We start from the raw sequence: 52,316 nt of genomic DNA, 5'->3' as shown, positions 1-52,316 counted from the left end.
AGGAGCGATGGCGGAACGGACGATCCGAAAAAATGCCGATGGCCTTCGCGTCCCGCCGAACCTGACGTCCTATGCGGCGGCCGTCCGCGAGTTTTCCTGGGAGGAGGCCCGCAGGCGGCTGGACGGGTTGCCGGGAGGACGCGGACTGAACATCGCCCACGAGGCGGTCGTCCGGCACGCCCGCGGGCCCAAGGCGGACAAGACCGCCATTCGATTCCTCAGAAAGGACGGCCGCACCGAGGACTGGACCTACCGGGCCCTCGACCGGGCCTCCAACCGCTTCGCCAACGTCCTGAGAAAACTCGGCGTCGGAAGGGGCGACCGGGTCTTTACGCTCCTCGGCCGGACGCCCGAGCTCTTCGTCGCGGCGTTGGGAACGCTCAAGAACGGCTCCGTCCTTTGTCCCCTCTTCTCGGCCTTCGGACCGGAGCCCCTGAAGACCCGGCTGACCCTCGGCGAGGGAAAGGTCCTGGTCACGACGGAGGCCTTCCAAGCCCGCAAGGTCGCCCCGATCCGCGCCGAGCTCCCGATGCTTCGCGAGGTGATCCTGACCGGCGCTTCGTGGGACGGGCTCCTGGAGGCCGCTTCCCCGGACTTCGAGATCCCGCCGACGAATCCGGAGGACGTGGCCCTGCTCCACTTCACCAGCGGGACCACGGGGCGGCCGAAGGGGGCCGTTCACGTGCACGAGGCGGTCGTGGCGCACCACGTGACGGGCCTCTTGGCCCTCGATTTTCACGACGACGACGTCTTTTGGTGCACCGCCGACCCCGGCTGGGTCACCGGGACCTCGTACGGGATCGTCTCGCCGCTCACCAACGGCGTGACGATGGTCGTGGACGAGGGCGAGTTCGACGCCGGGCGCTGGTACCGCGTCCTCGAGGAACAGGCCGTGACCGTCTGGTACACGGCCCCCACCGCCGTCCGCATGATGATGCGCGGCGGGACGGACCTGCCGAGGCAAAGGAATCTTTCACGCCTGAGATTCATCGCGAGCGTGGGCGAACCCTTGAACCCCGAGGCCGTCCTCTGGGGCGTCGCGGCCTTCGGCCTCCCGATCCACGACAACTGGTGGCAGACGGAGACCGGCGGGATCATGATCGCCAACTACGCCTCGATGGACATACGGCCAGGCTCGATGGGTCGTCCCCTGCCCGGCATCACCGCCGCCGTCGCGCGCCGGACGGCGGACGGGCGCGCCGAGGTCCTCGAGGAACCGGGTGTTCAGGGCGAGCTCGTCCTCAAGGCGGGATGGCCCTCGATGTTCCGCGGCTACCTGAACGAAACGGAACGTTTTCAAAAATGCTTCGCCGACGGCTGGTATTTCACCGGCGACCTGGCGCGCCGGGACGCGGACGGGTACTATTGGTTCGTCGGCCGCTCGGACGACGTCATCAAATCGGCGGGGCACCTGATCGGCCCCTTCGAGGTGGAGAGCGCCCTCATGGAACACCCGTCCGTCGCGGAGGCCGCAGTCATCGGCAAGCCCGACCCCCTGATCGGCGAAACGGTGAAGGCCTTCGTCGGTCTCAAGGCGGACGCCGGGCCCAGCGAGGGGCTCCGGAAGGATATTTTGGGATTCGCCCGGCAAAGGCTGGGGCCGGCGGTCGCCCCCAAGGAGATCGAATTCGTGACAGGCCTCCCGAAGACCAAGAGCGGGAAGATCCTCCGGCGCCTCCTCAAGGCCCGGGAGCTCGGCCTCCCCGAGGGGGATCTCTCCACGCTGGAGGAGGCGCCATGAGGACGCGCGAGGACTGCCTGGACATCCTCCGGCAGATGATCCGCATCCGGCGCTTCGAGGAGCGCTGCGCCGAGCTCTACACGGAGGCCAAGATCCGCGGCTTTCTCCACCTTTATATAGGCGAAGAGGCCGTCGCCTCCGGCGTCATCCCCCTCCTCGGGCCCGAGGACGCGATCGTCGCCACGTACCGCGAGCACGGCCACATCCTCGTGCGCGGGACGCCCATGGACGCCGTCATGGCCGAGATGTTCGGCAAGATCGAGGGCTGCAGCAAGGGACGGGGCGGGTCGATGCACCTCTACGACGCCCAGCGGCGATTCTACGGAGGGAACGCCATCGTGGGCGGCGGGCTTCCGCTCTCGGTGGGACTGGCCCTCGCCGACCGGATGCAGGGGCGGAAGAACGTGACCGCCTGTTTTTTCGGCGAAGGCGCCGTCGCGGAGGGCGAGTTCCACGAGTCGATGAACCTCGCCGCGCTCTGGAAACTACCGGTCCTCTTCGTCTGCGAGAACAACCTCTACGCGATGGGGACGCACATCGCCCGCTCCGAGTCGGAGCTCGACTTGGAGCTCAAGGCGCGGAGTTACCGCGTCGAGGCGGAGACGGTCGACGGCATGGACCCCCTCGCCGTGGCCGACGCCGCGGAGAAGGCGATCCGCATCGTCCGCGGGGAGGTCCGCCCGTATTTTCTGGAATGCCGCACCTACCGGTTCCGCTCCCATTCGATGTTCGACCCCGACCTGTACCGGGACAGGAAGGAGGTCGAGGAGTGGAAGAAGAAGGACCCCCTGCCGGCCTTCGAGGCCTTTCTCAAGGGCCAGGGCTGGCTCGATGAGGGTTTGTCCGCCTCGATGAAACGCGCGATCGACGCGGAGGTCGAGGCCTCGGTCCGCTACGCCGAGGAAGGGACCCTCGAACCCCTGGAGGATTTGACCCGTGACGTCGTCACGCCCCACATCACCGGCTAGGAAGGCGGCCACCACCTACCGCGAGGCCCTGCGCGCCGCCCATCGGGAGGCGCTCGCAAACGACCCGCGCGTCTTCCTCATGGGCGAGGACGTGGGCCGCTACGGCGGGAGCTACGCGGTCAGCCTGGGATTGTTAAAGGAGTTCGGGCCGGAGCGGATCCGCGACACGCCGCTGTCGGAATCGGCCTTCGTGGGGGCCGGGATCGGCGCGGCCCTGGGCGGGATGCGGCCGATCGTCGAGGTCATGACGGTCAACTTCAGCCTGCTGTGCCTCGACCAGATCATGAACGTGGCCGCGACGATCCGCCACATGTCGGGAGGCCAGTTGAGCGTGCCCCTCGTCATCCGCATGGCGACCGGCGCGGGACGCCAGCTCGCCGCCCAGCATTCCCACAGCCTGGAGGGCTGGTACGCCCACATCCCCGGCCTCAAGATCCTCGCCCCCGCCGTCCTGGAGGACGCCCGCGGGATGCTCGGGGCCGCCCTCTTGGACCCCGATCCGACGCTCATCTTCGAGCATGCGAGCCTTTACAACATGACCGGAGCGATCGCCGAGGACGCGGGGCGGGTGCCCTTGACCGGCGCCGCCGTCCGGCGCGAGGGAAAGGACGTGAGCCTCATCGCCTACGGCGCCCTGCTCTTCAAGGCCCTCGCGGCGGCCGACGCGCTTCAAAAGGACGGGATTGCCGCGGAGGTTCTGGACCTGCGCGTCTTGAGACCCCTGGACACGGAGTCGATCCTCAAGACCGTCCGCAAGACCGGGCGCGCGGTCGTCGTCGACGAGGGCTGGCGGAGCGGGTCCCTCTCGGCCGAAATCTCCGCCCGCCTGATGGAAGGCGCCTTCGCAACGCTCAAGGCCCCGGTGGAACGTGTCTGCACCGTCGAGGTCCCCATCCCCTACGCCAAACACCTGGAAGACGCGGCCCTCCCCCAGGCGGAAACGATTACCGCGGCCGCGAGAAAGGTCTTGCGCCATGTATGAGTTCAAGCTGCCGTCCCTGGGGGCCGACATGCAGGACGCCAAGCTCGTGGAGTGGAAGGTCAAGGCGGGCGACCGGGTCACGAAGGGCGACATCATCGCGACGATCGAGACGCGGAAGTCCGCGGTGGACATCGAGATCTTCCGCAGCGGCGTCGTCGACAAGATCCTGGTCCAACCGGGCGAGGAGTGGCTCCCCGTGGGGAAGACGCTCGCCCTGATCCTGGAGGATGCGTGAAGGACGAAAAGGCCCTCTTCATGCGTCAGGCCATCGCCGCCGCCATGGAGAAGTCGCATCGGGAGATCCCCCACTACTATCTCGAGACGGAGATCCCCCTGGACGCGGCCCTGAGTTGGCTCGCCCGGGAGAACGCGCGTCGCGCCCCTCCGGACCGCCTCCTGCCGGTCGTTTTATTCCTCAAGGCCGTCGCCCTCGCGGCGGTGAAGTTCCCCGAGATGAACGGCCTCTACGTCGATGGCGGCTTCCGTCCGGCGGAGGCCGTGCACACCGGCGTCGTGATCGCCCTGCGAGGCGGCGGCCTCCTCGCCCCCGCCCTGCACGACGTGCAGGCGAAGCCCCTCTCCGATCTCGCGCGGGGACTCACGGACCTGGTCACGCGCGTCCGATCGGGCCGCCTGCGCGGCTCGGAGCTGACGGACCCGACGATCACCGTGACGAGCCTGGGCGACGAGGGATGCGACCGCGTCTTCGGCATCATCTATCCGCCGCAGGTGGCCCTGGTGGGTTTTGGAACAATCCGCGAGGCGGCGGTCTCGGAGAAGGGCCAAGTCGTTTCACGCCGGATCGTTTCGGCATCGCTCGCCGCCGATCACCGGGTCTCGGACGGCCTCAAGGGCGCGGCCTTCCTGAACGCCATCGCCAAGGCCCTGCAGTTCCCTCAAGACCTGGAGGCCGGCCGATGAGCCCGAACCTTTCCGCCGATGAGATCCGCGCCAAGGTCCTCTCTTACTTGAGCGACATCGCCCCCGAGATCGATCCCAAGGCATTGAATCCCGCCCTCCCCCTCCGCGAGCAGACGGAGATCGACTCCGTGGATTTCTTGCGCTTCGTCACCCTCCTCTACGAGGGCCTGAAGATCAACGTCCCTGAGGCGGATTACGCCAAGCTCGATACCCTCGATCACATCGTCGCGTATCTGGCCGCCCAAACGCCAAAGTCATGAGCCTTCCCAAAAAAATAAGCCGCTGGTCGGGCCGGGTCACGCGCGAGAGCCACGCGCTGGCCTTGGAGGACGGTGTTTTTACGTGGAGCGACCCACGCCGGATCGCCGCCTCACTCAAGCGCTCCGCGGAGGAAAGCACGGGGCGCAAGGGCACCCCGCTCCAGTCGGCGATGTCGATGCTCAATTTCTACATCAACCGGGCGGGAGAGAATCTGCCGAAGGAGAGACTTAAGGTGCTGGAGAGGGCGAAGGAGGAGTTGAGGGGGCTGTTTCGCAGATGATTTCTTATACTCCGACCGCCGCAGAGTCATACGCCTTTACGCTTCGCCTTATCTTCGCCTCGGAGAGGTCCTCTGCAACGGCAAGGTCATAATCCGCCTGGAGCCCGAGCCAGAACTTCGGTGACATCGAGAAATAGAGTGCAAGGCGGATCGCAGTATCGGCCGTGATGCTCCTCATACCGTGGATGATCTCGTTGATCCGGCGCGGGGGGACTCCGAGATCATTGCCCAATCGGTTCTGACTGAGACCCATGGGCTCCATGAATTCTTCTAAGAGAATCTCTCCAGGATGAACTGGCGCTATTTTCTTGGCCATAAAATCTCCTTTTCTTAATGAAAGTCCACGATTTCAACGTCGTAGGCCTCATTATCCTTCCAGACGAAACAGATCCTCCATTGGTCATTTATCCGGATGCTGTGTTGCCCCTTTCGGTCATCCTTAAGCGCCTCGAGCTTATTGTTTGGGGGCACCTTGAGATCATGCAAAGTTTGGGCATTATTAAGCATTAAAAGCTTCTTATACGCCCCCTTTTGAATGTCTTGAGGCAGCCTCCGCGAGAACCTCCGGTTGAAAACGCCTTCGGTCTCAACGCACCGGAACGACTTGATCACAGGACAACCCTATAACGTTATTCGTTATATCGTCAAGTAGAAAGCATGGGTTGCGATGTTTGTCATAAGAACTCTAACCTATTGATATTTCTTAGTAATATTAGGTAGCCCCGATGGGTCCGCCAAGCCCTTTATCGCCTCCACACCTGGCAGCACTGGTCGCCACTCCAATGGGCCATGTCGCTGCTGAACTTCTGCATCAACCGGGCGGGGAAGAATCTGCCGAGAACGCCTCACCGCCCTCGAACGGGCGATGAAGGAGTTGAGGGCCTTGTTTCCTCCTCTTAACCTTTTGAGCACTCGAGTCCCGGCGTCGAACGGTTAGCGCCGAACCGCCTCCATGAATTCAGCCAGTTAGAACCCAGCCCGCCCCACAGAATTTGGCCCGGGATTTGCTCTACAATGGGACAACCAGGAGGCCTCCATGAAAAAGGTTTTTCTCTTCTCCCTCTCCCTCTTTCTCTTTCTGCTCGCCGCGCTCGTCGCGGAGGCCAAGAACTGCAATGGCGTCGGGCGTTGCGGGGACGACGGATCGAACTGCACGGTGACGTATCCCGACTCCTGCAACACCGCACAGGACCCGGGCCACTGCCGCGATGCCTTCGCCTATTGCACCGCCAATGATACAGGCTCATCCCAGGGCGCCGCTCAGGACTCCGTCCTCGATCCGGACGACCACGTACAAAAAGACTACGATCTCCAGACGGCACCGGTCTTCCTGGACGACCAGGAGCCCGAGGATTCCCCCGCTCTCTTCGCCCGCGCCCTAGCGGCCTACGCGTTGAGGGGCCGCCGCCCCGGAAGATGGCACACCCACTGATCCTTCAAGACGCGCCGCTTATTTTTCGTTGCGTCCGTCGCGTACCGGGTCCACTTGTACTTGGTTATGAAACTGTCGGACCAGGCCCTCGCCCTGCACCGGTCCTCCCTGGTGATCGATCTTCACGCGGATACCACCATCCCCATGAAGTGGATGGGCTACCGCATCGAAAAAAAACACGAGCCCGGCCTCCCGGGGAGGCTCGGGTTTTTCCACTGCGACATCCCCCGCTGGAAGGAAGGGGGTTATGGCGGCCAGTTCATCGGCCTGGGGACGTTCCCCTACCCCGAGTCCGGCAGCGCCCGCTCGTGCCTCCGGCAGGCGGAGATGATCTTGAAGGCCTGCGCCCGGAATCCCGGCGATCTGGAGTTCGTCACGACGGCCGCCGGGATCACCGAGGCCCGCGCAAGGGGAAGGATCGCTGTCCTCTTGGGCGTCGAGGGCGGGCATAATCTCGAAAACGACCCGGCCAACGTGAAACGGTTCTACGGCGCCGGCGTCCGTTATCTGGGCCTGGCGCATTTCACCCGGAACCGGCTCTGCGCCCCGTCCGGGGGGATCGGCGCCGACGCGAACGCCCCCCTCACGGCGCTCGGGCGCGAGGTCATCGGGGAGATGAACCGGCTCGGGATGATGGTCGATCTGGCCCACGTGGGGCGGAGGGCCTTTCTTGAGGCGGCCCGGCTCTCCGAACGGCCGGTCCTCGTGAGCCACACCGGCATCTCGGCGGCCCGCCCGCACTGGCGAAATCTCGACGACGAGCAGATCCGGGCGGTGGCGGACAAGGACGGCGTCATCGGCATCATCTTTGCCTGGCGCTACATCTGCAATAACGGCCGGGGGGATCTCCGGTCCCTCCTCCCCCACTTCGAGCACGTGCGGAGTCTCGTCGGCTCAAGGCACCTGGCCTTGGGCAGCGATTTCGACGGCGCCGTCGTGCCGGTTCGCGGCTTGGAAGATGCGTCGCACCTCCCCGCGATCACCCAGATGCTCCTGGAAGCCGCCTGGCGGGAGGACGAGATCCGGGGCGTCCTGGGAGAAAACGCCCTGCGGGTCTTGGCGGCGAATGAATGAACAAGCAGAGGCGGTGAAGAACGCCGCAGGATGGTACAATCGGTCAACCTGACCTCGCTCATGGACGCGGTCGGCCCCGATTGTTAAGATCCAGGCCTATTGGGGAGGCCGCCATGGGCTACTACTTCAGCAAGACCTTAAAGACGACCTTTGAGGACGCGGTGAACCGGACGGTGGAGGCCCTCAAACGGGAGGGCTTCGGCGTGCTCACGGACATCGACGTCAGGGCGACGATGAAGAAGAAGCTCGACGTCGAGTTCCGGAACTACCGGATCTTGGGCGCCTGCAACCCGCCCTTCGCCCACCAGGCCCTGCTCGCCGAGGACAAGATCGGGACGATGCTGCCCTGCAACGTGATCGTCCAGGAACTGGCGCCCGGCAAGATCGAGGTCGCCGCCGTCGATCCCGCCGCGTCCATGCAGGCGATCAACAATCCCGTCCTGGAAAAGATCGCCAACCGGGTCCGGGAAAGGCTCGCGCAGGCGATGGAACTGCTGGCATGAAATATCTAGGGGACGCCTATCACCCGAAATTTGAATTTAGGCGACTTGCTCGTCATCATCCTTAGAGACAGAAAACGGGAGGATGGTGTCTGAGAAACGGGCCCTCATCTCCAGCTCGCCACCTAAAGCATGAATATAGTTTTCTAGGACTCCAACGGAAATCGAAGTGCCCCGATTTTCGATCTTCGAAACACTGGACTGATTGACCTGAAGAATTTCCGCCACATCTTCCTGAGTGATCTTGCGAGTCTCTCTCAGTTCTTTCAACAAGATCTCCTTTAAAAGAGTGTCCGCCTTCTCTCGAATCCTCTTTTGGGATTCCGGACTCATTTTCTTGAGCAGCGTTTTAAAGGGCTTAGCCATCCTGACCTTCCTTTCTAATTTCTTCTAAATGCCTCTCGTAAATTTTATCCGCCTTGGGAACATACTTTTCGTAAAATCGATCGTCCCCCGTTTTATCTCCGCCGATGAGTAGAACCGCTGCCCTACGTGGATCAAAGGCATAAAAGACTCTGTAAGGTCTGCCCTTATGTTGCGGTCTCAGTTCCCTCATCTTTTCAAATCGGGAACCATTTACTTTCGACGAGTGTGGGTAGTCCAAATTCGGCCCTCTCGCTTCCAACAGTTCAACATACGCTGCGACGTCCTCCTGCTCACTTTCGTCCAAGGTCTCCCACCATTCATTGAACTCATTTGTATATTCGACGTTCCAAGACATAGGAATTATGCCCTATCGAGACTATTCTCTCAAGGGAATTATCGGTAGACCCTCTCTATGAGGTGCTACCAATATGCCTTCAAAGAATAAATTATCTATATAATTGAAAGTCTTAATGAATTTGGACTCTAAGGGAGGTTTTTGGCCGTACGCGGTGCCGGCGCTGCTGCTTGGGTCGTTTGGGGCGGTGGTGTAATTTCTTTTTGGGGGGAGGCCAGATGAGCCATGTCAAGACTTGACCACTATTCTGGTTACGCATCAGAGTTAGTTGATCTAGTGAAGAACGTCCCCTATGCCTTTGGGTAACAAGACCTTCGCGTCTAGTTAAGACTTAACGAGCTTTTCTAATACGGGCTTGTTGCTCTTACGTATAGATTCAAGCTCCTCTTCCGATGATACCTGTTCTAGCGTTCCATCAGCATGATCGTTCGAATCCGTGAGTTGATAAATATATTGTTCCGTCAAGGAAGAGGTTAAGAAATCATATGCGAGTTTCTCTTTCGCGAACTCGTTGTGGATGATCTTCAAGAATCCCCTTGACCCATCCCAATCGAGCCATCCCGCGAAGCTCATTGTTGTGTTCTTGTTTGGTAGCCAGGCTCGATTTCGGCCGTGAATAAGCCTTGTTTCATCTTCCTTAACCTTGCGTCCTTCCCCCACGGGTAGAACAATACTCTTTTGACCCATGACGGCGTCTCCCAAGTCTTCGAATTCCGCCCTCATCAAACCAAAGTGACACGTGATTAGGCCGAGGGGGCACTTGAGACCTTCGTGAGGCTTTAGTTGCTTTATCGCCTTTCCTATGTTGTCCCGAATCCGCTTTGGCTCATCTGTCCATCCGCCGATTGATGGTCCGAGAATATGGCCTCCTTCTAAGTCTATAGACCGTAGCGATAATAACGGCGAAGCTGACGACAGCAAATCCGCCTCTCGTAGACTGCTGTACTTCCCATTTTGAATTAGCTTACAGGGCAAGCTCGGCCGTCGCGAGTTTTCAAAACTTCCAAAGGTCAGAGGATATTTGCCTGACACAGTCGGCGGCGATATGATCCTTCGCAGCACGTCGCCATCCAGAGACAGCCGTTGAATTTCTACGAACTCCCCTTTTGATAAGTCGCTGTCCCTCGGGAAATAGATTTCTATCGGGTCTTTCACGGATGAAGAGACGTTCCTTAAAAATCTCTTGATTTTCGCCATCAATTCGTCGTTCGGCGGCTCGTCGGAGGGCATGAAGCATGAAAATGATATTGATGGGATGAGTCCTCTTAGTTCCCGTTCGATCTTATATGCAATTTTCCTTTGCGTCTGGAATTCCTCCGTATCGAGCATTTCTTTAAACTCGATTACGGCTTCACCTACACGCGCATGAGTTAATAAATAATCGGCTTTTTTAGCCACATCGGATTTTTGATTTTGGCGAGATTCTTGAGAGGGGTCGTCAAGTGACTTCCACTTAATCTCGGAGAGAGTCCTGAAATACCCCTCAAGGATTTCAGTCGCGGTCATTGTTTTGAGTAATAGCGATATCCATCTCAAAAATAAATGATTTTGGAAACTCACCGAAGGCACGTTCAGGATCAATCAAACAAATAAGGGCTCTGTTTCTGATTAGCAATTCTTGGTGTGCCTGGATGTAGTTGCTGTGAGTCTTATTAGATTGGACTTTTGACACAAACATTTCAGTCAACTGTCACCTTTACGACGGTTATTTTCCCACTGTAACGGCTGCAAATTGCTGAGTTGATCAGCTCCCCATTTTGCTACAGGCACAATATGATCTATTTCCCATCCAGTTCCATTCTGCACAGTGGCGCCGTATTGACTGTAATCAATCAAAGATCCGTACTGATCCCTGCGCCGTACATTAGGATCCACGCCAGGCACTATCAACCCTTTCTCCCACACTGCATCAACGACCGCCTTGGAAAAGTTTTTCCCTGAACGGTCCGTTCCTAGACGCCGCAAACCTCGGAAGCCATCTATTCCGTAGCTAGTTCCCCCCATGTATCTTCCCCCTGGGTTTGTAAGTTAATTACATCCGATTACAGAGAAAATATAGAGAGCCTGATGCTCTTCGAAACTAGGTCTTCTCCCTCGTATAAGCAAAACGAATCTGCAAATATTTGTACGGCGAATTCTTATCCACCGGACGGAGGCCAAAGTCCCAGGTTCTAAATTTCAAGTTCCCTGGCTGAGGCCCAACCGGCACAGGTTTAAGAGTAGCCCCACGGAAGGGCGGCGGGAGGGGCGTTGCAAGGTGGAACATGGGGGTTATTTTTCGGAAGGATTAAAGCCGATCTTGCGTTGTTTCGAGGTCGGCGGGGCCATCAGTTCCCGGATCGCGTCGAAGACGCTTTTGAATTGATCATCGTGCTCGCCGCATTTCTTCTCTAACTCCTCGATCTTACGCGCCAACGCCCTATTGCTCGCCAGAACCTGACGAAGACGGACAAAGGCTCGAATGATCTCGATATTGACCCGAATGGCCCTCTCGCTGTTCAAGACGCTGGACAACATGGCAACGCCTTGTTCCGTGAACGCATAAGGCAGATACTTTCGATGCCTGCCTCGTCCCGCGTTTGCGCTGTCTAAGGTCACAATCCGTGACCTTAAAGACTTGTACTCTCCAACCGTCAGTTGAAACATGAAGTCCCCCGGAAACCGGCCAAGATTCCTCCTAACCGCCTGATTCAAGACCTTTGTGGGAACTTCATAGAGACCTGCCAGGTCTTCATCGAGCATCACCTTCTGCCCGCGCAAGAAAAGGATTTTTCGCTCGATGGACCCGATAGGGGTAGTCACTTGGATATCCGACATGGTGCTCTCCTCTCGTCCAAGGCCTATGCAAGCCCAATGCCGGTGAAATCATGCTGGGAGGAGACGGAAAAAGGACGGAGAGCCGGACGGGAGGGTTTGATTTGTGGACGACAGAGCGACTTGGACTCAGGCCATTCTGGACGCAGGCATTGAGATACGCACCGGCATGAAAACAATTTCCCCTGGCCACATCCCCAGGGCTTTTCTATAGTCGCGTCATGGACGTCGTGGCCCAGCTCAGCCTGCTGATGGGGCCCAGCTTTCTCAGCGGCATCAACGCCTACGCGACCATCGGTTTCCTCGGCCTCTTCGGCCGGGTCGGTTGGGTCCTGCTCCCGGGGGGCCTGGACGTCCTCACCCACCCCGCCGTCTTCGTGACCACCCTCGTTCTCTTTGCGGTGGAATTCATCGCCGACAAGATCCCGGCCTTCGACACGTTCTGGGACGGCATCCAAAGCTTCATCCGCATCCCGTGCGGGGCCGTCCTGGCGTATGCGGTCGTCGGCCCCGTGGATCCGGAGCTGAAACTGGCGGCCGGCCTGTTGGGCGGAACGCTCGCGGCCTCTTCTCACGCGGTCAAGGCGGGGGTCCGCGCCATGGTCAACATGAGCCCGGAGCCCTTTTCCAACTGGCTGCTCTCCTTCGCCGAGGACGGCTTCGTCCTCGCCGGCCTTTGGTTCATCTTCTATCTGCCCTTCGTCATGGCGGGGATCCTGGTCCTCTTCCTCTGTCTCGCCATTTGGATCCTCCCCAAGATGTTCCGCGTCTTCCTGGCCGCCGTTCGCAAGGGGGCGCGCGTCTTCCGCTCACCTTGACCCTCGCGCCCGTTGATCACGGTCACGTATTCCGAGGAAGGGAGCGATGTGGCGGTGGCGAGGGAGGATGGATAGGGTCGGGCGGATTCTCGGACGATGCGAGAAAAGCTAAGAGAGCGACTTCTTCTCGAGGCGGGTCATGCGCCGCTTGAGGTGATGGAGATCCTCCGCGAAGATTTGGATGTCTTGAGAAAGGGACTCATAAACCTTGTCGATCTTGGCGTCCAATCGCGTGAAATTCGCATCCACCTGGGCGAAGCGGTCATCGATATGGGTGAAACGGCGTTCGTGGCACTCACCCTGTTCTTGGATGAGGACGAGTAGCTGGTGCTCCCGGGCCTCGCTCTTCGCGGCCTGCTCTATGATGAGCTTCTGTAGATCGTCAATTTTCTCATCCGTCGTCATTCGCCTGCCCTCCTTATGAGTTCTTCATGCCGGCGTCAATCCCTCTGCGCCCCGACAGCGACAATTTCAGAGAGCAAATAAAGTGCCATCGGCATGACGAAACTCATGGCCGGCGCCCCGCGGTGAACCTACAATAGGCGCGGATCAGGAGGGCAACCATGGGCTACTCCTTCAGCAACTACCGGATCCTGGGCGCCTGCAACCCGGCATGAAGTGCTCGATCCGCGAGATGAAGAAGGTCGAGCTGAAGCGCGTGCTGCGCCTGATCCGGATGCATCACGGCCAGGACGCGCGCTACGCGCGGCGCTACTACCGCGACTACTTCAAACGCTGGGGCAAGGGATGGGACAAGGTCATTCTGGCGGAATACCGGGGGAAGCTCGCGGGCGTCTCGGGCTATTTTTACGACAACGAGGAGGCCCGGGGCATCTACTGGCTCGGCTATACCTTCATTCATCCCAAATTTCAGGGCCGCGGCGTCGGAAGCCAGCTGCTGCAGTACATCATCCAGGACCTGAAACGGCGGGAGGCGCGCAAGCTCTTTCTTTCGACCTCCAGCGACGCCATCTACCGCGGCGCCGTCTCCTTCTACACCGACCACGGCTTCCGCTGGGAAGGCACGCTCAAGGACCTGTACGGGCCCGGCGAGGACCAGATCCTGATGGGCAAGGATCTCACGAAAAAGAGGCGCAAGGCCCGCAGGACGCGGAAACGCCGAAGGAGGCACTCATGAAAGTCCAGGACATCATGACCCGGACCGTTCGCACCTGCGGCCGGTCCACCAATCTGGCCGAGGCGGCGATGATCATGTGGCACAACGACTGCGGCGTCGTGCCGGTCGTCGAGCCGGACGGCAGGGCGGTCGGCGTGATCACCGACCGCGACATTTGCATGGCGACGGCCACCCGGCCCCTCAAGGCGGCGGAAATCACGGCGGGGGACGTCATGACCGGGGCGCTTTTCACCTGCCGGCCGGAGGAAGCCGTCAAAAAGGCCCTCCAGACCATGGCGCATCATCGGGTGCGGAGACTGGTGGTCGTCGACGCCAACGGCCGTCTGGCCGGCATCGTCTCGATGGACGACTTCGCCATTCACGCGGGAAAGGATCTTCCGGCGAAGGCGATCGTCGACACGTTAAGGTCCATCTGCTCGCGAAAGAAACCCGGGACGCACGGGACCGAACCGTCCCCCGATCCGTTCTCCGACGCCTGGTTCTAGGCGGGCCTTCGAAATCACTCCATGACTTCCTTGAGCCTCTGACCCCGGAAGCCCCGGCTGAGTTTCTTCAGGGCCTTCTCCTCGATCTGCCGCACGCGTTCCCGCGTCACGCGGAACGTGCGTCCGACCTCCTCCAGCGTGTGCTCCGAGGGTTCCCCGATGCCGAACCGCATCCGCAGGATCTTTTCCTCGCGCGGGGTCAGGGTCGCCAGGGCCTTGAGGATTTGCTCGGAGACGTGCTGCTGCATCACCGCATCGCCCGGCGTGGGGGTCCTTTGATCCGCGACGAAGTCGCCCAAGAGCGCGTCCCCGTCCTCGCCGACGGGCTTCTCGAGTGACACGGGCTGGCTCACCATCTGGGAGAGGGTCTCCACCCGTTCCGCGCTCGTCCTCATTTCCTCCGCGCACTCCTCGGGCGTCGGATCCCGGCCCAGCGTGTGAAACAGGGTCCGGGACGTCCGGGCGAGCTTGGACTGCTCCGCGATGATGTGGACGGGGATCCGGATGGTCCGCGACCGGTCCGAGAGGGACCGCGTGATCGACTGCCGGATCCACCAAACGGCGTACGTCGCGAACCGGTTCCCGAGCCGGTAATCGAATTTTTCCACCGCCCGCATGAGGCCGATGTTCCCCTCCTGAATCAGGTCGGGCAGCGGCATCCCGCACCGGGAGTATCTTTTCGCGACGCTGACCACGAGGCGGAGATTGGCCTGGATCATCCGCTGCTTGGCCTCTTCGACGTCGGCCTCGATCCTCCGGATCTCGCAGCCGAGCTTCCGCGCGAGGCTCCGCTTCGGCGAGCGCCGTCGCTGCGCCCTGAGACGCTGAAGCCGCGCGAGCCCCTCCTCCATCCGCTTGGAGAGGGTGACCTCCTCCTCGCGCGTGAGCAGGGCCGTCGCCCCCATCTCCTTCAAATAAGGGTTGAGGATATCCTCCTCCCATATGGGAGAATCATGAGTAGTTTTCACTTGTTACAACGCTTTTACTTCCGGTGGGACCCAGACGGAACTACGAGGGAGAAAGGGTACTGCAACGCCCGGACTTAAAAAACGTCCTCCTATGTAAGCGGCTTTATATCACAGATGGATGCGGAGCCCAAAGCGAGAAGTTACGAAAGGCCTCCACATGATATTCGTCACAGCCGACCCGGGGGAAACGCGGTAGGTTTCAAAAATGATCCTCAAACCGAGGAGGGACCATGTTCCGGTCGCTGCTGGCCCTCCATGACCTGTCGGAGTCCTCGAGAAGGGCCCTGCAATGGGCCCTGCGATTCGGGGAGCAATTCCGCTCCCGGCTGACCGTCCTTTCGGTGATCCCCCCCGTCGGACCTCCGCCGGGCGTCTCCGGGACGGGCCCCGCGGAGAACCAACTGACGGAACTGACCCGCCTCATCCGGACGGAGATCGACAAGGACCTGCGGGCCTGCTCGGTCGGCGCGCCGGAAGGAAGACTCGGCGGCCTGGAGGTCGTCATCGCGACGGGACGTCCCCTCGCGATCATCCTCAAGAGGATCCTCGACGGCTCGCCGGATCTCGTCTTCGTCGGAACGCACGGGCGCAAGGGCCTCTCCCGGGCCTTCTTGGGGAGCGTCGCCGAAAAGGTCGTGCGCCATTCCCCGTCGCCGGTCTTTGTCGCGCGAAAGGCCCCCCAATGGCCCCCGCAGGCGGTGCTGATACCGGCGGATGTCGCGGAGCCGCCCGACGAGGCCCTCGCATTGGCCACCCGGCTCCGCGAGACCCTCCCCTTCCGGGTCGACCTCTTGAGCGTCCTCTCCTCCCCCGATCTGATGGAGGCGTTTCCCGAGGCCTTCGCCGGCTATTCCCCCGTCGACGAGCGCGTCCTGAAACGGAAGGCCCTCGACGCGCTGAAGGCCCTCGCCGCACGGTATCCGGCGCTCGGCCTGACCCCGCATCTCGCGTCCGGCCCCGTGGCGGCGGAGATCGGTCACGCCGCCGAGGAGTTCCAGTCGGATTTCATCCTCATGCCGACGCACGGCCGCGCCGGTGTCGGGCGATTTTTCTTGGGGAGCGTCGCCGAACAGGTCGTGCGCTACGCCCCCTGTTCCGTATTAAGCGTCTGCCCGTCGAAGGCGGCCCCGTACCGGAAAAAGGTCGCGACGGAATGGATGGAGGCTGAACCATGAAATTCGGAAAAATCCTCTCCCTCTACGACTATTCGGCCCCGAGCCGGGCGGCCCTGCATTTTGCGGAGGCGCTGGCCTCCCGATTCCGGTCAAGGCTCGGGATCGTACACGTCTGGGAGATCGGCCCGACCTACCTGTTCCGGGACTGGGGGCACCAGGCCGAGCCCCTGCAGAACATCCTCAACCGGAAGCTCCTTCGGGAGGTCCAGAGACTTTCGAAGAGGAAGGGAAAGTCCCGTCCCCGGTCGGTCGGGGGCATCCTGGCCGCGGGGGAGCCCAAGGCCGCGATCGCGCGCGTCATCAACGACGAACGGCCGGACCTCGTGGTCGTGGGGAGCCATGGACGCACGGGTCTCGGCCATATCCTCATGGGGAGCGTCGCCGAGGGGGTCGTCCGCCGCTCTCCCGCGCCGGTCTGGGTTTTCCGCAAGCCGCGCCGGTTGCCTCCCAAGCGCATTTTGGTTCCGGTCGACTTCGATGACGCCTCGCGCCCGGCCGTACGCGCCGCCTCCGAGCTTGCCCGGATGTTTTCCGCCCGATTGGAGATCGTGCACGTGAGCCCCGCCGTCGAGAACATGGCGCCCTTCCCCGAAATGCGCGCCTACTTTCCGCCCAATCTCACGGGGGACCTGCGAAAACGGGCTCAAAAGCGGCTCGAACGACTCGCGGCCGGACTCGTGCCATCACGGATTTCCACCGGTCTTCACGCCCTGACCGGATCGCCCGCGGAAGCGATCTGCCGCTCCGCCCGCTCGCTGGGCGCGGATCTCATCGTCATTCCGACGCACGCGCGCCGCGGGATGGCCCGCCTGGTCCTGGGAAGCGTCGCGACCGGCGTCGTCCGCCATGCGCCCTGCTCCATTCTCACGCTTCCCCCGAAGAAGCCCTCTTGAAGAAGTTCTTCTCAGGAATTCTTGTCTTGACCGAAATTCTCCTGGGCGCGCCGCTGCCCGCCGCGTCCGAGACCCGTTACGGAGAAATCCTCTGCACCCAAAAAGGGTACGAGTGCCGGGAAATCGCCGAGGCAGAGACCTGGCAGACGCTCTGGAGCGACGACGGCGAACGGGATCTGGTCCAACGGGTCAATCGGATGAACGTGCGGCTCCGCCCCGGCATGATCCTGGCCGTTCCCAAGAAGCTCAAGCGCATTTCGTTGATGGACCTCTCTCCTTTCCCGAAAAAGCGCGACTCGGGCGGGGAAAAACTCATCGTCGTGGATCTCTCCCTGCTCGCCTGGGGGGCCTACAACGAGGACGGCAAGCTGGTCCTTTGGGGCCCCGCGTCCGGGGGAAAGAAATGGTGCCCGGACGTGAGGAGCCGATGCCGGAGCCCCGGCGGGGATTTTTACGTCCTCTCCAAGGGGAGCCCCAAATGCCGGTCCCGCAAGTTCCCCATCGGCCGCGGCGGGGCGCCGATGCCGTACTGCCTGTTCTTCCGCCGCGGATACGCCCTTCACGGCTCGCCCGAGGTCCCGGGCTACAACGCCAGCCACGGCTGCGTCCGTCTCTTTACGCCGGACGCGCGCTGGTTGAACGAGGTCTTTGCCGAGGCCCCGGCCGAGGAAAACGGCTTCCAAGGAACGGCGGTCACCGTCCTTCCGTATGAAGATCCGATCCCCCTCCTCCCCCCCTGATCAAGTCTCATGATAAATCTCATACGCAGGCCCCTCCCGGATGGTTTAAAGTTCTAAGGTGATCGAAGAAAAACCGCCGCTGACGCGTCAATGGGGCTGGATCGCCCTCATCCTCCTCCTCGTGGGCGGCTACCTCTACCTTGTCAAGAACCCGGCGTGGATGGGCGCGACCGAGACGCTCTCCTACAGCGACTTCCTCAACCGGCTGGACAAGGGAGAGCTCGACGAAGTGACCGTCTCGGCCGATCAGATCTCCGGGACCCTCAAGGCCGCGGCGGGGGAAAAGCCCCGGCGATTCACGACCGTCCCGGTCCCGGACGAGCGGTTGGTCGAGCGCCTGAACGCCAAGGGCGTGTCGTTCGCGGGGACGGCCCGAAACACCGCGCTGTGGACCCTTCTCGGTTGGGTCCTTCCCTTTCTCGTCCTCTTTTGGCTCTGGAGGTCCATGGTGGGCCGCATGGCCGAAGGCCCCCAGGGCGGACTCATGCGGGCCGGCAAGTCGAAGGCCAAGGTCTACATGGAGAAGGACGTCAAGGTCACGTTCGACGACGTCGCCGGCGTGGAGGAGGCCAAGGAAGAGGTGCGCGAGCTGATCGATTTCCTCAAGGACCCGACGCGCTACGCCCAGTTGGGGGCGCGGGCCCCCAAGGGCATCCTCCTGGTGGGACCTCCGGGTTCGGGCAAGACCCTCATGGCGCGCGCGATCGCCGGCGAGGCGAGCGTCCCGTTCTTCTCGATCAACGGCTCCGAATTCGTGGAGATGTTCGTGGGCCTGGGGGCCGCGCGCGTCCGCGACCTTTTCGAGCAGGCGCGGGCGAACGCCCCCTGCCTCCTCTTCATCGACGAACTCGACGCCGTGGGAAAATCCCGCGCCCTGGGCTACTTAAGCGGCGGCGCCCATGAGGAGATGCAGCAGACCTTGAACCAGCTCCTGGCCGAGATCGACGGCTTCGATCCGTCCAAGGGGATCATCCTCCTGGCCGCCACCAACCGTCCGGAGATCCTGGACCCCGCCCTCCTCCGGGCCGGGCGGTTCGATCGCCAGATCCTCCTGGACAACCCGGACCTGAACGGGCGCGCGGCGATCCTCAAGGTGCACATGAAGAAGGTGAAGCTCGCCTCCGAGGTTTCGGCCGAAAAGGTCGCGGGGCTGACGCCCGGATTCTCGGGCGCCGATCTCGCGAACCTGGTCAACGAGGCGGCGCTTCTCGGCACGCGCCGGAAGGCCGCGGCGGTCGAGGAAAACGACTTCGTCGCCGCCATCGAGCGGATCGTGGCCGGTCTCGAGCGGCGCAAGCGCCTCATGAACCCCGAGGAGCGCCGGCGGGTCGCCTACCACGAGATGGGCCATGCGACCGTCGCCCTGGCCGAAGGGGAGCTCGTCCAGGTCCAGAAGGTGAGCATCATCCCGCGCGGGATCGGCGCCCTGGGCTACACGATGCAGCGCCCCACCGAGGACCGCTATCTCATGAGCCGCGGGGAACTCGTCCGGAAGATCGCGGTGCTGATGGGCGGTCGGGCCTCCGAGACCCTCTTCTTCGACGACGTCTCCACCGGCGCGGGCGACGACCTCACGAAGGCGACCAACATCGCGCGGGCGATGGTGACCGAGTACGGGATGAGCGGCAAGCTGGGGCTGGCCACCTTCGAGGTGGAGCGCTCGCCCTTTCTCCAGGGCGCGACGACCGCTTCCCGGAGGATGGAGATCAGCGAGGAGACCTCCCGGATCATCGACGGCGAGGTGAAGTCGATCCTGGACGAGGCCTACCAGCGGGCCGCGCAGGCGATCGAGCGGAACCGTAAATTTTTGGAGGCCGGCGCCAAGCGCCTCTTGGAGGTCGAAACCATCGACCAAAAGGAACTCCAGCCCCTGTGGCAGGAGCTGGGGACCGGGGACGACAAGAAAAAACCCCCCGTCGCCGTCGTCAGGACGTGACTCGGCAAGCCTAAGTCGAAGTCCAGAAAAGTCTGAAATTCAACCTCACCTGTCCAAGTTTTTAGACCCTTGCGCGTCGAGCCCCGATTGGAACCCTTGGCATGCCACTTGCTATCCCTGCATTGCCCCACTGAACCCTTGCGGGGCGTTAATTACGGTATATACTATATATGAAGTTCGAATGGGATCCAAAGAAGGCAGCGATAAACCTTCACAAGCACGCTGTATCGTTTGAAGAGGCGATGACTGCTTTTGAGGATCTGGACGCTTTCATAACGGTGGATGAACTGCATTCTAATGATATGGAGAAGCGCCATTGGCTCATTGGCTGTGTTGATTCGGGATTACTGATCACGGTCGTCTTTACGGAGCGCTGTGGCACGACGAGACTCATCAGTGCTCGACCGGCCAGTCGGAGAGAAAGGAAACTTTATGAAGCGTATCAGAGAATTTCCCTTTCATAGGGCCAGGAGAATAACGCCACGAGAAACGGAAATGTATCGACGAGCCATCGAAGAAAAGCTTGGCGTGAAGCGACCTCCGAGGGGGAGACCTCAGAAGGAGGTAGACATGAAGTACCGGCCAATCTCCATCCGCCTGGACCCCCGTATCCTCAAATGGGCCCAGACCCAGGGAAAGCGCCGGGGCATCGGTTATCAGACGGTGATCAATCTGGCCTTGCTGAAACTGGTGGCTTGATCAAGGATCAGCGGTTCTTCCGGAGGAAGTCCTTGAGACGCTGTTCCACCTCGGGCGGAATTTGCACGGCGGTGGCCTCACGGACAATGCGGGGGGTCTCCCGGTAAGAACGCACGAAGTCGAGGCAGGGGGGACATTCATCGAAATGTTCCTTCAGCGCGGCATGCTCTTCCGGCGAAAGCCTTTTCTCGAGGTAGTCCATGAGAAGCTCAATAGTTTCCTGACAGGTCTTTTTTCCCATCACCCCTCACCTCCCAAGAGACGGCCCAGATACCCCCGCAGCATCAGGCGCGCCCGGTGAAGGCGCGTTCGAACGACGCCGGGTTCGAGATCGAGCATCTTCGCCGTTTCCATCGTGGAGAGTTCGTCCAAATCCCGCAGCACCAGCGGCGCCCGGTAGGCTTCCGGAAGACGCTGGATCGCTTCCAAGGCCTTCTGCGCCAGTTCTTTGCGTTCAAGCAGCTCATCGGCGCGCGCCACGCGGCCGTAATCGAGGTCCAACCGTTCGAGGCGCCCCTCTTCATTGAACCTCGGCAGGTACTCCTCGAGGGACCGGGACGGTTCCCGCTTCTTCGACCGCAGGCGCATGAGGGCGACGTTGGATCCGATCCGGTAGAGCCATGTCCAAAACCTCGCGTCGCCACGATACGTTTCCAGCTTCCGGAACACTTGCAGAAAGGTTTCCTGCAAGACCTCCTCCGCTTCCCGGGGATCGCCGACAAGACGCAGGGCCAACCCGTACACCTTCTGCTGGTAACGCCGGACCAACAGGTCGAACGAGGCATCGTCTCCCGATCGCGCCCGTTCGACCAACGCCTCGTCCGTCATCGTGGAAAGATCGCGATCTTCGGCCGTCATGAGGGACCTGTCCCCTTCCCGCACACCGCCATCGGATTCTACCCCTTCACGCCGTGCGCCGCGATAAGCGATTGGCGACGCGGGGAAAGAGGGAGAGCCCGAACCCGAACACCAAGTGCGCGGCCCAACTCCAAAAAGTCGGCACCTGCTCGGCCCAGATGTCATGGCCGTGGAGGGCCTTCATCGCCGCCGGCATGATGAGATTCACGTCGACGATTTGACTCAAGAGGCCGATGGCCGCTCCCAGAATCAACAGCCCGGTCCCGCCGCGAACGTTGAGCGAATGGACGGCGCTCCCAAAGAGGATGCTCCAAAAAAGCGGCGGTCCGAACTGATGAAGACCGAGCCCGGCCAGAAAGGCCGGGAGGTGGAAGCCCTGGAGGGCCGGCTCCCCGAAGACAAACGACCCGATGACTTGAACCGGATAAAGGGGCCCCTTGCCGAGGAAGATCGTGAAGACGGCCATCATGACCACGGCCATGATCAGACCCGAAAGCTGTCCGGTGATAACGGCCGCCGCAAGATCCTTCCGGAATGAAATCCCCGGTTGGGCCACGCCGCCGATCGGATGGGCATACTTTATGACATTTGCCTGTTCCATGAAGAGAACCTCCTTTTGTGGGGATGAACTTTGCCCCTGTTAAGTTGGATGCTCCCCGGGGCCGGGCGTGTCAGAGAATTCCGGACCAGCCGTAACCCTTAACGATTCTCAGGCATTGGCATGAGCAAGATCATGGTTCTTCCCGTCGAAAGCCGCGATTATTTCGTCATGGCATTGCGGATGGCCAGACTTTCGCTGATTTCGCTTGTTCTGCTCGCGATCCTCTTTTTCCCCAACAAGCAAACTTTGGCGCACTGCGATGGCTTGGACGGCCCGGTCGTCCAGGCGGCTCGAAAGGCCCTGGAGAGCGGAAACGTGAACTTCGTTCTCCCTTGGGTCCGGAAAAACGACGAGACTGAGATCAAGGACGCCTTTCGGAAAACGCTCGCCGTCCGGACAGTCAGCCCGGAAGCGCGGGATCTCGCGGACACGTATTTCTTCGAGACCGTGGTCCGCATCCATCGATCCGGGGAAGGAGAGGCCTTCACCGGTCTCAAGCCCGCGGGTCGCGATCTTGGCCCCGCCATACCGGCGGCGGACAAGGCGATCGAGAACGGCTCCGATAGGGACTTGATAAACCTCCTGACGGACGAGATCCGGGAAGGGATCGAGGCGCATTTTATGCGGGTTCTGGCAAAAAAGAATTTTAATGCCGATCACGTGAAGGCGGGTCGCGAGTACGTGAAGGACTACGTGGAGTTCATTCACTACGTGGAGCGGATGCACGAGGCGGCCCAAGGCCGGGTTCATGGCCATTATCCGGAAGCCGGCGCGGGAGGTGAAAATCATGCCAACGACTCGAACTGAAAGCGCCGCTTCGCCGACGGATCGGATCAACCCGTCGATTCCCAGCTTTGACCCGAACGAAGGCCCCCCTAAGCGCCGCCCGGAGCCTTGCCGCCGCCCTTTTTACCGCCTTTTGGGGGAGGCGGGTTTCCCCAGGACATTCCCCGGCCGCCACCGCCGCCGCCACCACCGCGTCCTCCCCCGCCGCCACTTCCGCCACGTCCGTGACGGCCCTTGCCGTGGCCGCCCCGGCCCTCGCGGCCGGGTTGCTGGGGTTGGGCCAGCACCCGGAATTCCGGCACGTAATAATGCTCTTCGATCTGAACGGCCTTCGGCGGGGCCTTTTCGCCCTCGGCCAGGCTCATCACCATCATCCGGGCCAGGCCCGCGTTCTTGGCCGCGATGTCCAGGGAGTTGACGAAGTGCTTGAGCCGGTCGCCTTCCAGCTTGAATGTTTCTCCCAGGCCCGCCTGGATCTCCTCGGGGTTCTTGCCCTCGGCGGTGAGCGCGGCCTTGGCTTCGAGGCCCCGCGCTAAGAGATGACTCGGAAATTCCGTGACGGCTTTCATGGGATCTGTCCTTTGTGTGGCTGCGTTGAAGGGTCGTGGCCAGTATGCGGGATAAGCCTCGCGGGGGTCAACACATTCGGCTCAGGCGCCCCATCCATGTTATGATTCCGTCGTGGGGAAGACGATCCGGTTCGCGATGCTCGTGGGGTGCCTGGCCGCGGCCGCCGTCGGGAAGGCCGCCGGCGCGGCGGACGGCTGGCGCCTCTTTCATTCGGAGGCGGGCGGTTTTCAGGTGGAGACGCCTGGCGAACCGGCGTTCTCCGAATCCGTCGACAAGACTTTTGTCGGCAGCGTGACGAACCATCTCTTCACGGTCGCTCTCCCCTTCGAGGAATTCACCGTCGAATATTCGGACCTCCCGGGCCTCGCGCTGGCCCTGGCCGGCCCGGCGACGATCCTCAAGGAGGCCAAGGAAGCCCTCCTCAAGGACGTCCGGGGCGACGAACTCACGTTCCGTCTCCTTCGCAAAAAGGGGGACGACCGGGCCGAGCTCAGCTACGTGGGCCATGTCGACGAAAATCCCGGCGTCATGGGCTTTGCGCGGTTCTACCTCCGGGGCGGGCGCATCTACGTCCTGCACGCCATGCTGTCCGGAGGACGCCCCATCGATCCCGAACGGGTGTCGCGCTTTCTCAGATCGTTCTTGATTGAGGGCTCCAAAGGAGACTAATGCTTCAAACCATGCTTCATCGGCTCGAAGACGGCCTGTTCGCCGTTCACGACGGCATCGTGTCTCTGAGCGGAGACCGGCTGGGATATCTCTGCATCGCGAACGGGATCATCGGAGACATGCTGGAAGAACGAAAGAGCCGCCTCGCGATTCCGATGGCATTCTACACCGGCGGGAAACGCCTCTCCCTGACGAAGGGTTCCCTCGAAGGTCTTGGGCTTCCGGACGGCGGAACGGTCTGCGTGTTGGCCCACGGGAGCTGCAATTCCGAGAAGGATTGGGGGTTTCGCGGCGATCCCTCCAAGGATTTCGGTTCCCTTCTCCAGGCGGATCTTGGGTTTTTCCCCATCTACCTTCGCTACAATACGGGCCTGCACATATCGACGAACGGCAAGCGGCTCTCCGGCCTGTTGGAAAGGCTGGTCCGCAACAATCCCGTCAAGGTGAAGGAGATCGTCCTGCTCGGTCACAGCATGGGGGGGCTCGTCTTCCGAAGCGCGTGCTTCTACGGGCAAAAGGAAAACAAGGAATGGGTGCGGCGGGTCAAAAAGATATTTTACGTGGGATCCCCCCACTGGGGGACCCATTTCGAGAAATTCGGGAAGTTGACGACGACCGTCCTTCGGCTCATCCCCACCCTGCCCACGAAGGCCATCGCCGCGTTCATCGACCTTCGCAGCGCGGGCATCAAGGATCTGCGTCACGGCTTCCTGACCCACAGGGATTGGCAGCGCCCGCACGCCGATGATCTCTTCTATGTCCACCAGAACAAGACTCCGCTCCTGGAGACGGCCGATCATTACCTCCTCTGCGGGACCATCGCGAAGTCCCTGGATTCGACGGTCGGGCGCCTGTTCGGGGACGGGATGGTCCATCCGGGGAGCGGAACGGGCAAGGGCCTGCTTCCATCGAGCAAGATCCCCTTCCGGGCGGACCACAGCAGGATCTTCCCCGGCATTTCTCACTACAACTTGATGAAAAACATGAAGGTGTACCGCCAGATCCGGGAGTGGTGCGGCCGCTAGGACAGACGCCGTTCCAGCTCGCCCAAGATCTCCAGACGGTTCCTTCAGGCGCCCTTGATCGGAATCTTGACCGTCGCCTTCTGCGCCTGGGGCGTCTTCGGGAGCGAGATCTTCAGAACGCCCTTCGCGAACGTCGCATTCACCTTGTCCGTCACCACCTCGCAGGGAAGAGGGATTTCGCGGTACACGGAGCCGAAGCGCCGCTCCTTGCGGTAGTAGTCCTTCCGCTTCTCCTCCTGCTCCTCCTTCTTCTCCCCCTTGATGACGAGGCGGTCGTGGTTCAGGCTGACCTCGATGTCCTTCTCGTCCATGCCCGGGAGTTCCGCCGTGATGAGGACCTCCTTCTCCGTCTCGGCCACGTCGGTGCTCGGGATCTGCAGCGCCGCCGCCGCGCGGGGCAGAAGGGGCTCCAGCCCCACGTCGCCGAACCAGTCGTTGAACATGCGGTCGATCGCCTCGTGCACGGGCCACAGACCGCGCGTGGCGGGCCTTCTCTCCGCTGGCACCGCCGGATTTTTTTCGTTCGCCATAGAACCTCCCCGTTATTCTTGCAGGTTACGGACGGACCCATCCTCCCTAATGAACCGCCCTTTGCGCGGTCGGGATGTGGCCCAGGCGGCGCGCGAGCTCCCGGTCCTTGTGAACCACCTGATCCAGGGCGTCCTGGAGGTCCGACAAGAACGTCATGAAGGAACCTCGAAAGCCGGTCTTCAGGGCGACCTGGTAGGAGGCCTCGGTCACCTTGGTGAGGAACTCCTTCAAGAGGGCCTCCATGCGGTCATTCAGGGCCACGCGGCGGGCCGCCCGGGGCGATTTTGTTTTTCGTCTCATAGGCCACTCCTTGTTTACCGGCGCCCGAAGGAGCCCTGCTTGGGGCCACCGAGCTTCGTCTGCCTCCGTCCCCGGTCCTCTCGGACGTCCTTCGATTGTTTAAAATTCCCAACCGTCTTTCGGTGCTTCATCGCCATCTCGTTTCTCTTGTCCCCGCGTTTGTGCGACGCGGCCTTCTGCCTCGACGACTTCGCCATAAATCTCCTTTTGTTTTCTTATACGCCGGACGGTCTTTGACCGACCATGACAGACGTCATAACCTCGCATGATTTTCTCCATGGTGCCATGGGGGGTCCGGGGGTATTCTCTCCGAAAAGTGAAAACCATTCCCGACCCCATCGCGTCCTTCTACGGACTCGAGGAGAACGACGAGAAGGGACGGCCCTGCCGCGGGGCCGCCTGCTTTGTCGCCCGCCATGTGAATCCGGAACGCTGGCGCGAGGCCTGCCTGGGGCGCGCCCTCTACTGTCTGGGCCAGTGTTTCGCCGCGCCCGCGGCGCCGGAGCCGGGGCTTCGGCCGCTCATCCGATCGGACGCGCGGACAACCGTCGTCTTGGAGGGTCTCCTTCAAGGTCCCTGCCGGACGGTCCGCGATTACAAACGCCGCGGGGGGTTCCGGGCCCTCGAGAGGGCCTTGGGCCTGGGACCGGAGGCGATCCTCGCCGAGGTCGAGGCCTCCGGGCTCCGCGGCCGCGGCGGCGCCGGCTTTTCCACCGGACGCAAGTGGCGCATGGTCGCGCAGGCCGCCTCCGCCGACGGCGACAAGTTCGTCGTCGCCAACGCCGATGAGGGCGATCCCGGGGCCTACATCGACCGCTTCCTGATGGAGGACGACCCGTTCCGGTTGATCGAGGCCATGGCCATCGCCGCCTGCGCCGTGGGCGCGACGAAGGGGCTGATCTATCTCCGGCAGGAATACCCGGCGGCGCGATCGATCCTCGAGGGCGCGTTGGAGGAGGCTCGCCGCGAGACGGGCCACCCGATCGACCTCGAGCTCGTCGTCGGGCGCGGGAGCTACGTGTGCGGCGAAGAGACGGCCCTCATCCGTTCCATCGAGGACGAGCGGCCCGAGGTCCTGGCGCGGCCTCCGTACCCGACCGAACGCGGCCTCTTGGACCGGCCGACCCTGGTCAACAACGTGGAGACCCTCGCCTCGATCCCGTGGATCGTCCAAAACGGCGGAGCGGCCTATCACGCGATGGGCATCGGAAAGAGCCGGGGGACCAAGGCGGTCTCCCTCAACTCCCTCTTCCGGCGCCCGGGTCTCTACGAGGTCGAATTCGGCCTCCCGGTCCGGAGGATCGTCGAGGACCTGGGCGGCGGGCTCGCGGAGGGGGCGATCCAAGGCCTCTTGATCGGCGGCCCCCTGGCCGGCGTCCTCCCGCCTTCGCTGTTCGAGACGCCCTTCGCGTTCGAGGAGTTGGCCGCCGCCGGGGCGGCGGTGGGCCATGGCGGGGTCGTCGCCTTCGACGAGCGGACCTCCCTCAAGGATCTGATCCTGCACGTCTTCGCCTTCGCCGCGGACGAGTCCTGCGGCAAGTGCACGCCCTGCCGCCTCGGAAGCCGCCGGATCGAAAGGGCCCTGGAACGCGGCGAACTGACCCGCGCGGATTGGGAGGACATCGTCTCCGCCCTGGGGAGGACCAGTCTCTGCGGCCTGGGCGGCGGGCTCGCGGAATTCGCCAAGAGCCTCTCGCGCCATTACCCGAAGGAGCTCGCGCGATGCCTCGCCTGACCATCAACGGGCAGTCCTGCGAGGTCCCGGAGGGCACCACCCTGCTGGCCGCCGCCTCCCGGCTGGGCATCACGATCCCCACGCTCTGCGACGATCCGCGGCTCGAGCCCAGCGGGGCCTGCCGCCTCTGCGTGGTGGAGATCGCCTCCGCCGCCCGTCCCGTCACGGCCTGCAACACGGTCGCCGCCGACGGCATGACGGTGACCACCCACAGCCCCGATCTGGAGCGGGATCGCCGGACCCTCCTCAAGCTCCTCGCGGAGCATTATCCCGCGGGACCCCTCGAGGCCTTTCCGCAAAAACCCTTTCACCGTCTCTTGGCCCAGTACGGCGTTCAGGCCTCGGGCCCTCCCCACGCCCCGCGGGGCGACGACTCCCACCCCTACCTTCATGCCGACATGTCCCAATGCATCACCTGCTTTCGGTGCGTGAGGATCTGCGAGGAGGTCCAGGGACAATTCGTCTGGAAGGCCTGGGAGCGCGGGGACGCCACGACGATCGTCCCCGACTCCGGCACAAACCTCCTCGAGAGCTCGTGCGTCGCCTGCGGGGCGTGCGTCGACACCTGCCCCACAGGGGCCTTGGAGGACCAAGGCATCCTCAAGAAGGGAGTCCCGGAGCGGTGGACGCGAACGACCTGCCCTTACTGCGGCGTGGGCTGCGAGATGGAACTGGGGACCATCGGTCCGGAGGTCGTCACCGCACGTCCGGTCCTCGACGCGCCCGTCAACAAGGGGCACCTGTGCGTCAAAGGACGCTATGCCCACGAATTCGTCCATGCCGAGGACCGGATCACCTCCCCGATGATCCGGGACAACGGGGATTGGAGGCCGGCGACCTGGGACGAGGCCCTCTCTTTTGCCGCCGCTCGCCTCCAACGCATCCGGAAGGCGCACGGGCCCGACGCCATCGGCGTCCTGGGATCCGCCCGCGCCACCAACGAGGAGAACTACGTCGCGCAGAAATTCGCCCGCGCGGTGTTGGGCACGAACAACGTCGATTGTTGCGCCCGCGTCTGCCACACCCCGTCCGCCGCCGCCCTCAAGTGGATGCTGGGGACCGGGGCTTCCACGAATTCCTTCGATGACATCGAGCTCTCCAAGACCCTCCTCCTGGTCGGCACGAACGCGACGGAGAACCATCCCGTCGTGGGGGCCCGGATCAAGGAGCACGTCCTCAAGACCGGGGCGAACCTCATCGTCATCGATCCGCGGGAGACCGAGCTCGCCCGCTACGCCCGTATCCACCTCGCGCCCCGGCCCGGGACGAACATCCCGCTGCTCCACGCGATGGCGCACGTCCTCCTGGCGGAGGGGCTTGCGGACACCGGGTTTCTCAAGGCCCGCGTGACGGAGTTGGAGGAGTTCCGGAACTTCATCGCGGAATGGACGCCCGAGCGCTCCGCGGGGATCTGCGGCGTCGATGCGTCCAAGATCCGCGAGGCCGCACGCCACTATGCGACGGATCGGCCCTCGATGAGCTTCCACGGCCTGGGGCTCACCGAACACGTGCAAGGCACGGAGGGCGTCATGGCCCTCATCAACCTGGCCCTGCTGACCGGAAACCTGGGCCGGCCCGGCGCGGGGATCAATCCGTTGCGGGGCCAGAACAACGTCCAGGGCGCGGCCCACATGGGCTGCGACCCCGGAATCCTGACCGGCGCCGTGTCCCTCAAGGACAACCGCGAACGTTTCGAAAACGTTTGGGGCGCGAAGATCCCCGAGACACGCGGGCTGAACCTCCTGGACATGATGGATGCCGCCGACGCCGGCCGTTTCAAGGCCCTGTGGGTGATCGGCTACGACGTCCTCCTGAGCAACGCGAATTTGACCCAGACCCGGAAATCCTTCGCCGCCATGGACCTGGTCGTCATCCAGGACCTCTTCCTGAACGAGACGGCCCGCGAGTTCGGGACCGTCTTCCTGCCCGTCGTGTCTTCCTACGAGAAGGACGGCACGTTCATGAACGCCGAAAGGAGGATTCAGAAGGTCCGCAAGGCGATCGAGCCCGTCGGCGATTCCAAGACCGACCTCGAGGTCTTGTATTTGGCTGCCAAGGCCCTGGGCGCGGAGGAGATCCTGCCCCAGAGGTCTTCCGAAGAGGTCTGGAACGAGATCCGCCGCGTGTGGCCCGCCGGGGCGGGGATCAGCTACGGGCGGATCGAGGACCACGGCATCCAGTGGCCCTGCCCCACGGAGGACGACGCGGGCACGGCCATCCTCCACGAAGGCGTCTTCGCCTCGGGGACGACCGCCGCCCTCCGCCGGATCGACTACCGGCCCACCGAGGAAACGACGACGGACGATTTCCCGTTCCTCCTCTCGACGGGCCGGACGCTTTACCAGTTCAACGCGGGCACGATGACGCTGCGGACCCCGAACGCCCTCCTCCGCCCCCGGGACCTGCTGGAGATCGCCCCGGCCGACGCCGAGAGGCTTCGAATTCGAGAGGGGGAAACGGTCTCCGTCGTGAGCCGGCACGGCCGGATCAAGCTGCCGGCGCGCATCACGCCGTCCGTCAAACCCGGCGAGCTGTTTGCGACCTTCCACACCCCCGAGGCGGAGGTCAACCTCGTCACCAGCCCCCACCGGGACCGCTTCGTCAAGGCCTGCGAATACAAGGTGACCGCCGTGCGCCTCGAGACGGCGGCGGGAAAGACCCGATGAGGCTGGCGGAGGACGCGCCTCCATGTCATAAGGCCGGCATGGCGGGGGATCGACAGGCCGTCTTCGTCGCGAAGGACCTCACGAAGGTTTACAAGATGGGCGAGGTCGAGGTGCCGGCGCTCCGCGGCGTCGATCTCGACCTCCAGGAAGGCGAGTTCGTCGTCCTCCTCGGACCTTCGGGCAGCGGGAAGTCAACGCTGCTGAACATCCTCGGAGGGCTCGACGCCCCGACCGGCGGCGTCGTTCATTACCGGGACCACAACCTCCTCGAGGCGGGCGAGGAGGCCCTCACCCGCTACCGGCGCGAGCACATCGGCTTCGTCTTCCAGTTCTACAATTTGATCCCCAGCCTGACCGCCCTCGAGAACGTCACGCTCGTCACGGAGATCGCGGAGAGGCCGATGCCTCCCGACGAGGCCCTGAAGCTCGTGGGTCTCGACGAGAGGAAGAACCACTTCCCCTCGCAGCTCTCGGGCGGCGAGCAACAGCGGGTCGCCATCGCCCGCGCCATCGCCAAGCGGCCGGACGTGCTCCTCTGCGACGAGCCGACGGGGGCCCTGGACTACGCGACCGGCAAGTTCGTCTTGGAGGCGATCCGGAAGGTGAACGAGGAACTCGGGACGACGACCGTCGTCATCACCCACAACGCCGCCATCGCCGGGATGGCCGACCGGGTGATCCGCCTGGGCGACGGGAAGATCGTTTCGGTGAACGTGAACACGAAGAAACTCACGCCCGGGGAGCTGTCCTGGTGAAAAAACTCGACCTCAAGGTCCTGCGCGACCTGCGCGGCATGAAGGCCCAGGTGATCACCATCGCCCTCGTGGTGGCGAGCGGCATCTCGGCCCTCGTCGCCTCCCTCATCACCCACGACTCCCTCAAGCTCGCCCAGGCGGCCTTTTACAGCCAGGGCCGTTTCGCGGACGTCTTCGCCGAGTTGAAGCGCGCCCCCCTGCCGGTCCGGGAGGAGCTGCGGAAGATCGACGGCGTGGCGAGCCTCGAGACACGCGTCGTCCAGGAGGCCCTGCTGGAGATCCCCAACCGGGTCGATCCGGCCGTGGGGCGTTTTCTCTCCGTCCCCGAGGACGGGCGGCTCGAACTCAACCGTATCTACGTCCGCGAGGGGCGAATGATCGATCCGAAGAAGGGCGACGAGGTGCTTCTGAGCGAGGGCTTCGCCACGGCGAACGGCTTCAAGCCCGGGGACGAGATCGTCGCGATCTTGGAGGGAAAGTACAAGAAGCTTCACATCACGGGGACGGCCCTTTCTCCCGAATACATCTACGCCATCCGAGCGGGAACCGCCCTCCCCAACGACCGCGAGTTCGGCATCTTCTGGGTCTCCGAGGAAACGCTCGCCTCGGCCCTGGACATGCAAGGGGCCTTCAACAGCGTGACCTTGACCCTCGCCCCGGGGGCGAACAAGCCCCGGGTCCTCGAGGCGATCGACCGGATCCTCGCGCCTTACGGGGGCTTCGGGGCCTACGACCGCGAGGACCAGCTCTCCCACCGTTTCACTTCGGACGAGATCGAACAGCAGAGGGTCTCGGCCATCCTCATCCCGTCCGTCTTCCTGGCGGTCTCCGCCTACCTCCTGAACGTCGTCATCAGCCGCCTGATCGGGCTTCAGAGGGGGCAGATCGCGACCCTCAAGGCCGTCGGCTACGGCAATTGGACCATCTCCCTCCACTACCTGAAGATGATCAGCGTCATCGTCCTCATCGGCGCCGCGATCGGTTATGCGGCCGGCATCTGGATCGGACGGCAACTGACGGTCGTCTACACCGGCTTTTTTCACTTCCCCCTGCTCATCTCGCGGCTGAATCCCCTCCAAGCCGCGCTGGGCCTGGGCGTGAGTTTTCTCTCGGCGGCCGCGGGAGGTTACGGGGCGCTCCGGCGCGTGTTCAGGCTCGCCCCCGCCGAGGCCATGCGCCCGCCCGTGCCGCTGATGTTCCACCGGACGCTCGCGGAAAAATTGGGGGTCTCGCGGTATCTCTCGACCACCGGACGCATCATCTTCCGGAACCTCACCATCCGGCCGCTGCGCTCGGGCCTCGGGATCGTCGGCATCTCCTTCGCCCTCATGATCCTCATGCTCGGGCTCTTCTGGAAGGACTCCGTCGCCTACATCGTCTACCATCAGTTCTCCATCCTGCAGCGGGACGACATCTCCCTCTCCTTCACCGAAAAAACCGCCGGAGACGCCCTCCAGGAAATCGCCCATCTCCCCGGCGTCATGGCGGTCGAGGGCTACCGGACCCTTCCCATCCGCATCCGGCACGGCCAGGCGAGCGAACAGACCGGTCTCTTCGCGATCCCCGCGGGGGCGCGGCTCCGGGAGATCCGCGATGAGGACATGAAACGCGTCCCCCTCCCGCCGGAAGGGGCCATCCTCAGCCGGAATCTCGCCGAGCGCCTGGGCATCCGGCCCGGCGAATCCTTCGACGCGGAGGTCTTGGAAGGCAAGCGCCCGACGCACCGGATCCTCTGCGCCGGGATCGTGGACAGCTGGGTGGGGAGCTTCGTCACGATGGACCTCGCGGCGATCAACCGGCTGATGGGCGAGGATGTCGTCTCGTCCGCCTCGCTTCAGATCGACTCCGCGCACCGCGATGAGCTCCTGCTCAAACTTCGCGAACTCCCCCGCGTGGGGGCGGTCAACGTCAAGGCGACGGCGATCCGCATGTTCGAAAAGACGATGGCGAGCTTCATTTTGGTCTACGCGGCGGTGTTGACCGGATTCGCGGCCATCATCGCCGTGGGCGTGGTCTACAACACCGCGCGCGTCTCCCTCTCCGAAAGGACCTGGGAGCTCCTGAGCCTGCGCGTCCTGGGATTCACGCGGAACGAGGTCTTCCGCATCTTGGCGGGCGAGGCGGCGATCCTGACGATCTTCGCCATTCCCCTGGGCTGGTTCCTGGGTTATTGGTTCGCCCGTCTCATGGTCGCGCTGATTCATACCGAGGAGATGCAGATCCCGATGTATTTGGAGCCGGTCACCCTCTTCTATGCCACCGCCGTCGTCGTGATCGCGAGCGTCCTGAGCACGGTCATCATTAGACGCATCATCAACCGGATGGATCTCGTGGCGGCCCTCAAGGTACCCGAATAAATGGACACCGACCGCTATAAGGCCTTCAAACGGACTTTGTTGATCGCGGCGGGCGTGGGCGTCGCCGCGGCGGCCCTCTGGGCCCTCCGCCCGCGTCCCCTCCCCGTGGAGCTCGGGCGCGTCGCCCGCGGGCCCTATGAGCTGACGGTCGTCGAGGACGGGGTCACGCGCGCCAAGGAGATCTTCACGGTCGCCGCGGACGTCTCGGGCAATCTGAAACGCGTCACGCGCCACGCCGGGGACCGCGTGAAGGCGGGCGAGGCCGTGGCGGAGATCGAATGGGACGAGCCGAGGTTTCTCCGATCCCCCGTGGACGGCTTCATCCTCCGCGTCGTCCGGGAGAGCGCGGGCCCCATCGAACGGGGCCAGACGGTCATCGAGATCGCCGACGCCATGTCCCTGGAAATCGTCGCCGACGTCCTGACGACGGACGCCGTCCGGATCCGTCCCGGCGCCTCCGTGAAGATCGAGGGCTGGGGAGGCCCCCGGCCCCTCGAGGGCAAGGTCCGGATCGTGGAACCGTCGGCCTTCGAGAAGACCTCCGCCCTAGGCGTGGAGGAACAGCGCGTGAACGTGGTGATCGACTTCGTCTCCCCTCCGGAGGAATGGAAGGGGCTCGGCGACAAGTACCGCGTGGTTTGCCACATCGTCGTGGCCTCGCTTGCGGACGCCCTCACCGTTCCCACCGGCGCCCTCTTCCGCGAGGACGATTCCTGGGCGGTCTTCGCGGTCGAGGGAGGCCGCGCGCGCAAACGCCTGGTCGGGATCGAATCGCGCAACCCCGTCCAGGCCGTCGTCGCCTCGGGGCTCACGGCCGGCGAGACCGTCATCCTCTACCCCGGCGACAGGATCCGGGACGGGACGCGGGTCAGGCCGTTGAAATAAAATGAACGGCAGGACATAAACGATGACGACGCGCAAATGCCTGTTGGTCCTTCTTTTGGTCTTTATCGGTTCCGCCGCTGCGGATGAAGAAACCCTTCACCGCCTGCGTCAAGGCGAGGTCCTCACGGACGGAGGGGCCCTCAAGAAGGGCGTGTGGGCAACGATGGAGGGGATCGTCGACGCGCCGCCGGAGGTCGTTTGGCGTCTCTTCATCCGCGCCAACGAATGGAAGGGTTACGATTTCCCCCACCTGATCGACTGCCGGGCCGTCGACGGGAATGTCCTGAACGAGGCGCGCGACAAGAAAAAGGTGGAAGACGTTTATAAGATTTTGGGTGACCGCGTGATCGACCCCCTGGAGCCTCGGGCCGTCCGCTCGGAGTGGACGAACTACACCTTTCAATACTTCAACATGCCCTGGCCGGTCGCCAACCGGTGGTACATCATCCAGAATTTCGCGGACGAGGCGCGGAGCCGGGAGGGCATTTATAAGACCCGCTGGGAGAGCCGGGCCGGCAACGTCCGCTCCGTCACGGGGGAACTCCTCCTCGAACCATTCGAAGGCCCGTCCAAGACCCGCCTGACCTATCGCACCAAGGTGGACCTCGGCTCGCCCATCCCGCGATTTCTCCTCAAGTACGGAGTCAAAAAGAGCCTCCCGGCGGCCATGAAAGTGATCCGGCGGGAATCGGCGACGTTAAGCCAATCCCCTGAGTAGCGGGAATAAGATCCTATTTCCCAAGCATTCGCAGGAATGTGTCCAAATGGCGTGCGATCCGTTCCCCATCAGAGACTCAGCCGGTTAACGGCCCGTCTGCGGAAGTCGGCCTCGGGCGCCCTGCTCGCCTGGACGATGCTCTCCGAAATCCTGGGCCCCGGCATCGGACCGGGCGTCTCGAAGGATTTCAAACCCCTCCGCCAGGAAGAAGGCTCCTACCGCTTCGAGCAAAGGACCCGGCAGGAGTACGAGAACGCGGAGAGGGAGCGAAACCAACAACCCAGACGAAACGATTGGCTCTTCGAGCAGTTCTACCGGAGGGAAATGAACCGGACAAATTAAGATCCCCGAGGCACGAAGGTATGACCTTTGTCATGGCCCCCTCGTCCGCTTTCCGGTAGTCTGCGACGCACAATCAAAAGGAGTGACCCATGAAAACCATCCGAGGAAACGGCCGGACCCCGTCGCTGGACGCGCAGATGAAGCGGCTGCGGGCCAAGATGAAAAACGCCAACCGTCTGGCGGCCAAGGGGATCGAGGCCAACGTCCGCAAATTCGACGCCATCGCCAACGCGGCAGAACGGGACCTCAGGAAACTGAGAGGCGTGGGGAAAAATGCCCTCCGCACCTTCCGCTCCGAGCTGAAGAGGTCCTGGCAGGACCTCAAGCGCGTGGCACACCAGCAATTTTAGACGGCGGAAGGGCGTCGTTATTGCTCAGTAATTCCCGCGCCTTGCTCCGGCGGCCAAGAAAATGACGGATGTCATGACGGAGCCGGAAATCGTGATTATAATAAGACGGTGAAAAGGAAGCTCATGGAATCACGGTTTCCGGCGGGGCCTGTCGTCCCCGGCCGGTATTGGCATCCGCTCGACGACGGCCGGATTCAGTGCGACGTCTGTCCCCGCTTTTGCCGCCTTCACGAGGGCCAGAGGGGGATGTGCTTCGTGCGCATGCGCGAGGGCGGCCAGATCGTCCTCACGACCTACGGCCGTTCCAGCGGCTTCTGCATCGACCCCGTGGAAAAGAAGCCCCTCTTCCACTTCCTGCCGGGGACGCCCATCCTTTCCTTTGGAACGGCGGGATGCAACCTGGCCTGCAAGTTCTGCCAAAACTGGGACATCTCCAAGTCCCGCGAGACCGACACCCTCGCCGATCAGGCCTCTCCCGAGGCGATCGCCCGGGCCGCCAAGGACATGGGTTGCCGGAGCGTCGCCTTCACCTACAACGACCCGACCGTCTTCCTGGAATACGCCGTGGACGTCGCGCAGGCCTGTCACGAGGAGGGGTTGAAGGCCGTCGCCGTCACCGCCGGCTACATCGAGCCCGGGGCCCGCGAGGAACTCTACCGCCACATGGACGCCGCGAACGTCGATCTCAAGGGATTTACGGAGACATTCTATCACGACGTGACGATCGGCCATCTCCAACCGGTCCTCGACACCCTCGTCTATCTCAAAAGGGAGACGAAGTGCTGGTTTGAGATCACCAACCTCATGATCCCGGGCCTGAACGACTCGGAAAAAGAGACCGACGAGATGACGGGTTGGATCATGAAGAACCTGGGGCCGGACGTGCCCGTGCATTTCACCGCCTTTCACCCCGATTGGAAGATGACCGACACGCCGCCGACACCGCCCGCGACGTTGATCCGTGCGCGGGAGATCGCGGTCAAGAACGGCCTCCATCACGTCTACGTGGGCAACATCCCGCACGTGGACGGCGAGGACACCTTTTGCTCCTCCTGCAAGAAGAGCCTGATCGGACGCCGCCGCTACGCCGTCGTCGATTGGCGCCTGAAGGACGACGGAAGCTGCCCGTCCTGCGGGACCGTCCTGCCGGGCGTCTTCGAGGCGCGACCCGGCCATTGGGGCAACCGGAGACAGTCGGTCTACATGAAGGAGTACGCCGCGGCTTGAGGGAGGACACATGTTCCGCAAAATCGCCGTCCTGTTCGATTTTTCTTGGACTTCGCGTCAGGCCCTGGAATGGGCCGTCCATCTGGCGAGCCGCTTCGGGTCCTCCCTCGGCGTGATCCACGCCCTTTCCCGCCGGGAGGACGGCCCGGAGACCGAGAGCCGGATCCAGGCGGAAATCGACCTCAAGATCCGGCGTCTCGGCGAGGGACGTCCGCCGGCCTCCGTCTCCGTGCACATCCATTCGGGCCGCACCGTCGACACCTTGATCGCCTCCATCGAGGCCGATGCCCCGGACCTCGTGGTCTTGGGGACCCACGGACAGACGGGCCTCCTGCACGTGCTCCTGGGCAGCGTCGCCGAAAAGATCGTGCGTCATTCGCCGTCCCCGACCCTGGTCGTCAAGCGGGGGGGCGCATGGCCGCCGCGCAGCCTCTTGATCCCCGTCTCCTTCGAGGACGCGGCCTACGAGGAATCCCTCCTGGCGGCTTCCGAACTCCGCGGCACCCTGGGTGTCTCCGTCGAGCTACTCCACGTGACCGAGCCCCCTCAGGCCATCTCGTACGTGCCCGAGGCGGTGATCGCCCTGCCCCCCTTCGACCCGGATGCGGCCGTCATGACGGCCCTCGCGAAGCTCCGGGAGATCACCTCCCGCCACGCGTCCCTGTCCCTCGTCCCGCACGCGGTCGTCGGTCAGGCGGCGCATGAAATCTGTCTCGCGGCCGCAAGGACCGGTTCGGACATGATCCTCATGCCCACCCACGGCCTCACCGGGGCGGCGCGCTGGCTCCTGGGCAGCGTGACCGAACAGGTCATCCGCCACGCGCCGTGCAGCGTCCTCTCCTTCCGGCCGGGCCGTCTGGCAAAGGGCTGATTCCCTTGAAGAGCGATCTCACGAGAATCCGGATTGCGCTTCGCCTGGCCCGGGACAACGTCCACCGGGGCCGGGGAGGCCCCTTTGGCGCGGCCGTCTTCGACCTCGACACGGGACGCCTCCTCGGGGCAGGCGTCAACCGCGTCGAAAGGGATCACGACCCCACCGCCCATGCCGAGATCCTCGCGGTCCGCATGGCGGCCAGGCGTCTTAAGGGTTTCAGCTTCAAGGAGAAGGGCATCCGGGCGGGGATTTACGTGAGCGCGGAGCCCTGCGGCATGTGCCTGACGGCCCTGGTGTGGGCGGGCATCTCGCGGGTGGTTTGCGCCGCGACGACGGAGGACGTGGAGGCGATCGGCTTCGACGAGGGTCTCAAGCCCCGCGATTGGAAAAAGGCCCTCCAGGTCCGCGGCATCCCGGTCGTCACCGGGGTCGAGCGTACGGCGGCCATCCGCATCCTCACGTCCTACAAGAGGGCCGGGGGACGCATCTACAACGGCTAAAAACACGAAGGCCCGGGCGTCTTCTTGCGAAGACGACCCGGGCCTTGTGAATCAATCGACCGTCCGGAGGCGGCTTACCGTCCCTCTGGAGTATCAAAATCCTCATGGATGGCGGATTCTCCTTGTCGGAGGTCCCATTCCCCCTTGCCGTTGGTTGCTCCGGATGGCTTGAGCGGAAACCCAAGGTCTAACCCGGCCGCCTCGGTTTCGAGGATTTTACCGCCCATGAGAGTCGACAACTTTTGGCTCCTTGGAGTGCGAAGCCTTTGGTTATCTGTCCTCCTGTGGGATTTCCAAGTTTCTGGGGTTTTCTCCCGCCCCCCTGGAACCCGCTTCCAGGTCCCTCCTCTTTCGATCTTTCCTTACGGCCTCCCTTTCGGGGTGCCCTTCGGATGATCCTGAGAGTTTTGCGTTGGGCCGGGATGTGACGCTTTCTTTCGTCCACGCCTCCCCCTCTAACCTTTGTGCCCGCGTTTTCCTCCGCGTTCAGCCGAACCGTCCACCCTGGTTCCGGACCCTCCACGGTGACCTCGCCTTACGGTGAGACCTCCCGCAGATTCGGATGGATTCGAGCCGGCTTGCTAGCGCCGCGAAGAAGCCGTTCGGACCGCGCCTGCCTGACGATCGATTGAATTTTCAAAGAACCTTTAGCGATTCCCTCGCTGAAAACGCTTAAACAACAGAGTCTCGGAAAGCTCAACGTCAGAATATCAGAAATTTTCAAGAAAGCGAAACCCTTGAGGATTCCCTTTGAGGCTTTTTTCATCCACAGCCTGTGGATAACTGATATCACACAAAGACGGTCGGCAAATCGCGCAGGGATGGGGTCTGGATGGCCGCGGAATCCCCCTGTGGCCCGTTGGCAGCCTGGTTGTGGATAAAATCGCCTAAAATTACGTTTTCACTTGGAAAGACCAATATGCGATATTCACGGGGTGCTTCCAATCGGCGACGCCCTACGATTCGGCTGGGAAGGGACGAAAAAGAACTTCTGGTTCCTGCTGTGGGTCCACCTCCTCTTCTATCTCATCCAGTTCGGGGCGGCCATCGCACTGACCTTCCTCTCCGAGGCGAACGAACAGCTCGCGGCGGGGCTGGGGATGTTGGTCAACCTGGTCGCCAACGTCATCCTCCCCACCGGGACGGCCGCAATTGCGCTCAAGATCTGCGACGGACTCAAGCCCCGGCTGGAAGATTTCCTCTGCGACGGGCGGACCCTCCTCTTTTTTCTCCTGGAGCTCTTCCTCGTGGGAACCATTCTGGTCGCGGGGTTTCTCCTCCTGATCTTTCCGGGAATCTATCTCGCGATCCGCCTGAGCCAGTGCACGTACTTCATCGTCGAGCAGAAAAACGACCCGATTGAGGCGCTCCGGAACAGCTGGGAGGCGACCCGGGGGATGACCGGCCCCCTCTTCGTGTATTTTCTGGCCGCGGTCGGGCTTGTCTTCGGCGGCTTTCTCCTCCTGGTCATCGGCGTCATCCCCGCATGGTTCGTGACGACGATCGCCTCGGCCTATCTCTACCGGGTCCTCAATCAACGTCTGACCGCCCGTCCGTCGACTGAAAAAGACCCTTCAACACCACCCCCGATTTTGCTAGAATCCGATTAGATGTTCGAGCCGCCCGTCAATCCCCGCGTCATCCATGTATAAGGAGACCCCATGAACAAAAAACTCTACGTGGGCAACCTGCCCTACAGCGTCACGGAGACGGACCTGCGCGACGCCTTCGGCGCCCATGGCGCGATCGAGTCCGTTCGCATCATCACCGACAAGTTCTCGGGGCGCTCGAAGGGATTCGCCTTCGTCGAAATGGCGACGGAGGAAGAGGCGCAAAAGGCCATCGACGGGTTGAACGGCAAGGATTTGAGCGGTCGGGCCCTGACGGTCAGCGAGGCCCGTCCCGAACAGCCGAGGGCCCCGCGGGGCGGAGGGGGCGGAGGGTATGACGACCGGCGCGACAGCGGAAACAGCGGACGCAGAAACTTCAGGGATGCAGCCGGCGGGGGCGGAGGAGCGGGCGGCTACGGACGCGGCCGAGGCCGGGGCGGAGGAGGAGGCGGCAGCGGAGGCGGGTTCGACGACGATAATTTCGGGAATAGATGAAATTAAACTGATTTCGATATCTCTTCGAGCGCATCCGGATTTTCCACCGACGACACGTCGCCCAACGGCAATCCGAGAAATTTCTTCTTGATCGCGCCGCGCACGATCTTGGCCGAGCGCGTCTTGGGCAGCATTTTGACGAACCGGATGTCCTTGGGAGTCAGCGTCTTGCCCATCCCCTTCACCACCTGATCCTTCAGCTCCTGTCTCAACCTTTCCCCGGGCGCGTGGGACGGCTTGAGGACGACGAAACCGACGACCTCCTCGCCCTTCACTTCATGCGGGACGCCGATCACCGCGGCCTCCGAGACCGCCGGGTGCTCCAGAAGAACCGCCTCGATCTCCGCGGGACCCGTCCGGCGGCCGGCCACCTTGATGGTGTCGTCCGCTCGCCCGCGAAGGAACCAAAAACCGTCCTTGTCCACGTATGCCCAGTCGCCGTGGTTCCAGACGCCCGGCCATTTGGAAAAATAGGTCTCGAGGTAACGCTCTGGGTCGTTCAGAAAACCCTTCGTCATGGAGGGCGCCGGCTTTTTGCAGACCAGGTAACCCACCTCCCCCCGGACGGACCGGCCCTCCTCGTTCCAGACGTCCACGTCCATCCCGAGGCCGGGGCCGCGGAGCGTGCAGGGCTTCAGGGCCGTGATGGGAAGCGGCGCCAGGTGGCAACCGACGATCTCCGTGCCGCCCGAGATGTTGATGATCGGACAGCGCCTGCCGCCGATGTGCTCGAAGAACCAGGCGTAGGACTCCGGATCCCAGGTCTCGCCGGTCGAACCCAGGTAACGGAGCGACGACAGATCGTGACGCTTGGTCCACTCGACGCCGGACTTGATCAGAAGCCGCACGGCCGTCGGAGAGATGCCCAGGTGGGTGACGCGGTGGTTCTCGACGATCTCCCAGAGCCGGTCCGATTGAGGCCAATCCGGGGCCCCCTCGAAGATGACGACGGTCGCGCCGAAGGTCATGACGCCCAGGATCTCCCAGGGGCCCATCATCCAGCCGATGTCGGTGACCCAGAAAAAGACGTCGTTCGGTTTGACGTCGAAGGAATACCCCAGCTCCTTGGCCATCTGGGCCTGGCAACCCGCGTGGGTGTGGACGGTGCCCTTGGGCCTCCCCGTGGTGCCGGAAGTATAGATGACCAGGGACATGTCCTCCGCCTCGGTCCGCTCCGTCTCGACGGGTGCGGGCCCCCGTGCCATGAAGTCGTCCCAGGAAAGATCGCGATCGAGCCTCATGGGAACGTCGTCCCCCGTCCGGCGGGCGACGACCACGTGACGGATGCTCGGGACCTCCCGGACGGCCTCGTCCGCGGATTTCTTGATCTCCACGGTCTTGCCCCGTCGAAGCGACCCGTCGGCGGTGAAGAGGACCTTGGCCTCCGCGTCGCGGAGGCGGGCCGCCAGGGCTTGGGCCCCGAAACCGGAAAAGACCGGGACGATGACGGCGCCGATCTTGAGGGTGGCCAGGAACGCCACGACCATCTCGGGGACCATGGGCATATAGAGCCCGATCCGGTCGCCCTTCGCCACGCCCAGGGACTTGAGCGCCGAGGCCGCCCGCGTGACGGCCGCGTTCATCTCGCCGTAGGTGAGCGTGCGGGACTTGCCGTCGTCGGACTCCCAGATGAGGGCGGCCTTGGACGCGCGTGACGGCACGTGGCGGTCCAGGACATTGTGGATGAGGTTCAGCTTGCCGCCCGTGAACCACTTGGCCCAAGGCATGCCGCCTTCGACGACCTTCGTGTAGGGTTGATACCACTCGACGCCCAGGTCCTTCAGCGCCGCGTCCCAGAACCACTCGATCTCGGAGGTCGAGCGCCGGATCAGGTCGTCGTAATCCTTGATCCCGTGCTTCCGCATGAAGCGGGTGATGTTGCTTTTCTCGATGTAATCGCCGTAGGGTCTCCAAACGATTTCGTTCATAGAGTCACCGTATGACAAAGAATCTTCGCCCTCAAGATGTAACCTTCATCCTCGTGAAACCCCGCTATGGCGGGAACATCGGTGCCGCCTGCCGCGTCCTCAAGAACATGGGATTTTCAAAGCTGCACCTCGTCCGCCCTTCCGTATTGCCGACCCATCCCGAGTCGCTGCGCCTCGCCGTGGGGGCCGCCGATCTTGCGAGGAAGGCGAAGGTGTTCGACTCGCTGAACGAGGCCGCCAAGGGGCTCCGTTTCCTGATCGGCACCAGCCGCCGGACGGGAAAGTACCGCCGGGACTTCGCGAACCTCCCCGGGATCGGCGATAAGCTCCTCCGGGGCCAAAAGATTGGAATCCTGTTCGGCGCCGAGGAGCGCGGACTCACCAACGAGGAATTGGGGCACTGCAACCTGGTCGTTCAGATCCCCTCGAATCCCGATTTTCCGTCTCTGAACCTCGCGCAGTCGGTGGCCGTCACGGCCTACCAGCTCCGCCTCCTTCAGGACATGGGCGAACCCGACGACTCCTTGAAAAAGTTTCCGCTGGCGCCGGTGCAGGAGGTGGAGGGCATGTTCCAGCATTTGGAGAAGACGCTGACGACGATCGGCTTTCTCCACGAGAGGAACGGCTTTCACATGATGCGGACGATCCGCCAGCTCTTCGGCCGGACCCAGATGAACGAGCGGGAGGTGCGGATCATCCGCGGCATCTGCCGGCAGATCCAGTGGGCGGTTAAGAACGGAATGGGTTCTTGAGGAAGATCTGTTCCTCTCGCGAGGGGCCCACGGAGACGACGATGATGGGAACGCCCAGGACCCTTTCGATTTTTTTAAGGTAGCTTCGGGCCGTCAGGGGGAGATTCGCGATCTTCCGGATGCCCGACAGCGGCTCCCTCCAGCCCCTCATCTTCTCGTAGACCGGCTCGCACTCGTCGAGGATGTCCACCGAGCCCGGGAATTCCTTCACCACCCGGCCCCGGCGCTTGTAGGCGACGCAAATCTTGAGCTCCGGAAGCCCCGAAAGGATGTCCAGCTTGGTCAACACGAGCCCCGTGAGCCCGTTCACCCGGACGGCGTGGCGGAGGACCACCAGATCCAGCCAACCGCAGCGGCGTGGACGGCCCGTCGTCGCGCCGAATTCGGCGCCTTCCTTCCTCAGGTGCTCGCCGACGGGATCGTCCAGCTCGGTGGGGAACGGACCGCTCCCGACGCGGGTCGTATAGGCCTTTGAGACCCCGATGACGGATTGGATCTGCGTCGGCCCGATCCCCGAACCGCAGGTCGCGTTGCCCGCCACCGTGTTCGAGGACGTGACGAAGGGATACGTACCGTGGTCGACGTCCAGCGACGTGCCCTGGGCCCCTTCGAACAGGATCTTTTTCTTCTTCTGGGCCGCCTCCTGGAGGAGGATGGCCGTGTTCCGGACGTAGCCCCGGAGTGCCTTCCCGAAGGCGACGTAGGACCCGTAAATCTCGTCGAATGAAAACGTCGGACCCTGCAGAATCCGCTCCAGGTAGAGATTTTTTTCGGGCAGGACGGCCTCGAGGCGCTTTTTCAAGAGCTCGGGATCGATGAGGTCGCAGATGCGGATCCCCATCCGGGCCATCTTGTCTTCATAGCAGGGCCCGATTCCGCGCCCCGTCGTCCCGATCTTGCCGGCGCCTTTTTTCTCCTCCCGGAGGACGTCGATCCGCTTGTGATAAGGCAGGATGACGTGGGCGGTTTCGCTGATGGCGAGGTCCCGGTCGCTCTTGAGCAGGCCCTTCGATTTGAGCGTCCGGATTTCCTCGAGGCAGACCTCCGGATCGATGACGACCCCGTTGCCGATCACGCATTGGACCCCGGGATTCAGGATGCCGGACGGGATGAGATGGAGGACCGTCTTCGCGCCCTTCACCACCAGGGTATGGCCGGCGTTGTTGCCGCCCTGGAAGCGGACCACGACGTCGGCGAATTCGGTGAAGACGTCGACGATCTTGCCTTTGCCCTCGTCCCCCCACTGGGCGCCGACAACGACGACATTGGCCATTAGAGGATGACCTTCTTGACGGAAATGATGTTCGGCAGCTTTTCCAAATCGGCCACGACCTGCGGGGTCACGTCCCCCTCCACGTTGTAGAGGGCGATCGCCTCGTCCTTGCCCTTCTCCAGGCCCAGCTGCATCCGGGAGATGTTGATCTTCTTCTGTCCGAGCATCGTCCCGATCGCGCCGATGACGCCCGGCCGGTCATGGTTGTGGATGACCAGGATCGTCCCCTCGGGTAGGGCCTCCAGATAGAAGTCGTTGATCTGAACGATGCGGGGATTGGTCCTGCCGAAGATCGTCCCGGACACGCGCCTTTCCTCGGTTCCGTTCTTGAGCGTAACCGTGACGAGGCTGGTGAAGTCCTGGTGGCCGCTCACCTTCGATTCAACGACCCGCAGCCCTTTCTCCCGGGCGATGAGCGCGGCGTTGACGTAGTTGACGCTGACGTCGGAGGCCATCGGCGTGAGCAACCCCTTGAGCAGCGACTGAGTGACCGGGGCGAGGTTGTAGCCGTTGATGTCCCCCCGGTATTCGATGGAGACCTCGGTAGGCAGCTTGCTCGCCATCTGGCCTTGGAGGAGGCCCAGCTTCTCCGCCAGGAGGATGTACGGTTGCAGAATCTTCAACGTCTCCCCGCTCATCGAGGGGAAGTTGACGGCGTTCCGGATCGTGCCCGTCGTGAAGAAATCGGCGACCTGCTCGGCCACCTCGACGGCCACGTTCTCCTGGGCCTCGGCGGTCGCCGCGCCCAGGTGCGGCGTGAAGATGACCTGATCCATCTTGAGCAAGGGGTGATCGGCCGGGGGCGGCTCCTGCTCGAAGACGTCCAGGGCGGCCCCGCCGACGATCCCTTCCTTGATCGCCCATTCGAGGTCCTTCTCGTTCACGATCCCGCCGCGCGCGCAATTGATGATAAAGACGCCCTTCTTCATCTTTTGGAAGGCCGCCTTGTCGATCAAGCCCTTGGTCTTTTCCATCAAGGGCACGTGGATCGTGATGTAATCCGCCCGCTTGAAGAGATCCGGCAGGTCCACCAGCTCCACGCCGAGCTTCTCGGCCGCCTCCTTGGAGAGGAAGGGATCGTAGCCCAGCACGCGCATCTTGAGGCCGATGGCGCGGTCCACCACGATGCGCCCGATGTTGCCCACGCCCACGACGCCCAGATACTTGTTCGTGAGTTCCCGCCCCATGAACTTCGTCTTTTCCCACTTTCCCCCCCGGATCGACCCGGTGGCTTGGGGGATCTGCCGGGAGACCGCGAACATCATGGCGATGGCGTGCTCGGCGGTCGTCGTGGCGTTGCCGGAAGGCGTGTTCATGACCACGACGCCCTTCTTGGTCGCGGCCTCAAGGTCGACGTTGTCCACGCCGATGCCCGCCCGGCCGATGACCTTGAGCCGGTCGGCCGCCTCCAAGACGTCCTTGGTCACCTTCGTGGCGCTGCGGATGATCAGGCCGTCATACTCCCCGATGATCTTCCGTAGCTCTTCGGGCGTGAGGCCCGTCTTGACGTCCACCTTGAGGCCGGGGGCCTTTTGCAGGATCGCGAGGCCCTGGTCGGACAACTTATCGCTGACGAGAATTTTTGGCATCTTAGAGTCCCCGTAAAGCCTTCATGGCGGCGCCGACGCCGGCACCCATGGTGAATTTGTGGCCCAGCTCGGCCAGGGCCCATTCGACGGCGGCGACCACCGTCACCACGTCCAGGTCGTCGTAATAGCCCAGATGGGCGAGCCGGAAGATCTTGCCCTTGGCCGCGTCCTGGCCTCCGGCGATGGTCATGTTGTACTTGGTCTGGAGGATCTTGAAGACCTTTTGGGCGTCGATGCCTTCGGGCGTCTTGACCGCCGTGAGCGAATTGACCGGTGAGCTCGAATAGAGCTGCAGGCCCAGGGCCTTCATCGCCTGGCGCGTCGCCTCGGCCAGGCGCGCGTGGCGGGCGAAGAGATTCTCCAAACCCTCTTTTTTGAACTCGCGCAGCACCTGCGCGAGGCCGACGATCAGGCTGATCGCCGGGGTGAAGGCCGTCGTGTTCTGCTGGACGTTCTTCAGCTCCCTTTTGAAATCGAAATAGAACTTCGGCAACGTCGAGGTCTCGGCGGCCTTCCAGGCCTTGTCCGAGAGCGCGACCATGGCGAGCCCCGGGGGGAGTCCCAGCGCCTTCTGGGAACCCGTGATGAGAACGTCGATCCCCCAGGCGTCCATCGGGAGATTCATGGCCCCCAGGGCCGAGATGGCGTCGACGACGCAGAGGCAGTCGGCCTTGGTCTTCACGAGTTCCGCGATCTCGCGGATGGGATGATACGTGCCCGTCGAGCTCTCGGAGGCCTGGACGAAGACGGACTTTACCCCGCCCTGGTCGAGGCGGGACTTGATCTCCTTCACGTCCACGGCCTGACCCCAGGTCACTTGGATGACATCCGCTTCGACGCCATAAGACCTGCAGATCTTCCACCACCGTTCCCCGAACTTGCCGCCGTCGACGACGACGACCTTGTCGCCCCGGCTCAGGGTGTTCACGACGGCCCCTTCCATGGCGCCGGTCCCGGATGAGGCCAGGATCAAGACCTCGTTCTTGGTCTGGAAGAGCCATTTCAGGCCATCTCTCACCTCCGCGACGATCTTCTCGAACGGTTCGGTCCGGTGGTGGATGATGGGGCTGGCCATCGACAGAGAGGTCTCTTCGGAGACGGGGGTGGGGCCGGGTGCGAATAAGCGGTACTTGTTCATAGTCGTCCTTCGATCATCTTTAATCATCCTTGGGTCAGACGGCGGAGTTTGAGGCGAAGCGCGTTCAGCTTGATGAATCCTTCGGCGTCCTTCTGGTTGTAGACCGTATCCTGCTCGAAAGTCGCGTAGTCCTTGTGGAAGAGCGATTTCGGGGACTTGCGTCCGACCACGATGCAATTCCCCTTGTAAAGCTTGAGCCGGACCGTGCCGGTGACGTGCGTCTGCGCCTCGTCCATGAGCTTCTGCAACATCTCTCGCTCCGGCGCGAACCAATAACCGTAGTAGATCATCTCGGCGTAACGCGGGATGAGCGAGTCGCGGAGGTGCATGACCTCGCGGTCCATGGTGAGCCCCTCGAGCGCCCGATGGGCCACGTGAAGGACGGTTCCGCCCGGCGTTTCGTAAACGCCCCGGCTCTTCATCCCGACGTAGCGGTTCTCCACCACGTCCACGCGCCCGATGCCGTTCTCCCCGGCGATCCGGTTGAGCTTCCCGAGCAGGTTCGCGGGCGAGAGGCGCGTGCCGTTCAAGGCGACGGGGTTTCCCTTTTCATAGGAGACTTCGACGTAGGCGGGCGTCGACGGCGCTTCCAGGGGGTCTTTGGACATGACGAACATGTCCTTGGGCGGCTCCCGCCACGGGTCTTCCAGTACGCCGCCCTCGAAGCTGATGTGAAAGAGGTTGCGGTCCATGCTGTAGGGCTTGGCCTTCGAGACCGGGACGGGTATGCCGAACTTCTGCGCGTAAGCGATGCAGTCGGTCCGGGACTTGAGCTCCCACGTCTTCCAGGGCGCGATGACCTTGATGTCGGGCTTCAGGGCGTAATACGTCAGCTCGAAGCGGACTTGGTCGTTCCCCTTCCCCGTCGCCCCGTGCGCGACCGCGTCCGCGCCTTCCTTGAGGGCGACCTCCACCTGCTTCTTGGCGATCAGGGGCCGGGCGATGGACGTGCCCAGGAGATAGGTCCCTTCGTAGACGGCATTGGCCCGCAGCATGGGAAAGATGTAGTCGCGGACAAACTCCTCCTTGAGGTCCGCCACGTAGGCCCGCGAGGCGCCCGTCTTGACGGCCTTGATCCGGACCGCCTCCAAATCCTCTTCCTGGCCCAGGTCGGCGACGAAGCCGATGACCTCGCAGCGGTAGTTTTCAATGAGCCAGCGAACCATCACGGAGGTATCGAGGCCGCCGGAGTACGCGAGCACCACCTTCATTTTGTGGGCCGGCACCTTGGGTGGGAGCTTGACGACACTCGCAGACACCGGTGCCGGTTTCTTGGCTAAATTCGATTTGGCAGGGGTCATCTTAATAGCATCTCCAAAATTGCCTTCTGAACGTGAAGCCTGTTCTCGGCCTGATCGAATACGCGCGATTGGGGACCGTCCATGACCTCATCCGTCACCTCCTCGCCCCGGTGGGCCGGGAGGCAGTGGAGGACGACGGCGTCTTTCCTGGCGTGCTTCAAGAGGCGGGCATTCACCTGGAAGGGCTCGAAAGCCCTGCGCTTTTCTTCAGAAACCTCTTGCCCCATCGAGAACCAAGTGTCCGTGTTGACCACATCGGCCCCCGAGATCGCTTCGATCGGATCGCGGGTGAGGACAATAGTGCGGGCCTTGTTTCTGTCAATCCTTTTGAGGACGTCCCCCGAGGGTTCGAAACCGGCAGGTGTCCCGATTCTTAAAGGAAATCCAAGGACTAGAGCCGCCTCCATCCAGGAGTTGGCCATGTTGTTGCCGTCCCCGACGTAGGCGATGACGGTCTTCCGCAAATCCTTCCTAAGTTCTTGAATTGTAAAGAGATCCGTCAGGATCTGGCAGGGGTGATGTTCGTCCGTCAATCCATTGATGACGGGGACGGAAGCCGCCCGCGCCAATTCCTCGCAGTGGGCCTGGGCGAAGGTCCGGATCATGATCCCATGCACGTAGCGTGAGAGGACACGGCCCGTGTCCGCATAGGTCTCCCCCCGGCCCAATTGGCTCGAAGAGGCGTTGAGCGACACCGAATGCCCGCCCAGCTCCCACATGGCGACGTCGAAGGAGACCTGGGTGCGGGTGGAGGGCTTTTCGAAGATCATCCCGAGGGTCTTGCCCCTGAGGGTCGCCGGGACCCTCCCCCGCTTGCGCGTTTTTTTGAGCCAGGCCGCGCGTTCGAAGATTTTTTTCATCTCGACGGCGCTCAGATCCAGGGGGCTTAAGAGGTCTCTCTTCACGGCGTCACCGCCATTTGCGGGGCGCCGGCGATCACGCCCTGCCCGTGCGCCGTCTCCTCCAAGACCTGGGCGAGGATGGCCACCGCCTCCTTCAGCTCCGCCCTCTTCACCGTCAGCGGCGGCAAGAGGCGCAGCGTCCTCTCCTGCACGGCATTGATGAGGAGGCCCTTTTCCAGACACTTGAGGACGATGGGCTTGGCGGGCTGGTCCAGGTCGAGGGCGAGCATCGACCCCAATCCCCGCACCTCCACAATCATCGGGAATCTCTTCTTGAGCTTTTTCAACTGGGCCTGAAACGAGGCGGCCTTCTTCGCGGCTTCGTCCAAGAATCCCTCTTCCAGCATCGTTTCGACGGTCGCCCGTCCGACGGCGGCGACGAGGGGATTGCCGCCGAAGGTGGAGGCGTGGTCGCCGGGCTCAAAGGCATTGGCGACGGACTCCTTGGCGACGACGGCTCCGATCGGCAATCCCGAGGCGAGGGCCTTGGCCAGCGTCATGACGTCGGGTTCCATCCCATAGTGCTGGTAGGCGAACAGTTTTCCCGTGCGGCCCATGCCGACCTGGACCTCGTCGAAGATCAGCAACAAGCCCTTTTCGTCGCAAAGGGCCCGCAGCGCCCGGAAGTACTCGGGGGACGCCATCCGCACCCCGCCTTCGGCCTGGATCGGTTCGATCAGGACGGCGCAGGAGGCGTCGGTCACCTGGGCCTTGAGCGATTCGATGTCGCCGAACTCGGCGTACTTGAAACCGGCCGGCATCGGTTCGAAGCCCTTTTGATATTTCTCCTGCCCGGTCGCCGCGATCATCGCGAGCGTCCGTCCGTGGAAGGAATTCCGCATCGTGATGACTTCAAATTTCTGGGGGCCGTGCTTTTTCTTGGCCCATTTCCGGGCGAGCTTCACGGCGCCCTCGTTCGCCTCGGCCCCGCTGTTGCAGAAGAAGACCCGGTCCCCGAAGGAATTCTTGACCAGCAACTCCGCGAGCCTCGCCTGCGGCTCCGTGTAAAAGACGTTGCTCACGTGCATGAGCTCGCGCGCCTGCGAGACCATGGCCTTGAGGACCCGCGGGTGGGCGTGTCCCAGGTTGTTGACGGCCAGCCCCGAAAAGAAGTCGAGGTACTTTTTGCCGTCCGCGTCCCAGGCCCAGCTCCCCTTGCCCTTCACGAGGGCCACGGGCAGCCGGGCGTATGTGTTCATGACGAACTGTTGGGTCAACTCGATGATGCCTTGGGATAATGGGGATGACATAAAATCAGGAAATGACGGTGCCGACGCCCTTGTCCGTGAAGATTTCCAGCAGCACCGCGTGTTGGACCCGGCCGTCGATGATGTGGGCGCTCTTGACTCCGTCCTCGACCGTCCTGAGCGCGCAGTCGACCTTGGGGATCATGCCGCCCCGGATCACGCCGTCTTCGATGAGCCGGCGCGCCTCGGCCCTGTTGAGGGACGGCAGCAGATGGCCGTCCTTGTCCTTGACGCCTTCGATGTCGGTCAAAAGCACCAATTTTTCCGCCTTGAGGGCCGAGGCCAGGGCCCCGGCGACGAGGTCGGCGTTGATGTTGAGGGGATCGCCTTTTTCGTCAAAACCGACCGGCGCGATGACCGGGATGAATCGCCCTTGCTCGAGCGTCTGTAGGACCGAGACGTCGACCTCCTTGACGCTGCCGACCCGTCCGAGATCGATTCTTTCGTCTTTCTTGGATTCGCCCTCGGCCGACGCGACCTTCTCTTTGGGGAGTTTTTTCGCCTTGATGAGGCCGCCGTCGCGCCCGGACAGTCCGACCGCCTTGCCGCCGTGGCGGTTGATGAGGCTCACGATATCCTTGTTGATATCGCCGGCCAGGACCATCTCCACCACGTCCATCGTCTCCTTGTCCGTGATCCGCATGCCCTGGTGGAACTTGGACTCGATGTGCATCTTGTCCAGGACCTCGTCGATCTGAGGCCCGCCGCCGTGCACGATGACGGGATTCAAGCCGATGTAGTCCATGAGCACGATGTCCTTGGCGAAGCTGTCCTTGAGCTTCGCGTCCGTCATGGCGTGACCGCCGTACTTGACGACGATCGTCTTTCCGCTGAATTTCCGGATATAGGGAAGGGCCTCCATCAGGACGGAGGCCTTCTCGATCAATTCCTGCATAGATTTTGGAATTCCTTACAGAATGTAACGGCTTAGGTCCACATCTTTTACGATGTCGGCGAGCTTTTCCTGGACGTACTTGGCGTCGATCCTGACCTCTTGCCCCCCCATGTCCGGGGCGTGGAAGGAGACCTCCTCGAGCACCTTTTCCATGATCGTATGCAGGCGCCGGGCCCCGATGTTCTCCATGCGCTCGTTCACCGCGGCGGCGAAGCCCGCGATCTCTTCGAGGGCTTCGTTCAAGAACTCCACGCTCACGCCCTCGGTCTTGAGAAGCTCCACGTACTGACGCGTCAGGGAGTTCTGCGGTTCGATCAGAATCCTCAAAAAGTCCTCCTTGGTGAGCGACTGAAGCTCCACGCGGATGGGAAAACGCCCCTGAAGCTCCGGGATCAGGTCCGACGGCTTCGAGACATGAAAGGCGCCCGCCGCGATGAAGAGGATGTGGTCGGTCTTCACCATCCCATGCTTCGTATTCACCGTGGTCCCTTCGACGATCGGCAGGATGTCGCGCTGCACCCCTTCGCGGCTGACATCCGGGCCGCCGTGGCCGCCGCCGGCCAGACCATCGCGGCTGGCAATCTTGTCAATTTCATCGATGAAGATGATGCCGGCATGCTCGACGCGCTGCACCGCGGCGCGGCCCACCGATTCCATATCCACGAGCTTGCTCTGTTCCTCGACAATGAGATGCTGCATCGCCTCGGGCACCTTCAGGCGACGAGACTTCGTCCGGCCCTGGAACATGTTGCCCATCATGTCCTTCAAGTTGACGCCGATTTCTTCGACCGACGTCCCGGCGATCACCTCGAACGAGGGCATCGCGGGCGCCTGTACGTCGAGCTCCACGGTGCGATCGTCAAGGCGTCCGTCGCGCAGCTGCTCGCGCAT

At 62.7% G+C, this 52,316-nt stretch carries 61 protein-coding genes and 1 pseudogene; 37 read left to right on the top strand and 25 right to left on the bottom strand.

Features of this window, described 5'->3' with window-relative positions:
- Positions 1-7: 7 nt before the first annotated feature.
- From acsA to VLJ37_04200, 7 genes are read left to right on the top strand one after another with little or no spacing between them, the layout of a single operon-like run.
- Entirely contained in the window at positions 8-1,741 is a 1,734-nt protein-coding gene (gene acsA, locus VLJ37_04230; protein HSA58871.1) for an acetate--CoA ligase, read from the top strand.
- Complete coding sequence (pdhA, locus tag VLJ37_04225) at positions 1,738-2,709, top strand: pyruvate dehydrogenase (acetyl-transferring) E1 component subunit alpha (protein ID HSA58870.1); 972 nt, start codon at positions 1,738-1,740, stop codon at positions 2,707-2,709. Before acsA ends, pdhA begins: the two co-directional genes overlap by 4 nt.
- A complete protein-coding gene (locus VLJ37_04220) occupies positions 2,678-3,691 on the top strand; it encodes a pyruvate dehydrogenase complex E1 component subunit beta (protein ID HSA58869.1) in 1,014 nt (337 codons plus the stop codon). The genes pdhA and VLJ37_04220 overlap by 32 nt, the downstream gene beginning before the upstream one ends.
- Positions 3,684-3,926 carry a biotin/lipoyl-containing protein gene (locus tag VLJ37_04215; GenBank protein HSA58868.1) on the top strand — a complete coding sequence of 81 codons (243 nt, stop codon included), beginning with the start codon at positions 3,684-3,686 and terminating at the stop codon, positions 3,924-3,926. Before VLJ37_04220 ends, VLJ37_04215 begins: the two co-directional genes overlap by 8 nt.
- The gene (locus VLJ37_04210) at positions 3,923-4,612 is read left to right on the top strand and encodes a 2-oxo acid dehydrogenase subunit E2 (protein ID HSA58867.1); all 690 of its coding nucleotides are present in this window, start codon (positions 3,923-3,925) and stop codon (positions 4,610-4,612) included. Before VLJ37_04215 ends, VLJ37_04210 begins: the two co-directional genes overlap by 4 nt.
- Complete coding sequence (locus tag VLJ37_04205) at positions 4,609-4,872, top strand: acyl carrier protein (GenBank protein HSA58866.1); 264 nt, start codon at positions 4,609-4,611, stop codon at positions 4,870-4,872. Before VLJ37_04210 ends, VLJ37_04205 begins: the two co-directional genes overlap by 4 nt.
- A complete protein-coding gene (locus VLJ37_04200) occupies positions 4,869-5,153 on the top strand; it encodes a DUF3175 domain-containing protein (protein HSA58865.1) in 285 nt (94 codons plus the stop codon). Before VLJ37_04205 ends, VLJ37_04200 begins: the two co-directional genes overlap by 4 nt.
- A 4-nt stretch (positions 5,154-5,157) precedes the next feature.
- Here VLJ37_04200 and VLJ37_04195 read toward each other — a convergent pair whose 3' ends face one another.
- Entirely contained in the window at positions 5,158-5,469 is a 312-nt protein-coding gene (locus VLJ37_04195) for a HigA family addiction module antitoxin (protein HSA58864.1), read from the bottom strand.
- A 14-nt stretch (positions 5,470-5,483) separates the two neighbouring features.
- Entirely contained in the window at positions 5,484-5,765 is a 282-nt protein-coding gene (locus VLJ37_04190; protein ID HSA58863.1) for a type II toxin-antitoxin system RelE/ParE family toxin, read from the bottom strand.
- 159 nt (positions 5,766-5,924) lie between these two features.
- Between VLJ37_04190 and VLJ37_04185 the strand changes: the two are divergent.
- The 4 genes and pseudogenes from VLJ37_04185 (at position 5,925) to VLJ37_04170 (ending at position 8,162) form a co-directional block, all read left to right on the top strand.
- Positions 5,925-6,090, top strand: a pseudogene (locus tag VLJ37_04185) (DUF3175 domain-containing protein).
- A 99-nt stretch (positions 6,091-6,189) separates the two neighbouring features.
- Complete coding sequence (locus VLJ37_04180; GenBank protein ID HSA58862.1) at positions 6,190-6,585, top strand: hypothetical protein; 396 nt, start codon at positions 6,190-6,192, stop codon at positions 6,583-6,585.
- Between the two features lie 66 nt (positions 6,586-6,651).
- Positions 6,652-7,659 carry a dipeptidase gene (locus VLJ37_04175; GenBank protein ID HSA58861.1) on the top strand — a complete coding sequence of 336 codons (1,008 nt, stop codon included), beginning with the start codon at positions 6,652-6,654 and terminating at the stop codon, positions 7,657-7,659.
- Between the two features lie 113 nt (positions 7,660-7,772).
- Positions 7,773-8,162, top strand: a complete 390-nt coding sequence (locus VLJ37_04170; protein ID HSA58860.1) for a DUF302 domain-containing protein — start codon at positions 7,773-7,775, stop codon at positions 8,160-8,162.
- A 36-nt stretch (positions 8,163-8,198) separates the two neighbouring features.
- Here VLJ37_04170 and VLJ37_04165 read toward each other — a convergent pair whose 3' ends face one another.
- From VLJ37_04165 to VLJ37_04145, 5 genes are all read right to left on the bottom strand, one after another.
- Positions 8,199-8,525, bottom strand: coding sequence for a helix-turn-helix transcriptional regulator (locus VLJ37_04165; protein ID HSA58859.1), 327 nt, complete (start codon positions 8,523-8,525; stop codon positions 8,199-8,201).
- Positions 8,518-8,880, bottom strand: coding sequence for a type II toxin-antitoxin system RelE/ParE family toxin (locus tag VLJ37_04160; GenBank protein ID HSA58858.1), 363 nt, complete (start codon positions 8,878-8,880; stop codon positions 8,518-8,520). Before VLJ37_04160 ends, VLJ37_04165 begins: the two co-directional genes overlap by 8 nt.
- Before the next feature lie 324 nt (positions 8,881-9,204).
- Positions 9,205-10,386 carry a hypothetical protein gene (locus VLJ37_04155; protein ID HSA58857.1) on the bottom strand — a complete coding sequence of 394 codons (1,182 nt, stop codon included), beginning with the start codon at positions 10,384-10,386 and terminating at the stop codon, positions 9,205-9,207.
- Positions 10,387-10,563: 177 nt separating this feature from the next.
- A complete protein-coding gene (locus tag VLJ37_04150; GenBank protein HSA58856.1) occupies positions 10,564-10,884 on the bottom strand; it encodes an HNH endonuclease signature motif containing protein in 321 nt (106 codons plus the stop codon).
- Positions 10,885-11,151: 267 nt separating this feature from the next.
- Positions 11,152-11,697 (bottom strand): ORF6N domain-containing protein, encoded by a 546-nt coding sequence (locus VLJ37_04145; protein HSA58855.1) that lies wholly within the window; start codon positions 11,695-11,697, stop codon positions 11,152-11,154.
- Between the two features lie 218 nt (positions 11,698-11,915).
- Between VLJ37_04145 and VLJ37_04140 the strand changes: the two genes are divergently transcribed.
- A complete protein-coding gene (locus tag VLJ37_04140; protein ID HSA58854.1) occupies positions 11,916-12,512 on the top strand; it encodes a DUF4126 domain-containing protein in 597 nt (198 codons plus the stop codon).
- Positions 12,513-12,620: 108 nt separating this feature from the next.
- Here VLJ37_04140 and VLJ37_04135 read toward each other — a convergent pair whose 3' ends face one another.
- Entirely contained in the window at positions 12,621-12,917 is a 297-nt protein-coding gene (locus VLJ37_04135) for a hypothetical protein (protein HSA58853.1), read from the bottom strand.
- Between the two features lie 208 nt (positions 12,918-13,125).
- On the opposite strand from VLJ37_04135, the gene VLJ37_04130 reads away from it, so the two are divergent.
- Positions 13,126-13,650: a GNAT family N-acetyltransferase gene (locus tag VLJ37_04130; protein ID HSA58852.1), complete on the top strand. Its 525-nt coding sequence runs from the start codon at positions 13,126-13,128 to the stop codon at positions 13,648-13,650.
- Positions 13,647-14,135 carry a CBS domain-containing protein gene (locus VLJ37_04125; protein ID HSA58851.1) on the top strand — a complete coding sequence of 163 codons (489 nt, stop codon included), beginning with the start codon at positions 13,647-13,649 and terminating at the stop codon, positions 14,133-14,135. Before VLJ37_04130 ends, VLJ37_04125 begins: the two co-directional genes overlap by 4 nt.
- A gap of 14 nt (positions 14,136-14,149) precedes the next feature.
- On the opposite strand, the gene VLJ37_04120 is transcribed toward VLJ37_04125, so the two are convergent.
- A complete protein-coding gene (locus VLJ37_04120; protein HSA58850.1) occupies positions 14,150-15,103 on the bottom strand; it encodes a sigma-70 family RNA polymerase sigma factor in 954 nt (317 codons plus the stop codon).
- A gap of 230 nt (positions 15,104-15,333) precedes the next feature.
- Between VLJ37_04120 and VLJ37_04115 the strand changes: the two genes are divergently transcribed.
- The 6 genes from VLJ37_04115 to VLJ37_04090 all read left to right on the top strand — a co-directional run bounded on the left by VLJ37_04115 (position 15,334) and on the right by VLJ37_04090 (position 20,546).
- Positions 15,334-16,278, top strand: coding sequence for a universal stress protein (locus VLJ37_04115; protein ID HSA58849.1), 945 nt, complete (start codon positions 15,334-15,336; stop codon positions 16,276-16,278).
- Complete coding sequence (locus VLJ37_04110; protein HSA58848.1) at positions 16,275-17,171, top strand: universal stress protein; 897 nt, start codon at positions 16,275-16,277, stop codon at positions 17,169-17,171. Before VLJ37_04115 ends, VLJ37_04110 begins: the two co-directional genes overlap by 4 nt.
- A gap of 26 nt (positions 17,172-17,197) precedes the next feature.
- Positions 17,198-17,911: a L,D-transpeptidase gene (locus VLJ37_04105; GenBank protein ID HSA58847.1), complete on the top strand. Its 714-nt coding sequence runs from the start codon at positions 17,198-17,200 to the stop codon at positions 17,909-17,911.
- Between the two features lie 58 nt (positions 17,912-17,969).
- The gene (ftsH, locus tag VLJ37_04100; protein HSA58846.1) at positions 17,970-19,847 is read left to right on the top strand and encodes an ATP-dependent zinc metalloprotease FtsH; all 1,878 of its coding nucleotides are present in this window, start codon (positions 17,970-17,972) and stop codon (positions 19,845-19,847) included.
- Positions 19,848-20,017: 170 nt separating this feature from the next.
- A complete protein-coding gene (locus tag VLJ37_04095) occupies positions 20,018-20,311 on the top strand; it encodes a BrnT family toxin (protein HSA58845.1) in 294 nt (97 codons plus the stop codon).
- A complete protein-coding gene (locus VLJ37_04090; GenBank protein HSA58844.1) occupies positions 20,280-20,546 on the top strand; it encodes a BrnA antitoxin family protein in 267 nt (88 codons plus the stop codon). The genes VLJ37_04095 and VLJ37_04090 overlap by 32 nt, the downstream gene beginning before the upstream one ends.
- 7 nt (positions 20,547-20,553) lie before the next feature.
- Here the strand turns inward: VLJ37_04090 and VLJ37_04085 are convergent, their stop codons facing one another.
- From VLJ37_04085 to VLJ37_04075, 3 genes are read right to left on the bottom strand one after another with little or no spacing between them, the layout of a single operon-like run.
- Positions 20,554-20,787 carry an anti-sigma factor gene (locus VLJ37_04085; GenBank protein ID HSA58843.1) on the bottom strand — a complete coding sequence of 78 codons (234 nt, stop codon included), beginning with the start codon at positions 20,785-20,787 and terminating at the stop codon, positions 20,554-20,556.
- The gene (locus tag VLJ37_04080; GenBank protein HSA58842.1) at positions 20,787-21,404 is read right to left on the bottom strand and encodes a sigma-70 family RNA polymerase sigma factor; all 618 of its coding nucleotides are present in this window, start codon (positions 21,402-21,404) and stop codon (positions 20,787-20,789) included. Before VLJ37_04080 ends, VLJ37_04085 begins: the two co-directional genes overlap by 1 nt.
- Before the next feature lie 46 nt (positions 21,405-21,450).
- Positions 21,451-22,005, bottom strand: coding sequence for a hypothetical protein (locus VLJ37_04075; protein HSA58841.1), 555 nt, complete (start codon positions 22,003-22,005; stop codon positions 21,451-21,453).
- A 120-nt stretch (positions 22,006-22,125) separates the two neighbouring features.
- On the opposite strand from VLJ37_04075, the gene VLJ37_04070 reads away from it, so the two are divergent.
- Positions 22,126-22,812, top strand: coding sequence for a DUF6448 family protein (locus VLJ37_04070; GenBank protein ID HSA58840.1), 687 nt, complete (start codon positions 22,126-22,128; stop codon positions 22,810-22,812).
- A 68-nt stretch (positions 22,813-22,880) separates the two neighbouring features.
- Here the strand turns inward: VLJ37_04070 and VLJ37_04065 are convergent, their stop codons facing one another.
- Positions 22,881-23,360, bottom strand: coding sequence for a hypothetical protein (locus VLJ37_04065; GenBank protein ID HSA58839.1), 480 nt, complete (start codon positions 23,358-23,360; stop codon positions 22,881-22,883).
- A 112-nt stretch (positions 23,361-23,472) separates the two neighbouring features.
- Between VLJ37_04065 and VLJ37_04060 the strand changes: the two genes are divergently transcribed.
- Both VLJ37_04060 and VLJ37_04055 read left to right on the top strand, forming a co-directional pair.
- Positions 23,473-24,030 carry a hypothetical protein gene (locus VLJ37_04060; protein ID HSA58838.1) on the top strand — a complete coding sequence of 186 codons (558 nt, stop codon included), beginning with the start codon at positions 23,473-23,475 and terminating at the stop codon, positions 24,028-24,030.
- Positions 24,030-25,055, top strand: a complete 1,026-nt coding sequence (locus VLJ37_04055) for a hypothetical protein (GenBank protein HSA58837.1) — start codon at positions 24,030-24,032, stop codon at positions 25,053-25,055. The genes VLJ37_04060 and VLJ37_04055 overlap by 1 nt, the downstream gene beginning before the upstream one ends.
- Positions 25,056-25,099: 44 nt before the next feature.
- Here the strand turns inward: VLJ37_04055 and VLJ37_04050 are convergent, their stop codons facing one another.
- From VLJ37_04050 to VLJ37_04040, 3 genes are read right to left on the bottom strand one after another with little or no spacing between them, the layout of a single operon-like run.
- Positions 25,100-25,585, bottom strand: coding sequence for an Hsp20/alpha crystallin family protein (locus VLJ37_04050; protein HSA58836.1), 486 nt, complete (start codon positions 25,583-25,585; stop codon positions 25,100-25,102).
- Between the two features lie 46 nt (positions 25,586-25,631).
- On the bottom strand, positions 25,632-25,886 hold the full coding sequence (locus VLJ37_04045; GenBank protein HSA58835.1) for a hypothetical protein: 255 nt from the start codon (positions 25,884-25,886) through the stop codon (positions 25,632-25,634).
- Between the two features lie 14 nt (positions 25,887-25,900).
- Complete coding sequence (locus tag VLJ37_04040; protein ID HSA58834.1) at positions 25,901-26,083, bottom strand: hypothetical protein; 183 nt, start codon at positions 26,081-26,083, stop codon at positions 25,901-25,903.
- A 119-nt stretch (positions 26,084-26,202) separates the two neighbouring features.
- Here VLJ37_04040 and VLJ37_04035 point away from each other — a divergent pair, with 119 nt between their 5' ends.
- The 13 genes from VLJ37_04035 to VLJ37_03975 all read left to right on the top strand — a co-directional run bounded on the left by VLJ37_04035 (position 26,203) and on the right by VLJ37_03975 (position 40,400).
- Positions 26,203-27,621 carry an NADH-ubiquinone oxidoreductase-F iron-sulfur binding region domain-containing protein gene (locus VLJ37_04035; protein ID HSA58833.1) on the top strand — a complete coding sequence of 473 codons (1,419 nt, stop codon included), beginning with the start codon at positions 26,203-26,205 and terminating at the stop codon, positions 27,619-27,621.
- Positions 27,609-30,287, top strand: coding sequence for a formate dehydrogenase subunit alpha (gene fdhF / locus VLJ37_04030; GenBank protein ID HSA58832.1), 2,679 nt, complete (start codon positions 27,609-27,611; stop codon positions 30,285-30,287). The genes VLJ37_04035 and fdhF overlap by 13 nt, the downstream gene beginning before the upstream one ends.
- 38 nt (positions 30,288-30,325) lie before the next feature.
- Complete coding sequence (locus VLJ37_04025; GenBank protein ID HSA58831.1) at positions 30,326-31,042, top strand: ABC transporter ATP-binding protein; 717 nt, start codon at positions 30,326-30,328, stop codon at positions 31,040-31,042.
- Complete coding sequence (locus tag VLJ37_04020; GenBank protein HSA58830.1) at positions 31,039-33,399, top strand: ABC transporter permease; 2,361 nt, start codon at positions 31,039-31,041, stop codon at positions 33,397-33,399. Before VLJ37_04025 ends, VLJ37_04020 begins: the two co-directional genes overlap by 4 nt.
- On the top strand, positions 33,400-34,284 hold the full coding sequence (locus VLJ37_04015; protein ID HSA58829.1) for an HlyD family efflux transporter periplasmic adaptor subunit: 885 nt from the start codon (positions 33,400-33,402) through the stop codon (positions 34,282-34,284).
- Between the two features lie 22 nt (positions 34,285-34,306).
- Positions 34,307-35,002 carry a hypothetical protein gene (locus tag VLJ37_04010; protein ID HSA58828.1) on the top strand — a complete coding sequence of 232 codons (696 nt, stop codon included), beginning with the start codon at positions 34,307-34,309 and terminating at the stop codon, positions 35,000-35,002.
- 51 nt (positions 35,003-35,053) lie between these two features.
- Positions 35,054-35,344, top strand: a complete 291-nt coding sequence (locus VLJ37_04005) for a hypothetical protein (protein ID HSA58827.1) — start codon at positions 35,054-35,056, stop codon at positions 35,342-35,344.
- Positions 35,345-35,433: 89 nt separating this feature from the next.
- Entirely contained in the window at positions 35,434-35,694 is a 261-nt protein-coding gene (locus VLJ37_04000; protein ID HSA58826.1) for a hypothetical protein, read from the top strand.
- Between the two features lie 123 nt (positions 35,695-35,817).
- The gene (gene amrS / locus VLJ37_03995) at positions 35,818-36,921 is read left to right on the top strand and encodes an AmmeMemoRadiSam system radical SAM enzyme (protein ID HSA58825.1); all 1,104 of its coding nucleotides are present in this window, start codon (positions 35,818-35,820) and stop codon (positions 36,919-36,921) included.
- 10 nt (positions 36,922-36,931) lie between these two features.
- Complete coding sequence (locus VLJ37_03990) at positions 36,932-37,792, top strand: universal stress protein (protein HSA58824.1); 861 nt, start codon at positions 36,932-36,934, stop codon at positions 37,790-37,792.
- Between the two features lie 5 nt (positions 37,793-37,797).
- Positions 37,798-38,295, top strand: a complete 498-nt coding sequence (locus VLJ37_03985; protein HSA58823.1) for a nucleoside deaminase — start codon at positions 37,798-37,800, stop codon at positions 38,293-38,295.
- 935 nt (positions 38,296-39,230) lie between these two features.
- Positions 39,231-39,905: a hypothetical protein gene (locus tag VLJ37_03980; protein ID HSA58822.1), complete on the top strand. Its 675-nt coding sequence runs from the start codon at positions 39,231-39,233 to the stop codon at positions 39,903-39,905.
- A 51-nt stretch (positions 39,906-39,956) separates the two neighbouring features.
- Entirely contained in the window at positions 39,957-40,400 is a 444-nt protein-coding gene (locus tag VLJ37_03975; GenBank protein ID HSA58821.1) for an RNA-binding protein, read from the top strand.
- 2 nt (positions 40,401-40,402) lie between these two features.
- On the opposite strand, the gene VLJ37_03970 is transcribed toward VLJ37_03975, so the two are convergent.
- The gene (locus tag VLJ37_03970) at positions 40,403-42,328 is read right to left on the bottom strand and encodes an AMP-binding protein (protein ID HSA58820.1); all 1,926 of its coding nucleotides are present in this window, start codon (positions 42,326-42,328) and stop codon (positions 40,403-40,405) included.
- A gap of 11 nt (positions 42,329-42,339) precedes the next feature.
- Here VLJ37_03970 and VLJ37_03965 point away from each other — a divergent pair, with 11 nt between their 5' ends.
- Positions 42,340-43,080, top strand: a complete 741-nt coding sequence (locus VLJ37_03965) for an RNA methyltransferase (protein ID HSA58819.1) — start codon at positions 42,340-42,342, stop codon at positions 43,078-43,080.
- Here VLJ37_03965 and VLJ37_03960 read toward each other — a convergent pair.
- The 8 genes from VLJ37_03960 to hslU form a co-directional block, all read right to left on the bottom strand.
- Positions 43,058-44,353, bottom strand: a complete 1,296-nt coding sequence (locus VLJ37_03960) for an adenylosuccinate synthase (protein HSA58818.1) — start codon at positions 44,351-44,353, stop codon at positions 43,058-43,060. The two genes, VLJ37_03965 and VLJ37_03960, sit on opposite strands and share 23 nt — an antisense overlap.
- Positions 44,353-45,942: a phosphoglycerate dehydrogenase gene (gene serA / locus VLJ37_03955; protein ID HSA58817.1), complete on the bottom strand. Its 1,590-nt coding sequence runs from the start codon at positions 45,940-45,942 to the stop codon at positions 44,353-44,355. Before serA ends, VLJ37_03960 begins: the two co-directional genes overlap by 1 nt.
- 1 nt (position 45,943) lies before the next feature.
- The gene (locus VLJ37_03950) at positions 45,944-47,080 is read right to left on the bottom strand and encodes an alanine--glyoxylate aminotransferase family protein (GenBank protein HSA58816.1); all 1,137 of its coding nucleotides are present in this window, start codon (positions 47,078-47,080) and stop codon (positions 45,944-45,946) included.
- 23 nt (positions 47,081-47,103) lie between these two features.
- A complete protein-coding gene (locus tag VLJ37_03945) occupies positions 47,104-48,291 on the bottom strand; it encodes an argininosuccinate synthase (GenBank protein ID HSA58815.1) in 1,188 nt (395 codons plus the stop codon).
- An 86-nt stretch (positions 48,292-48,377) separates the two neighbouring features.
- Entirely contained in the window at positions 48,378-49,286 is a 909-nt protein-coding gene (gene argF / locus VLJ37_03940; GenBank protein ID HSA58814.1) for an ornithine carbamoyltransferase, read from the bottom strand.
- A complete protein-coding gene (locus tag VLJ37_03935) occupies positions 49,283-50,533 on the bottom strand; it encodes an aspartate aminotransferase family protein (GenBank protein HSA58813.1) in 1,251 nt (416 codons plus the stop codon). The genes argF and VLJ37_03935 overlap by 4 nt, the downstream gene beginning before the upstream one ends.
- Positions 50,534-50,537: 4 nt before the next feature.
- A complete protein-coding gene (gene argB, locus VLJ37_03930; GenBank protein HSA58812.1) occupies positions 50,538-51,425 on the bottom strand; it encodes an acetylglutamate kinase in 888 nt (295 codons plus the stop codon).
- A gap of 15 nt (positions 51,426-51,440) precedes the next feature.
- Positions 51,441-52,316, bottom strand: an 876-nt coding sequence (gene hslU, locus VLJ37_03925; protein ID HSA58811.1) for an ATP-dependent protease ATPase subunit HslU, incomplete at its 5' end; no start/stop codon positions are given.

The sequence above is a fragment of the bacterium genome (assembly GCA_035454885.1).
Classification (GTDB): domain Bacteria; phylum UBA10199; class UBA10199; order JACPAL01.
The sequence above is the reverse complement of the archived record's forward strand: the minus strand, read 5'-3'. Positions and strand labels throughout refer to the sequence as shown.

Bases quoted from the DNA above. Each gene is read 5' to 3' on its own strand.
- acsA (HSA58871.1), top strand. From the start codon at position 8: ATGGCGGAACGGACGATCCGAAAAAATGCCGATGGCCTTCGCGTCCCG.
- pdhA (HSA58870.1), top strand. From the start codon at position 1,738: ATGAGGACGCGCGAGGACTGCCTGGACATCCTCCGGCAGATGATCCGC.
- VLJ37_04215 (HSA58868.1), top strand. From the start codon at position 3,684: ATGTATGAGTTCAAGCTGCCGTCCCTGGGGGCCGACATGCAGGACGCC.
- VLJ37_04205 (HSA58866.1), top strand. From the start codon at position 4,609: ATGAGCCCGAACCTTTCCGCCGATGAGATCCGCGCCAAGGTCCTCTCT.
- VLJ37_04200 (HSA58865.1), top strand. From the start codon at position 4,869: ATGAGCCTTCCCAAAAAAATAAGCCGCTGGTCGGGCCGGGTCACGCGC.
- VLJ37_04195 (HSA58864.1), bottom strand. From the start codon at position 5,469: ATGGCCAAGAAAATAGCGCCAGTTCATCCTGGAGAGATTCTCTTAGAA.
- VLJ37_04180 (HSA58862.1), top strand. From the start codon at position 6,190: ATGAAAAAGGTTTTTCTCTTCTCCCTCTCCCTCTTTCTCTTTCTGCTC.
- VLJ37_04175 (HSA58861.1), top strand. From the start codon at position 6,652: ATGAAACTGTCGGACCAGGCCCTCGCCCTGCACCGGTCCTCCCTGGTG.
- VLJ37_04170 (HSA58860.1), top strand. From the start codon at position 7,773: ATGGGCTACTACTTCAGCAAGACCTTAAAGACGACCTTTGAGGACGCG.
- VLJ37_04165 (HSA58859.1), bottom strand. From the start codon at position 8,525: ATGGCTAAGCCCTTTAAAACGCTGCTCAAGAAAATGAGTCCGGAATCC.
- VLJ37_04160 (HSA58858.1), bottom strand. From the start codon at position 8,880: ATGTCTTGGAACGTCGAATATACAAATGAGTTCAATGAATGGTGGGAG.
- VLJ37_04155 (HSA58857.1), bottom strand. From the start codon at position 10,386: ATGACCGCGACTGAAATCCTTGAGGGGTATTTCAGGACTCTCTCCGAG.
- VLJ37_04150 (HSA58856.1), bottom strand. From the start codon at position 10,884: ATGGGGGGAACTAGCTACGGAATAGATGGCTTCCGAGGTTTGCGGCGT.
- VLJ37_04145 (HSA58855.1), bottom strand. From the start codon at position 11,697: ATGTCGGATATCCAAGTGACTACCCCTATCGGGTCCATCGAGCGAAAA.
- VLJ37_04140 (HSA58854.1), top strand. From the start codon at position 11,916: ATGGACGTCGTGGCCCAGCTCAGCCTGCTGATGGGGCCCAGCTTTCTC.
- VLJ37_04135 (HSA58853.1), bottom strand. From the start codon at position 12,917: ATGACGACGGATGAGAAAATTGACGATCTACAGAAGCTCATCATAGAG.
- VLJ37_04130 (HSA58852.1), top strand. From the start codon at position 13,126: ATGAAGTGCTCGATCCGCGAGATGAAGAAGGTCGAGCTGAAGCGCGTG.
- VLJ37_04125 (HSA58851.1), top strand. From the start codon at position 13,647: ATGAAAGTCCAGGACATCATGACCCGGACCGTTCGCACCTGCGGCCGG.
- VLJ37_04115 (HSA58849.1), top strand. From the start codon at position 15,334: ATGTTCCGGTCGCTGCTGGCCCTCCATGACCTGTCGGAGTCCTCGAGA.
- VLJ37_04110 (HSA58848.1), top strand. From the start codon at position 16,275: ATGAAATTCGGAAAAATCCTCTCCCTCTACGACTATTCGGCCCCGAGC.
- VLJ37_04095 (HSA58845.1), top strand. From the start codon at position 20,018: ATGAAGTTCGAATGGGATCCAAAGAAGGCAGCGATAAACCTTCACAAG.
- VLJ37_04090 (HSA58844.1), top strand. From the start codon at position 20,280: ATGAAGCGTATCAGAGAATTTCCCTTTCATAGGGCCAGGAGAATAACG.
- VLJ37_04085 (HSA58843.1), bottom strand. From the start codon at position 20,787: ATGGGAAAAAAGACCTGTCAGGAAACTATTGAGCTTCTCATGGACTAC.
- VLJ37_04080 (HSA58842.1), bottom strand. From the start codon at position 21,404: ATGACGGCCGAAGATCGCGATCTTTCCACGATGACGGACGAGGCGTTG.
- VLJ37_04075 (HSA58841.1), bottom strand. From the start codon at position 22,005: ATGGAACAGGCAAATGTCATAAAGTATGCCCATCCGATCGGCGGCGTG.
- VLJ37_04070 (HSA58840.1), top strand. From the start codon at position 22,126: ATGAGCAAGATCATGGTTCTTCCCGTCGAAAGCCGCGATTATTTCGTC.
- VLJ37_04065 (HSA58839.1), bottom strand. From the start codon at position 23,360: ATGAAAGCCGTCACGGAATTTCCGAGTCATCTCTTAGCGCGGGGCCTC.
- VLJ37_04055 (HSA58837.1), top strand. From the start codon at position 24,030: ATGCTTCAAACCATGCTTCATCGGCTCGAAGACGGCCTGTTCGCCGTT.
- VLJ37_04050 (HSA58836.1), bottom strand. From the start codon at position 25,585: ATGGCGAACGAAAAAAATCCGGCGGTGCCAGCGGAGAGAAGGCCCGCC.
- VLJ37_04045 (HSA58835.1), bottom strand. From the start codon at position 25,886: ATGAGACGAAAAACAAAATCGCCCCGGGCGGCCCGCCGCGTGGCCCTG.
- VLJ37_04040 (HSA58834.1), bottom strand. From the start codon at position 26,083: ATGGCGAAGTCGTCGAGGCAGAAGGCCGCGTCGCACAAACGCGGGGAC.
- fdhF (HSA58832.1), top strand. From the start codon at position 27,609: ATGCCTCGCCTGACCATCAACGGGCAGTCCTGCGAGGTCCCGGAGGGC.
- VLJ37_04025 (HSA58831.1), top strand. From the start codon at position 30,326: ATGGCGGGGGATCGACAGGCCGTCTTCGTCGCGAAGGACCTCACGAAG.
- VLJ37_04015 (HSA58829.1), top strand. From the start codon at position 33,400: ATGGACACCGACCGCTATAAGGCCTTCAAACGGACTTTGTTGATCGCG.
- VLJ37_04010 (HSA58828.1), top strand. From the start codon at position 34,307: ATGACGACGCGCAAATGCCTGTTGGTCCTTCTTTTGGTCTTTATCGGT.
- VLJ37_04000 (HSA58826.1), top strand. From the start codon at position 35,434: ATGAAAACCATCCGAGGAAACGGCCGGACCCCGTCGCTGGACGCGCAG.
- amrS (HSA58825.1), top strand. From the start codon at position 35,818: ATGGAATCACGGTTTCCGGCGGGGCCTGTCGTCCCCGGCCGGTATTGG.
- VLJ37_03990 (HSA58824.1), top strand. From the start codon at position 36,932: ATGTTCCGCAAAATCGCCGTCCTGTTCGATTTTTCTTGGACTTCGCGT.
- VLJ37_03975 (HSA58821.1), top strand. From the start codon at position 39,957: ATGAACAAAAAACTCTACGTGGGCAACCTGCCCTACAGCGTCACGGAG.
- VLJ37_03970 (HSA58820.1), bottom strand. From the start codon at position 42,328: ATGAACGAAATCGTTTGGAGACCCTACGGCGATTACATCGAGAAAAGC.
- VLJ37_03965 (HSA58819.1), top strand. From the start codon at position 42,340: ATGACAAAGAATCTTCGCCCTCAAGATGTAACCTTCATCCTCGTGAAA.
- VLJ37_03960 (HSA58818.1), bottom strand. From the start codon at position 44,353: ATGGCCAATGTCGTCGTTGTCGGCGCCCAGTGGGGGGACGAGGGCAAA.
- serA (HSA58817.1), bottom strand. From the start codon at position 45,942: ATGCCAAAAATTCTCGTCAGCGATAAGTTGTCCGACCAGGGCCTCGCG.
- VLJ37_03950 (HSA58816.1), bottom strand. From the start codon at position 47,080: ATGAACAAGTACCGCTTATTCGCACCCGGCCCCACCCCCGTCTCCGAA.
- VLJ37_03945 (HSA58815.1), bottom strand. From the start codon at position 48,291: ATGAAGGTGGTGCTCGCGTACTCCGGCGGCCTCGATACCTCCGTGATG.
- VLJ37_03935 (HSA58813.1), bottom strand. From the start codon at position 50,533: ATGTCATCCCCATTATCCCAAGGCATCATCGAGTTGACCCAACAGTTC.
- argB (HSA58812.1), bottom strand. From the start codon at position 51,425: ATGCAGGAATTGATCGAGAAGGCCTCCGTCCTGATGGAGGCCCTTCCC.